53 protein-coding genes and 1 pseudogene (2 of these 54 cut by a window edge) are annotated in these 56,401 nt (G+C 67.9%); 27 read left to right on the top strand and 27 right to left on the bottom strand.

Annotated features, from left to right (window positions below):
• On the bottom strand, positions 1–465 hold the start of the coding sequence (leuS, locus tag QX204_RS31390) for a leucine--tRNA ligase (protein WP_301904074.1). The gene continues 2,376 nt to the left of window position 1, outside the view; only the first 465 of its 2,841 coding nucleotides appear in the window; its start codon is at positions 463–465; its stop codon lies beyond the left edge, outside the window.
• A gap of 202 nt (positions 466–667) precedes the next feature.
• On the opposite strand from leuS, the gene QX204_RS31385 reads away from it, so the two are divergent.
• Complete coding sequence (locus QX204_RS31385; RefSeq protein ID WP_301904073.1) at positions 668–1,075, top strand: SdpI family protein; 408 nt, start codon at positions 668–670, stop codon at positions 1,073–1,075.
• A 597-nt stretch (positions 1,076–1,672) separates the two neighbouring features.
• On the opposite strand, the gene QX204_RS31380 is transcribed toward QX204_RS31385, so the two are convergent.
• Positions 1,673–1,957, bottom strand: coding sequence for a hypothetical protein (locus QX204_RS31380; RefSeq protein WP_301904072.1), 285 nt, complete (start codon positions 1,955–1,957; stop codon positions 1,673–1,675).
• Positions 1,958–2,022: 65 nt separating this feature from the next.
• Between QX204_RS31380 and QX204_RS31375 the strand changes: the two genes are divergently transcribed.
• On the top strand, positions 2,023–2,301 hold the full coding sequence (locus QX204_RS31375; RefSeq protein WP_301904071.1) for a hypothetical protein: 279 nt from the start codon (positions 2,023–2,025) through the stop codon (positions 2,299–2,301).
• A 248-nt stretch (positions 2,302–2,549) separates the two neighbouring features.
• Here QX204_RS31375 and QX204_RS31370 read toward each other — a convergent pair whose 3' ends face one another.
• Entirely contained in the window at positions 2,550–2,816 is a 267-nt protein-coding gene (locus tag QX204_RS31370; protein ID WP_301904070.1) for a hypothetical protein, read from the bottom strand.
• Here QX204_RS31370 and QX204_RS31365 point away from each other — a divergent pair.
• Together QX204_RS31365 and QX204_RS31360 are read left to right on the top strand one after the other, a co-directional pair.
• Positions 2,799–3,029: a hypothetical protein gene (locus QX204_RS31365; protein WP_301904069.1), complete on the top strand. Its 231-nt coding sequence runs from the start codon at positions 2,799–2,801 to the stop codon at positions 3,027–3,029. The two genes, QX204_RS31370 and QX204_RS31365, sit on opposite strands and share 18 nt — an antisense overlap.
• A 203-nt stretch (positions 3,030–3,232) precedes the next feature.
• The gene (locus tag QX204_RS31360; RefSeq protein WP_301904068.1) at positions 3,233–3,523 is read left to right on the top strand and encodes a hypothetical protein; all 291 of its coding nucleotides are present in this window, start codon (positions 3,233–3,235) and stop codon (positions 3,521–3,523) included.
• An 89-nt stretch (positions 3,524–3,612) separates the two neighbouring features.
• Here the strand turns inward: QX204_RS31360 and QX204_RS31355 are convergent, their stop codons facing one another.
• The 4 genes from QX204_RS31355 to QX204_RS31340 are packed head-to-tail and all read right to left on the bottom strand — an operon-like array spanning position 3,613 to position 8,022.
• The gene (locus QX204_RS31355) at positions 3,613–4,626 is read right to left on the bottom strand and encodes an aminotransferase class I/II-fold pyridoxal phosphate-dependent enzyme (protein ID WP_301904067.1); all 1,014 of its coding nucleotides are present in this window, start codon (positions 4,624–4,626) and stop codon (positions 3,613–3,615) included.
• 11 nt (positions 4,627–4,637) lie between these two features.
• Positions 4,638–5,651 (bottom strand): 3-oxoacyl-ACP synthase III family protein, encoded by a 1,014-nt coding sequence (locus tag QX204_RS31350; protein ID WP_301908171.1) that lies wholly within the window; start codon positions 5,649–5,651, stop codon positions 4,638–4,640.
• Between the two features lie 2 nt (positions 5,652–5,653).
• On the bottom strand, positions 5,654–6,313 hold the full coding sequence (locus QX204_RS31345) for an SRPBCC family protein (RefSeq protein ID WP_301904065.1): 660 nt from the start codon (positions 6,311–6,313) through the stop codon (positions 5,654–5,656).
• Positions 6,310–8,022, bottom strand: a complete 1,713-nt coding sequence (locus QX204_RS31340) for a thiamine pyrophosphate-binding protein (protein ID WP_301904063.1) — start codon at positions 8,020–8,022, stop codon at positions 6,310–6,312. Before QX204_RS31340 ends, QX204_RS31345 begins: the two co-directional genes overlap by 4 nt.
• A gap of 140 nt (positions 8,023–8,162) precedes the next feature.
• Here QX204_RS31340 and QX204_RS31335 point away from each other — a divergent pair, with 140 nt between their 5' ends.
• The 3 genes from QX204_RS31335 (at position 8,163) to QX204_RS31325 (ending at position 10,540) form a co-directional block, all read left to right on the top strand.
• A complete protein-coding gene (locus tag QX204_RS31335) occupies positions 8,163–8,690 on the top strand; it encodes an EXLDI protein (protein WP_301904062.1) in 528 nt (175 codons plus the stop codon).
• Between the two features lie 81 nt (positions 8,691–8,771).
• Positions 8,772–9,761 carry an efflux ABC transporter ATPase subunit, DrrA-related gene (locus tag QX204_RS31330; RefSeq protein WP_301904061.1) on the top strand — a complete coding sequence of 330 codons (990 nt, stop codon included), beginning with the start codon at positions 8,772–8,774 and terminating at the stop codon, positions 9,759–9,761.
• Positions 9,758–10,540 carry an ABC transporter permease gene (locus QX204_RS31325; RefSeq protein WP_301904060.1) on the top strand — a complete coding sequence of 261 codons (783 nt, stop codon included), beginning with the start codon at positions 9,758–9,760 and terminating at the stop codon, positions 10,538–10,540. The genes QX204_RS31330 and QX204_RS31325 overlap by 4 nt, the downstream gene beginning before the upstream one ends.
• A gap of 52 nt (positions 10,541–10,592) precedes the next feature.
• Here the strand turns inward: QX204_RS31325 and QX204_RS31320 are convergent, their stop codons facing one another.
• The 3 genes from QX204_RS31320 to QX204_RS31310 form a co-directional block, all read right to left on the bottom strand.
• The gene (locus tag QX204_RS31320) at positions 10,593–11,291 is read right to left on the bottom strand and encodes a zf-HC2 domain-containing protein (RefSeq protein WP_301904059.1); all 699 of its coding nucleotides are present in this window, start codon (positions 11,289–11,291) and stop codon (positions 10,593–10,595) included.
• Positions 11,288–11,797, bottom strand: a complete 510-nt coding sequence (locus QX204_RS31315) for a sigma-70 family RNA polymerase sigma factor (RefSeq protein ID WP_056823775.1) — start codon at positions 11,795–11,797, stop codon at positions 11,288–11,290. Before QX204_RS31315 ends, QX204_RS31320 begins: the two co-directional genes overlap by 4 nt.
• Positions 11,798–11,863: 66 nt before the next feature.
• On the bottom strand, positions 11,864–12,424 hold the full coding sequence (locus QX204_RS31310; protein WP_301908170.1) for a YqgE/AlgH family protein: 561 nt from the start codon (positions 12,422–12,424) through the stop codon (positions 11,864–11,866).
• A 184-nt stretch (positions 12,425–12,608) separates the two neighbouring features.
• Between QX204_RS31310 and QX204_RS31305 the strand changes: the two genes are divergently transcribed.
• Positions 12,609–13,367, top strand: coding sequence for a lysophospholipid acyltransferase family protein (locus tag QX204_RS31305; protein WP_301904058.1), 759 nt, complete (start codon positions 12,609–12,611; stop codon positions 13,365–13,367).
• On the opposite strand, the gene QX204_RS31300 is transcribed toward QX204_RS31305, so the two are convergent.
• Entirely contained in the window at positions 13,361–13,672 is a 312-nt protein-coding gene (locus tag QX204_RS31300; RefSeq protein ID WP_056823762.1) for a GNAT family N-acetyltransferase, read from the bottom strand. The genes QX204_RS31305 and QX204_RS31300 overlap by 7 nt on opposite strands.
• Before the next feature lie 149 nt (positions 13,673–13,821).
• Here QX204_RS31300 and QX204_RS31295 point away from each other — a divergent pair, with 149 nt between their 5' ends.
• On the top strand, positions 13,822–14,949 hold the full coding sequence (locus tag QX204_RS31295) for a glycerate kinase (RefSeq protein ID WP_301904057.1): 1,128 nt from the start codon (positions 13,822–13,824) through the stop codon (positions 14,947–14,949).
• Positions 14,950–14,986: 37 nt separating this feature from the next.
• On the opposite strand, the gene QX204_RS31290 is transcribed toward QX204_RS31295, so the two are convergent.
• Positions 14,987–15,364, bottom strand: coding sequence for a winged helix-turn-helix transcriptional regulator (locus QX204_RS31290; RefSeq protein WP_301904056.1), 378 nt, complete (start codon positions 15,362–15,364; stop codon positions 14,987–14,989).
• 143 nt (positions 15,365–15,507) lie between these two features.
• Here QX204_RS31290 and QX204_RS31285 point away from each other — a divergent pair, with 143 nt between their 5' ends.
• Positions 15,508–16,389: an NAD(P)-dependent oxidoreductase gene (locus QX204_RS31285; protein WP_301904055.1), complete on the top strand. Its 882-nt coding sequence runs from the start codon at positions 15,508–15,510 to the stop codon at positions 16,387–16,389.
• Positions 16,389–17,303, top strand: coding sequence for an NAD(P)-dependent oxidoreductase (locus QX204_RS31280; RefSeq protein WP_301904054.1), 915 nt, complete (start codon positions 16,389–16,391; stop codon positions 17,301–17,303). Before QX204_RS31285 ends, QX204_RS31280 begins: the two co-directional genes overlap by 1 nt.
• Here the strand turns inward: QX204_RS31280 and QX204_RS31275 are convergent.
• Genes QX204_RS31275 through QX204_RS31265 form a run of 3 tightly spaced genes read right to left on the bottom strand, consistent with a single transcriptional unit; the run spans position 17,225 to position 19,231 of the window.
• A complete protein-coding gene (locus QX204_RS31275) occupies positions 17,225–17,467 on the bottom strand; it encodes a helix-turn-helix transcriptional regulator (RefSeq protein WP_056823747.1) in 243 nt (80 codons plus the stop codon). The genes QX204_RS31280 and QX204_RS31275 overlap by 79 nt on opposite strands.
• The gene (locus tag QX204_RS31270) at positions 17,457–18,305 is read right to left on the bottom strand and encodes an ABC transporter permease (protein ID WP_301904052.1); all 849 of its coding nucleotides are present in this window, start codon (positions 18,303–18,305) and stop codon (positions 17,457–17,459) included. The genes QX204_RS31275 and QX204_RS31270 overlap by 11 nt, the downstream gene beginning before the upstream one ends.
• Complete coding sequence (locus QX204_RS31265; RefSeq protein WP_301904051.1) at positions 18,302–19,231, bottom strand: ABC transporter ATP-binding protein; 930 nt, start codon at positions 19,229–19,231, stop codon at positions 18,302–18,304. Before QX204_RS31265 ends, QX204_RS31270 begins: the two co-directional genes overlap by 4 nt.
• A gap of 181 nt (positions 19,232–19,412) precedes the next feature.
• Here QX204_RS31265 and QX204_RS31260 point away from each other — a divergent pair, with 181 nt between their 5' ends.
• Positions 19,413–19,859, top strand: a complete 447-nt coding sequence (locus QX204_RS31260; protein WP_301904050.1) for a nitroreductase family deazaflavin-dependent oxidoreductase — start codon at positions 19,413–19,415, stop codon at positions 19,857–19,859.
• A 20-nt stretch (positions 19,860–19,879) separates the two neighbouring features.
• On the opposite strand, the gene aroQ is transcribed toward QX204_RS31260, so the two are convergent.
• Together aroQ and QX204_RS31250 are read right to left on the bottom strand one after the other, a co-directional pair.
• The gene (gene aroQ, locus QX204_RS31255) at positions 19,880–20,329 is read right to left on the bottom strand and encodes a type II 3-dehydroquinate dehydratase (protein WP_301904048.1); all 450 of its coding nucleotides are present in this window, start codon (positions 20,327–20,329) and stop codon (positions 19,880–19,882) included.
• 62 nt (positions 20,330–20,391) lie between these two features.
• Entirely contained in the window at positions 20,392–20,952 is a 561-nt protein-coding gene (locus QX204_RS31250; RefSeq protein ID WP_194829453.1) for an ATP-binding transcription factor AbmR, read from the bottom strand.
• A gap of 397 nt (positions 20,953–21,349) precedes the next feature.
• Between QX204_RS31250 and QX204_RS31245 the strand changes: the two genes are divergently transcribed.
• Both QX204_RS31245 and QX204_RS31240 read left to right on the top strand, forming a co-directional pair.
• On the top strand, positions 21,350–23,029 hold the full coding sequence (locus QX204_RS31245) for an NTF2-like N-terminal transpeptidase domain-containing protein (protein WP_301904047.1): 1,680 nt from the start codon (positions 21,350–21,352) through the stop codon (positions 23,027–23,029).
• Positions 23,030–23,102: 73 nt separating this feature from the next.
• On the top strand, positions 23,103–23,459 hold the full coding sequence (locus tag QX204_RS31240; RefSeq protein WP_301904045.1) for a DUF3054 domain-containing protein: 357 nt from the start codon (positions 23,103–23,105) through the stop codon (positions 23,457–23,459).
• Here QX204_RS31240 and QX204_RS31235 read toward each other — a convergent pair whose 3' ends face one another.
• The gene (locus QX204_RS31235; protein ID WP_301904044.1) at positions 23,460–24,530 is read right to left on the bottom strand and encodes a lysylphosphatidylglycerol synthase transmembrane domain-containing protein; all 1,071 of its coding nucleotides are present in this window, start codon (positions 24,528–24,530) and stop codon (positions 23,460–23,462) included.
• A 4-nt stretch (positions 24,531–24,534) separates the two neighbouring features.
• A complete protein-coding gene (locus QX204_RS31230; protein WP_301908169.1) occupies positions 24,535–26,055 on the bottom strand; it encodes an adenylate/guanylate cyclase domain-containing protein in 1,521 nt (506 codons plus the stop codon).
• A 449-nt stretch (positions 26,056–26,504) separates the two neighbouring features.
• Between QX204_RS31230 and QX204_RS31225 the strand changes: the two genes are divergently transcribed.
• From QX204_RS31225 to QX204_RS31205, 5 genes are all read left to right on the top strand, one after another.
• A complete protein-coding gene (locus QX204_RS31225; protein WP_301904043.1) occupies positions 26,505–27,746 on the top strand; it encodes an AI-2E family transporter in 1,242 nt (413 codons plus the stop codon).
• Entirely contained in the window at positions 27,727–28,905 is a 1,179-nt protein-coding gene (gene macS, locus QX204_RS31220) for a MacS family sensor histidine kinase (RefSeq protein ID WP_301904042.1), read from the top strand. Before QX204_RS31225 ends, macS begins: the two co-directional genes overlap by 20 nt.
• Positions 28,906–28,921: 16 nt before the next feature.
• The gene (locus tag QX204_RS31215; RefSeq protein WP_301904041.1) at positions 28,922–29,572 is read left to right on the top strand and encodes a response regulator; all 651 of its coding nucleotides are present in this window, start codon (positions 28,922–28,924) and stop codon (positions 29,570–29,572) included.
• A gap of 62 nt (positions 29,573–29,634) precedes the next feature.
• The gene (locus QX204_RS31210) at positions 29,635–30,306 is read left to right on the top strand and encodes a DUF1707 SHOCT-like domain-containing protein (RefSeq protein WP_301904040.1); all 672 of its coding nucleotides are present in this window, start codon (positions 29,635–29,637) and stop codon (positions 30,304–30,306) included.
• Between the two features lie 100 nt (positions 30,307–30,406).
• Positions 30,407–32,701 (top strand): DUF2339 domain-containing protein, encoded by a 2,295-nt coding sequence (locus QX204_RS31205; RefSeq protein ID WP_301904039.1) that lies wholly within the window; start codon positions 30,407–30,409, stop codon positions 32,699–32,701.
• Between the two features lie 1,901 nt (positions 32,702–34,602).
• Here the strand turns inward: QX204_RS31205 and QX204_RS31200 are convergent.
• The 3 genes and pseudogenes from QX204_RS31200 to trmB form a co-directional block, all read right to left on the bottom strand.
• Positions 34,603–36,936, bottom strand: a pseudogene (locus QX204_RS31200) (MMPL family transporter); the annotation flags it as partial.
• Positions 36,937–37,626, bottom strand: a complete 690-nt coding sequence (locus QX204_RS31195; protein WP_228537919.1) for an NYN domain-containing protein — start codon at positions 37,624–37,626, stop codon at positions 36,937–36,939.
• A gap of 23 nt (positions 37,627–37,649) precedes the next feature.
• Positions 37,650–38,393 (bottom strand): tRNA (guanosine(46)-N7)-methyltransferase TrmB, encoded by a 744-nt coding sequence (trmB, locus tag QX204_RS31190; RefSeq protein WP_301908168.1) that lies wholly within the window; start codon positions 38,391–38,393, stop codon positions 37,650–37,652.
• Between the two features lie 193 nt (positions 38,394–38,586).
• On the opposite strand from trmB, the gene QX204_RS31185 reads away from it, so the two are divergent.
• The 4 genes from QX204_RS31185 (at position 38,587) to QX204_RS31170 (ending at position 43,711) form a co-directional block, all read left to right on the top strand.
• Positions 38,587–39,696, top strand: a complete 1,110-nt coding sequence (locus QX204_RS31185; protein WP_301904038.1) for a hypothetical protein — start codon at positions 38,587–38,589, stop codon at positions 39,694–39,696.
• Positions 39,683–41,164 (top strand): hypothetical protein, encoded by a 1,482-nt coding sequence (locus QX204_RS31180; protein WP_301904037.1) that lies wholly within the window; start codon positions 39,683–39,685, stop codon positions 41,162–41,164. The genes QX204_RS31185 and QX204_RS31180 overlap by 14 nt, the downstream gene beginning before the upstream one ends.
• Before the next feature lie 249 nt (positions 41,165–41,413).
• Positions 41,414–43,243 carry a phosphoenolpyruvate carboxykinase (GTP) gene (locus QX204_RS31175; protein WP_301904036.1) on the top strand — a complete coding sequence of 610 codons (1,830 nt, stop codon included), beginning with the start codon at positions 41,414–41,416 and terminating at the stop codon, positions 43,241–43,243.
• Positions 43,244–43,531: 288 nt separating this feature from the next.
• On the top strand, positions 43,532–43,711 hold the full coding sequence (locus QX204_RS31170; protein WP_301904035.1) for a hypothetical protein: 180 nt from the start codon (positions 43,532–43,534) through the stop codon (positions 43,709–43,711).
• A 27-nt stretch (positions 43,712–43,738) separates the two neighbouring features.
• On the opposite strand, the gene QX204_RS31165 is transcribed toward QX204_RS31170, so the two are convergent.
• Positions 43,739–45,187 (bottom strand): aldehyde dehydrogenase, encoded by a 1,449-nt coding sequence (locus QX204_RS31165; protein WP_301904034.1) that lies wholly within the window; start codon positions 45,185–45,187, stop codon positions 43,739–43,741.
• A 211-nt stretch (positions 45,188–45,398) separates the two neighbouring features.
• Between QX204_RS31165 and QX204_RS31160 the strand changes: the two genes are divergently transcribed.
• Entirely contained in the window at positions 45,399–45,695 is a 297-nt protein-coding gene (locus tag QX204_RS31160) for a hypothetical protein (protein WP_056823697.1), read from the top strand.
• Here QX204_RS31160 and QX204_RS31155 read toward each other — a convergent pair whose 3' ends face one another.
• A complete protein-coding gene (locus tag QX204_RS31155) occupies positions 45,696–46,484 on the bottom strand; it encodes a class I SAM-dependent methyltransferase (RefSeq protein ID WP_301908167.1) in 789 nt (262 codons plus the stop codon).
• 394 nt (positions 46,485–46,878) lie between these two features.
• Between QX204_RS31155 and QX204_RS31150 the strand changes: the two genes are divergently transcribed.
• On the top strand, positions 46,879–48,042 hold the full coding sequence (locus tag QX204_RS31150) for a glycosyltransferase family 4 protein (RefSeq protein ID WP_301904033.1): 1,164 nt from the start codon (positions 46,879–46,881) through the stop codon (positions 48,040–48,042).
• Between the two features lie 20 nt (positions 48,043–48,062).
• Here QX204_RS31150 and QX204_RS31145 read toward each other — a convergent pair whose 3' ends face one another.
• Complete coding sequence (locus tag QX204_RS31145) at positions 48,063–49,841, bottom strand: MmpA family trehalose lipid delivery protein (RefSeq protein ID WP_301908166.1); 1,779 nt, start codon at positions 49,839–49,841, stop codon at positions 48,063–48,065.
• Between the two features lie 265 nt (positions 49,842–50,106).
• Here QX204_RS31145 and QX204_RS31140 point away from each other — a divergent pair, with 265 nt between their 5' ends.
• Positions 50,107–51,306: a polysaccharide biosynthesis protein gene (locus QX204_RS31140; RefSeq protein ID WP_301908165.1), complete on the top strand. Its 1,200-nt coding sequence runs from the start codon at positions 50,107–50,109 to the stop codon at positions 51,304–51,306.
• Positions 51,307–51,409: 103 nt separating this feature from the next.
• Here the strand turns inward: QX204_RS31140 and QX204_RS31135 are convergent, their stop codons facing one another.
• Entirely contained in the window at positions 51,410–52,600 is a 1,191-nt protein-coding gene (locus QX204_RS31135; protein ID WP_301904032.1) for a cell envelope lipid trafficking protein PgfA, read from the bottom strand.
• 146 nt (positions 52,601–52,746) lie between these two features.
• Here QX204_RS31135 and QX204_RS31130 point away from each other — a divergent pair, with 146 nt between their 5' ends.
• The gene (locus QX204_RS31130; RefSeq protein WP_301904031.1) at positions 52,747–53,937 is read left to right on the top strand and encodes an acyltransferase family protein; all 1,191 of its coding nucleotides are present in this window, start codon (positions 52,747–52,749) and stop codon (positions 53,935–53,937) included.
• A 7-nt stretch (positions 53,938–53,944) separates the two neighbouring features.
• Here the strand turns inward: QX204_RS31130 and QX204_RS31125 are convergent, their stop codons facing one another.
• A protein-coding gene (locus QX204_RS31125) for an alpha-(1->3)-arabinofuranosyltransferase (protein WP_301908164.1) crosses the window boundary here: on the bottom strand, positions 53,945–56,401 show its 3' portion. It continues 1,761 nt past the right edge of the window; the window shows 2,457 of its 4,218 coding nt (coding positions 1,762–4,218); the start codon falls outside the window, past its right edge; the stop codon is at positions 53,945–53,947.

Genomic DNA, 56,401 nt, shown 5'->3' with positions numbered 1-56,401 from the left:
GTAGTACTCGGGGTCGGTGGTGGCGAACGAACGCCGAGGGTCGTGGCCGAGGCCCAGTCGGTCCAGCTGACGCTGCATCGTGGCGATATTGGCCTCGGTGGTCACCCGCGGGTGCGCGCCGGTCTGCACGGCGTACTGCTCGGCGGGCAGGCCGAAGGCGTCGTAACCGAGCGCGTGCAGCACGTTGCGGCCGCGCATGCGGTGGTAGCGGCCGAACACATCGGTGGCGATATAGCCGAGCGGGTGACCCACGTGCAGGCCCGCGCCCGAGGGGAACGGGAACATGTCCTGGATGAACAGCTTGTCCGGCGGCGTCTCCCCAGCGAGCGGGCCGACCGGGTTGGGCGCGTGGAAGGTGCCGCGCTCGGTCCAGTTCTGCTGCCAGCGGCGTTCGATCCGCCCAGCCAGCTCGGCGTTGTACCGGTGCTGAGGTACGTCAGTCTCGGTTGCACGAGTGTCCTGCACGGTCCTGCCTTCTTGTTCTCGCCGATCCCCGGTAAACATCGTCTAACAGCGTAGAACGTGGCTGCCAGGCGATTTCCCAAGGGCCGAGAACGTGCCGCGCGGTCCCGTTCGGCCACGGAAGGGGCGCACCGGCGGTGTGTGGCCGGTCACCTCGACGGGGAGTCCTTATTTCAGGTCTCCACGGGTGCGCTAGCCTGCATGAATGGTCGTCGTCGCTCTCCTGTTGTTCGCGCTGGCCGCGGTCGCCATCGCGACCGGCGTGCTCGGACTGCTCGGCAAACTGCCCCGCAACCGCTTCCTCGGTGTCACGACGGAAGCCGCGCTGCACAGCGACGACAATTTCCGCCTCGCCAACCGCATCGCCGCCCCCACCTCCGTCGGCGCGGGCGCCCTGCTGTTCGCCGGCGGCCTCGTCGTCCTCGGAGCCGGTGGTTTCGCGGGCCTCGCCGTCGCCGCGCTGGTCGCAGTGATCGCGGTCTTCACCCTCGGCGCGGGCGCCAACGCCGCGGCCCGCACAGTCGAACCCCTGCTGCCTCCCGCTCCGGTAGGCGGCTGCGGCTCCTCCTGCGGCGGCTGCTCCATCCGCGACACCTGCGCCCCCGCGAACTAACCCCCTGGCGGCGGGTCTCGCACTCCGGTACAACAGGAGGCAGGACCTTGATCGGGGGAATCATGAAGGTTGTCGGGGTTGGGCTCGTTCTCGCGTTGATCGGGGCGATCACTACCAGCTATTCGGCGATCACGGGGATCGTCGTGCTCGTGATCGCGGCGGTCATCGTCGTGGTCGGCGGCCTTCTCGCCTTTCGTGATCCCGGCGGGTCGCGGAAATCGAAGCGGTGGTGGGCTGCGGGGACATCTACGACTGGGGTCAGCTGGTTCGGTGACGGTGGCGGACTGCATCACGGCGGCAGTGGAAACAGCGGTAGCGGTGGACATGGCGGGGGCGGCTGTGGGGGTGGCAGCAGTTGCGGAGGCGGCGGCTGTGGGGGTGGCGGCGGCGAGTGATCGCTGATCGTGGCCTCGACAGTGGTTGAGCCACAAGGAGATTGCAAGGACGCGCGGTTACGGTCGCCCCTACATGCCGGTCCAGGTAGGAGGGGTCCATGAGTATCACCGATGTCGTCGCCGCTGTTCTCGGGTTTCTTGTCGCGATGTTCGGCGTGGTGGGAATCGTGACCGTGCCGGTCATGGCCGTGCTGGCGATTGTTCAGCAGGTCTCCGATCCGGCGGGGCGACCGGAAAGGCGCGCGCGGATCGCGGCGAATCGGCAGGCACGGGAGCTGGCGCGGGCTCGGAATCGGCAACGGGGACACAGCTCGGGGGCGAGTAGCAGTTGGAGTTCGGCCGATACGAGCTGGTCCAGCGGCGGAAGTAGTAGTAGCGACAGCGGCAGTAGCAGCTGGTCGGGGAGTTGCGATTCCGGGTCGAGCAGTAGCTGTGGCGGCGGTAGCAGCAGTAGCTGTGGTGGCGGCAGCTGCTGAGTGAATTTCATCGGGGCGGATCAGTAGGCAATTCGGTGTCGTCGGTAGACGGCGACGCTCATCTCGGGGAGGAACCATGGTCTTTGTCTTGGCGTTCATCGTCGCTGTAGTCGGGCTGCTGCTCGGGGGTGGTACGGGAGCAGTCCTGCTGGCGACCACGGTCGTGCTGGTGTTGGTCGGGCTCGTCATGCTCGGTGCCACACCGGAAGCCAGAAACGAACGGGACGCGGCCGCGGCTCGCCGGGCGCATCGGCGTGCGGCGTCGGGGCAGGCGAAGAGTCGGCGAAAGTCGGCGTGGTCGAGTGGAGATGGTCGTGGCGATTCGTCGAGCGGTGACGATTCGTCGACCTGTTAGTCGGCCACAAGGGGATTGCAAGAACGCGCGGTTACGGTCGGTCTCGACATACCGATCCAATCAGGGGGTCCCGTGAACGTCATCGAGGTGATCGCCGCACTGTTCGCGATCGTCGTAGTCGCGGTATCTGTCGTAGTGCTCATCGGAGCGCCGGTGATGATCATCAGGGCGATCATTCGGGCGACCGATACCCCGGCCGACAGGACCAGGCGCGCGCAGCGGGCCGCGAATCTACAGCGGGCGCGTACTCACCCGCGGGCAAGGCGATCGGGCTCGAGTAGTTGGAGTTCTCCTGACAGCAGCTGGTCCAGCGGCAGCGCCTGGTCAGCGAGCACCGACTCCGGGTCGAGCAGCAGCGGCAGCTGCGACTCCGGATCCAGCAGCAGTTGCGGTGGGGGAAGTAGCAGCAGTTGTGGCGGCGGCAGCAGTAGCTGCTGACATCTGAACGGACAATCTTGATGATCTACGGTGCGGGAATTCTGGTAGCTCTGGTCGGGGTGATCGCCACCAGCCATTCGCTGCTGGTCGCCCTCGGCCTGCTCGGCTGCGCGGTGACCCTGCTGATGATCGGTGGCGTGCTGAGTGTTCGGAATTCGCGCCGCTTGCGGTCGAAATACCAACGTGTGCGGATCGATTCCGGCGGCAAGGCCGGTCGACGCGGGATCGACGACGCGGACTCGCTGAACGAGACCTACGGCGGCGGTTTCGGTGGTGGCGGCGGGGACTGAGGACCGGTTGCCGCGCCGGGGCGAGGGGTAGATGTGGCGCGCCATCGGCGCAGGCCGGCTGAAAGCGAATTGCAAGGACCAGCGTTTACGGTCGGCCCAGACATACGCGGTCGCACCATGATTTCGACATTCGCAGGAGGTTTCCGATGGCTGCTACACGTTCTGACCTGAGGGGGAGCAGGGGATACATTGCCGGGGCCCTGGTGCTGCTGGTTGTCGGGCTGATCTCCGCGGCAAACGGGTGGATGTTCACGGCGGCGATCCTGGTCGGCTCGCTGGTGTTCTTCATCGTGGGCGTCACCAGGATCGTGCTGCGGCCGAAGCGGGGTGCAGCCACGGCGCGCAGGTCGGGATGGCTTGCCGCGGGTAGTGCCGGTGCCTGGTTCGCCGGGACCGGTGACGGCGGCGGCGGTGACGGCGGCAGTGGGGGAAGCTGCGGTGGCGGGAGCGGGTGTGGTGGCGGGGGCGGTTGCGGTGGCGGCGGCGGGTGTTGAACCGCGGATGACCGGGACCTGGTGGAGGGTCCAGGTCCCGGTCGTGGTGACCCGGTGCGCACCGGGTCGGGGTTCCGTTGTCGAACTGACTACCGCAGGCCGACGAGGGCGGCGTGGACTGCCCGGCCCGCGACAGGGTCACCGACCGCGATGCGGGCGCTGCCGTCGGGGTAAGCCTTTGCCTTGATTCCGGCCCGGCGCAGGGCGGTGGCTACGCCTGGTCCGGGCAGGTAGAGGAAGTTCGCGTGACTGTGAGGGACATCGATTCCACAGGCCAGCAGAGTCATTCGTAGGAGATCGCGTTCGCCGTTGATGCGGTCGACGCGGTCGCGAAGTTCCTGGCCTGCCGCGTAGGCGGCGCGCACCGCGGCGACGGACGCGGTGGGCGTGCCGAAGGGCAACTGCTGGTGCCGGATTCGCTCGATCAGCTTTCCGCGGCCCACGCAGTAGCCGATCCGCAGCCCGGCCAATCCGTACGCCTTGGAGAAGGTGCGCAGGATCAGCAGATTCGGGTGGCGGTGCAGCAGGGTGCGGATGTCGAGCCGGTCTGTCGGGTCGAGAAATTCGACGTATGCCTCGTCGAGCAGGACCGGCACCCGGCGGGGAATCGCGGCGAGGAAGGATCGGACGGCCGCCGCGTCGAGCACGGTGCCGGTGGGGTTGTGGGGGCGGCACAGTACGACCAGGGCGGTGCGCCGGTTCACCGAGCGGCGCATGGCGGTGAGGTCCTGATTGCCGCGGACGTCGAGGGGGATCGGAACCAGCGTCATCCCGGCCATGTCGGCCATGATCGGGTAACCGTCGAAAGTCGGGGTACTGGTGAGCAGTTCACCGCTGCCGAGCGTCCGCATCACCTGCATCGCGACACCGGTGGCCCCCGCGCCGACCACCACGTCGTCGGGTGAGACGCCGAGGTGATCGGCGATGACCCGCGGCAGCTCTTCCGGAAGGAACTCCGGATATCGGTTGGCGTGGGTCAGTGCGGTATTCACCGCCGAGAGCACGGAAGGCAATGGCGGGAAGGGGTTCTCGCTGAGACCGAGGTCGAACAGTGTCGGTGTCGCAGTGTTGTGGAACCGACGGGAGGGGGTCGTCGGTTCCACCAGCCGCACAGTCATCGCGCGGCGCCCCAGCGAACAGCCGCCGCACCGGCGAAGTCACCCGCGTGCGCGAACGCCGACAGCAACACCACAGACCCGTTACGCAATCGGCCTGCCCGGTTCTCCGCGTCGAGAGTCACGGGAATGCCCGCGGCGAAAAGGTTTCCGCACTGATCGAACGTATCGGGATGACGTTCGGCGGGCAGTTCCAGTGCGTCGTGCCAGTTGCGCAGGAACAGCCGATTGGGCTGATTGGTGACGAAAGTGTCGATATCGCTGCTCTTCACCCCGATCCGCTTGCAGACCTCCAGCGCCACCTCGGGTACCAAGCGATTGCCGCGCGCGAACACCTTGGTGATCTTGGATTCGGAGAAACTCACGCAGCCCTGGCCCTCACCCGGTTCCCAGTACTTGCGCGTGCCGTTCGTGGAAAAGTCCATGTCACCGGCGAATTCGGGATAGGTGCGGGTTTCGATATCGAGAATCGGACCCGAATCGTCCTTGCGCAAAAGGCCGATTCCGCAACCGTCACCCGGCACCGGCGCCTGCGCCAGCTTCCGGATATCGGGCTGGGTGAACACCGGACCCGCGCAATTCTGCGCGGCGACGATCAGCGCGGTCTTGGCGTCGCTGGTCGCCATCATCATCCGGGCCATCGCCATCATCTGGACGAACGCCGCGCACCCGCTGTTGTGCACATCGAGCACCTGCGAGGGTTTCGCCCCGAGCCGGCGCGCCAGTTCGGGCCCGGCGCCGAGCACCGGATTATCGGGCAGTTGGGTGTGGGTGATGATGATGTCGATCTCGGCGGCGAGATCGGCGCCGTGGCGTTCGCGCAGCTGGGCGAAAGCCTGCTCGGCCATGTCGACGGCGGTTTCGTCGCGTCCGATGTGATGGCGACCGGTCGGCGAACGGAACATCACGTTCTTCGCCATCCGCTCCGAACGTGAGAACTGGGTGAAGTAGTCGGTCGGAACGGGGTCGCCGGGCAGATAGCTCGCGACATCGACCAGACTCACCTGCGGCATATTCACTGCATCCACTCCGGCTTGATGGGCAGCCCGTTGGCCGCGCGGTATTCACAAATGGCTTTGAGGTTGTCCAGCTCGAGCTGGTGTCCGGCGGAGAACATCTCCCAGAAATCGCCGACCCAGACCGGGCGTTTCGGCGGAGCTGTTTCGGGATAACCGTTTTCGTCGTAGAAGGGGTGCTTGCAGTTGACCCACGTCACCACCGAACCCGGCTTGTTGAACACCACCTGGGCGTCGACCACCCGCATCAGATAGATCATCCAGAGGTGCTCGGACTGGTCCCACGCGCAGTGATAGTCGACGGTCATCGCGTCGGGATGGGCGACGGTGCGGGTGAAACACTTGGTCGCGTCACCGAGGCGGTCGTAGGCCAGCCACAGGCCGGGTTCGGCGGTCTCGACGAATCCCCGCAGGCTGTAGGTCCATTCCTCGAGCGAGCGAGTGTCGGCGAGGTACTCGTAGACCTCGCGTGGCGGCGCCGCGATGTAGGTCTGCACGGGGCAGTAGTCACCGAAGATCTGGTCGTGTGGATACACCGACCGCAGCATGTCCATGATGATCGGCGTGGTGGTCTCCCGATCGGAGTTCTCGATGCGGATGACGCCGGGCACCACCTCATCGGGGATGTCGGACAGGGCAGGCAGGGCGCTGGTGGTCACGGGGTGCTCCTGGAGGATTCGAGGGCGGACAGGAAGGGCAGAAACGGCGGGACTTCGTCGGGGTCGCAGAGGATTTCGAGAAAGTCGGGTCCGGCGGCGGCGAAGCTGTGGTCGAGTGCGTCGGACAACCGGTGGGGGTCGGAGACGGTGCGGGCCTGCAGCCCGGGGAACATGGCCGCGATGCCCGCTCCCAGATATGACGGTTGAAAACGGTTGAAGCTGTAGCGATCCCGGTAGTAGAGCTGCTCCCGGGTGACGCACATGGCGTGCGCGTTGTTGTTGAACACCACGAAGGTGATGGGCAGGTCGTGTTCGATCGCGGTGTGTATCTCCATGCCGTGCATGAAGAACGAGCCGTCGCCTGCGATGACGACGGTGCGATGCGAGCCGTCGGGTGCGGCGCGGCGGGCGAACGCGGAACCGATACCCGCGCCGAAGGCGTAACCCATTCCGCCCATCCCGAGTGCGACCGTGAACCGTCCGCCCTCGGGTACCCGTAGGTAATGCACCACCGAGGCGCCGGTGTTACCCGCGTCGGCGAAGATATCCGCGCCATCGGGCAGCGCGCGCTGGATCGCCTCGACGACGGTGCGATAGCGCAGCCCGGGGCCCGCCGCTTCGGGGACTGCCATCGGCGTGAGCTCGGCCGCACGCGGGCTCGAAGTCGACCCCGCGCCGATGTCGGCCAGCAGTGTGGTGATGGTCGCCGCGAGATCCGCGCTGGTGGCGTGGGTCGCCGCGAGGTATGGCGCCCGCGCGCCGACGCTGAGTACCGGCAGGTCGGCGAGGGCGGCGTCGAGCCCGGCGCGGGCAGTGACCGGGAGGCGGGTGCCGACGAGCAGACAGGCGCTTGCCGCCGAGAGGGCCTCGACCAGCGCTGCGTGACCCATGCTGCCCGCGACACCGCAGTAACCGGGGCCCGTGTTGGAATACACGTCCTTGGCGTCGGGGGCCAGGCCGATGGCGGCGTCGAGCGTGGCGACCAGTTCGGCGAGTTCGTCGCGGGCATCGTCGCGGGCGACCTGATCACCGGCGATGATCACCACCTTCCCTGTGCGCCGGGCGTCGGCGAGTTCGGTGGCGACGGTGTGCGGGGAAGTCGCTGCCGGGAAGCTCGGCGAGGCTCGATCGAGCGGTGCTCCGGCCGCGGCGGTATCGAACTGCCGCGCGCGGATGTATTCCGGCATCGCCTGCTGCTGAACATCTTTCGGAATCAGCAGCACTGCTGGTCCACCACTTTCCGCGGCCGCGATCGCCGCGGCGAGCTGCTCGGGCAGCTCGCTCGGGTCGGTCACCCGAGCGCAGTACCTGCTGATCGTCGCGAACAGCGCTGCCGCGTCGATGGATTCGGACAGGCCGCTCGAGTCCTGGAACGCACCGAGACCTTCCAGACTGGTCGGTGGCTGTCCGATCAAGGCCAGCACCGGAACGTGGGATGTGAACGATTCGGCTAGTCCGGCAACAAGATTCACCGCGCCACCACCCGAAGTGGCAGCCACGACACCCATTCCGCCGGTGCTGCGCGCATAGCCGTCAGCCATCGTCGCCGCCGAGAACTCGTGTTTGGCGACGATGCCGGCGGGCGAACCGCCCGCGTCGAAGATCGCGTCGTAGAGGTCCTCGATATTGGCGCCGTCGACGCCGAAGATCTGGGTGATTCCCCGGTCGGCTACCGTTCGTACCAGGTAGTCCACCACTCTGTCCGGCATCGGCCCTCCTTCTCCGCGACGAAATGTGACGCCGCTGTGCACCGCGTCTGATGTGGTTACGAGGCGCGCCGAGGGGGAGTTCAGAGGGTGGGTGAAAACCACCCCTTGTGTGTACGTACACATATACGTATAGTGAGTTCATGCCCAACAAGACGATCTACGTAGCCGACGACGATCTCCCCGTGTTCCAGCGGGCTCAGGAGCTGGTCGGCGGAAACCTCTCCAGCACCGTGGTCAGCGCGCTGCGCAGGCTCATCGAGCTGGAAGAAGGACGTGAGGCCGGCTTCGAGGAGGTGGTGCTGCAGGTGGGTCGCGACGGCGTCCGGCAGGTGCGCTTCCAGGGCGTGCTGCTGGGCGAATGGCGCGAAGTCGGCGACAAGCGGGTGCTGCACCAGCAGGTCTTCCGCAGCCGCAAGGGCAAGCTCGTGCTCCACACGCACTCGGCGCTGTGGTCGGAATATCCGACCGGGGATGCCGCGGGCGACATGAAGGACTGGAAATACTGGCGCCGCATGTTCGGCATCGGTGACCGGGCGTGGGACTGGGGCGACTACGACTACGAGATCCTCGACGACCTGAAAGACCTGAAGGATCGCGTGCCCGACAAGCTCTACCGCAAGGTCGAAGACATCACCGCGCACCCGCAGATCGAGGAGCTCGACATCTAGCTTCTCGACCACAACCGCACATCACACCCGAACCGCAGCCCCTGGGGGCTGTGTCGATAACACATGCACATATTCGCAGCAATGAATGCAATCCTGTGGAAAGGGACGATCATGGTCAACTCGGCCATCACCGCACGCGGCCTGCGCAAGGCCTACGGCGACAAAACTGTTCTCGACGGCATCGACATCACCGTCGCCGAGGGCACTGTCTTCTCCCTGCTCGGCCCCAACGGCGCGGGCAAGACCACCACCGTGCAGATCCTCACCACGCTGATCGCGGGCGATGCGGGGGAGTGCACCGTCGGCGGCCACGATGTGGTGACCGACCGAGGCGGGGTGCGTGAGCTGATCGGCGTCACCGGGCAGTTCGCCGCCGTCGACGAGCTGCTGACCGGCCGCGAGAACCTGCACATGATGGGCGACCTGAACCACCTGCCGCGCCGCGAGACCCGCGCGCTGGCAGCGGAACTGCTGCAACGATTCGACCTGGTCGAGGCCGCCGACAAGCCCGCGAGCACCTACTCCGGCGGCATGACCCGCAGGCTCGATCTGGCCATGACGCTGGTCGGCGATCCGCGGGTGATCTTCCTCGACGAACCGACCACCGGCCTCGACCCGCGCAGTCGCCGCTCGATCTGGGAGATCATCCGCGGCCTGGTCGACGATCTCGGCGTCACCGTCTTTCTCACCACCCAGTACCTGGAGGAGGCCGACCAGCTGGCCGATCGCATCGCGGTACTCGACAACGGCCGAATCGTCGCGGAAGGCACCGCGGCAGAACTGAAGCGATTGATTCCGGGCGGCCACATCCGCATCGATTTCACCGATCAGCCCGACCTGATCGCCGCCCAGCGCGCGTTCGGGTCGACGGCGAAGGTGGTCGAGGGCACCGACGGCCTGACCCTCGCCGTACCGAGCGACGGCGGCGTGCGTTCCCTGCGCTCCGTGCTCGATCTGCTCGATGCCGAGAACATCGAAGCGGGCGGCATTTCGGTGCACACCCCCAACCTCGACGACGTCTTCCTCACCCTCACCGGCCGCGCCACCATCGAGCAGGAGTCACTGCGATGACCACACCGACCAAATCCAAGTCCTACGCCTTCGCCGACACGATGACGATGTTGCGACGCAACATGATTCACGTCAAGCGCTACCCCAGCATGACGTTCAGCATCATCATCATGCCGATCGTGCTGATGCTGGTGTTCAAGTACGTCTTCGGTGGGGCGCTCGAGAAGTCCTCGGGCGGTAGCTATATCGACTATCTGGCGCCGGGCATGATGTTGCTCTTGCCCGCCTATCTGACGGTGTCGGTGGCAGTGTCGATCGCCACCGACGCGAGCAAGGGGATCGTGAATCGCTTTCGGGTGATGGCGATTTCGCAGGCGTCGGTGCTCACCGGGCACGTGCTGGGCGCGCTCGTCCAGGCGATGGCGGGTGTTGTCGCGATGACCGCCGTGGCGATGCTGGTCGGCTTCCGGCCGAACGCGAACGTCGCCGAGTGGCTCGCCGCACTCGGGCTGCTCGCGCTGGTGACGTTCGCCTTCACCTGGCTCGCCATCGCGCTCGGCCTGCTCTCGCCCACTCCCGAAAGTGCCAGCAACGCACCGTTTCCCATCGTGCTGCTGCCCTTCCTCGGCAGCGGCCTCGTGGCCACCGACACGATGCCGGTCGGAATGCGCCAATTCGCCGAGTACCAGCCCTTCACTCCCATCACCGAGACGCTGCGCGGACTGCTGATGGGCACCGAGGTCGGCGCCAACGGCTGGATCTCGCTGGTCTGGTGCGCGGTGATCGCGGGCGGCGGCTTCCTCTGGTCGAAGTCGATCTTCGCCAAGCAGTCGAAGTAGCCTGTGGCACACACGGTCCGGCCTCCTGATGAAGGCCGGACCGTTCGCGCGTTCAGACCTGGGCGACCAAGATGGTCCGGCCGGAATCGACGGAGGTGATCTCCACCTTGCTGATCGAATCCGGCGGGGCGTCGATGGTGCGATCCACCGTCAGTTCGGTGCCGGGGCCCGCGGGCCACTGGTCGAGTTCGTACCGCTGCTCACCCGCGGTCACCACCAGCCCGTAGGTGCGGGTGTAGCCGGAGCCGTAAGCGCTCGGCGCGTAGCGGCAGGTCATCACCAGGCGCGTACGGTCGCCGTCGCGGACCAGCTTCACCTGCGCGCTCACCGGTGTCTGCTCCACCGCCTGCATCTGCTGTTCGGCGACGATCTGTTCGGACGGCGTCTCCGAGCGCGCCACGGTGACCGTCACCGGAATCGCGATCGCCACCGCCGCCGCGGCGGCCGCCACCGCACTCCCGACACTCACCCAGCGCCGCCGCCGCCTGTGCCGTTCGGCCGCCGCGGCCAGCGACGGAATCAGGTCGGGAACCTGCGGCGCGTCCGGCTCCGGCGACGCGATCATCGACAGCGCGGTATCGCGGTCCACCAGTCCGAGCATGCCCGGCATCCCGGACAGCTCGGCGACCGCCTGCTGGCAGTGCGCGCAGTCGAGTAGGTGTGTCTCGTATTCGCGCCGCTCGGCGGCGCCCAGCGAACCGAGGACATAGGCAGCGTCCCAGGTGCTGTACTCGTCGGCGAGGTCGGTCATCGGTTCGTCACCCCCATCTCCTGTAACGCCAGCCGCATGGCGCGCATGCCGTAGTGCAGGCGCGATTTCACCGTTCCCGGTGGGATACCCAATTCGTCGGCGATCTGGGCCATGCCGAGGCCGCGATAGTAGGCCCGCACGATCACCTCGCGATGATCCGGGCTCAATGTGCTCAGCGCGTCGGCGACCAGCCAGCCGTCGAGCGCGCGATCGGACTGGTCGGGGCTCACCTGCTCGGGCGGGGTGTCGGTGCCGAACTCGCGACGGTGCCTGGCGCTGCGGTGCTCGTCGACCGCGAGGTTACGAGCCACGGTGAACAACCATGCGCGCGGCGAGGTTTCGGTCTGTTCCAGCACGGTGGGGCGTTGCCAGGCGCGCAGCAGCGTCTCCTGCACGATGTCCTCGGCCCGGCCCGGATCGCGCACCAGCCCGAGGGTGAAACGCCACAGGGCGGGTGCGTGCTCGGCGTAGAGCGCCCGCATCAATTCGTCGCGACCATCGTTCATCGGCGGCCCTGGTCACTGCTCGTCGTAATTCATGTGTCACTCCTGCTCGTCGAAGGAGTAACGGTGTCAGTTGCGCTCGAGTTCAATCGGGTGCGTCGCCAGCAGCGCCAGCGGCAACGGCTGACGCCGCAATACCGCGGCCCACAGATCGTGGCGGTCGGTGGCGATCGGGTCCGACGGCAGCGCCGAGACCACGATCCAGTCGTTGTTGTCGAGTTCGCCGTCGAGCTGGCCCATCGACCAGCCCGCGTATCCGGCGAAGACCCGGATCTGCTCGATGAGCGGGCCGATCTCGGCGGGATCGGCGTCCAGATCGACCAGCACCACGCGGCCGTCGACCCGGCGCAGCCCGCGGATATCGGAGATGTCGACGCCCGTGCGCAGCACCGCCAGGCACAGCGCCGCATCGCGTTTGACCGGCCCACCGATGTAGAGGTCGGTCGGGCTGGCGGCCAGCTCGGCCCAGGCGGGCAGCACATCGACGACCGGGGTCTCGCTCGGCCGGTTCAGCACCACGCCGAGGCTGCCCGCGTCGTTGTGCTCGATCACATACACGACGGTACGCCGGAAAGTAGGTTCCACCAGGTCTGTCGCGGACACCAGCAGGTTGCCCGCGCGGACGTTCACCGCGGGCTGACCGCGCCGCCGATCGTCACCGTGTCCGTCGCGAGTCCGCCGCTCGTCCGGGTCGTCTCCGCCTGCCACCGAGTCATCATCGCATTTTCGGCGCCGGTGCGCGCTTCCCGCGGACCGGATCGAAATCGGAAATCCTCGCGCGTGGGCCGCTGCGATCGCCCGGTAGGGTCGCGCTATGCCTTTGCCCGAAGTCCTGCTCGACGACAACGACGCCGTGTACGACTACTACCTGCGCCATCAGCAGAACAGGTGGAAGGCGCTGGCCTCGTATGCGGTGCTGGCCCGGCGGTTCCGGCCGCGCGTGGTGTTCGCCGAGGGTGCGAAGCAGCAGTTGAAGGCCCTGGTTCGCAGTGGGCGGCCGGTGATCTACGCGATCAACCACCTGTCGACCAGCGACCCGTACACGGTCGCGGCCACGGCATGGCGGTCACCGTTGCGCTCGAAGATCGGGCGGGTGCGGGTGCTGGCCAAGGACGAGCTCTTTCTCGATCCCGAGCAGCGCCGCAAGGTGGACATGATGGGCGGGATCCCGGTGTTCCGCGGCAAGGATCACGGGATCCGGGCGGTCAATGCCGCCGGTCAGCGAATGATGGATGTGTGCGCGCAGCGGTTGGCCGCCGGTGATCACCTCGCGATCTTCCCCGAGGGCACCTGCAATGAGGTAGATCACACCAAGGTGCAGGCGGTCGGCAGTGGGATCGGGCACATCGCGTTCCGCGCGGCCAAACTGGGCGCCGCGCCCGCCCTGATCGCCATCGGGATGAACTACGGCGACCGCGACGCGACCGCCGAAACCACCGCTGCCGACGTGGTGTCCGGGGTCGCCTACTTCCGCGCGCCGATCCTCGAGGTGCCGCAGCGGCCCGCCGACATCGCCAGGCTCGTCAAAGAAGAGCTGCAACTGGCTGTCGACGGGGCCGTCGCGCACTACTGAGGTAGGCCGAACAGCTCTCTGGCCCGCTGCGGGACGTAGGCGATGTAGTCGGGATGGGTGTTGATGAAGTGCAGCACCACCGGGCACATCGGCAGCACGCTGAAGCCTTGGTCGCGGCTGGCGTCGAGTGCGGACTCGACCAGGATGTTCGCCAGGCCCCGGCCTTCGAATCGGGGGTAGATCTCGGTGTGGACGAGCGCGCGTTCGTCGCCGGTGTCCTGGTATTCGATGTAGCCGGCGGGTTGACCGTCGGCGGTGAGTTCGAACCGCTCTAGCGCGGTGTTGTTGCGGACCTCGGTCGCCATAGGTCGACGCTACCGTGTTGTTCGGCGTCGGCCCTTGTCGATCGGTGGTCCCAGGAGGTTCGGTAGTGCGGTTACGGCGGACTCAGGGCGTTGAGGATGGCTGGAACTGCGGGGATGCGGGTTTTGGTCTCAGGGCGGAAGATGTCGGGATGACTCGTGGACCGCTTGTTGTGCTTGCACCGGACAAGTTCAAGGGTTCGCTTTCGGCACCGGAGGTTGCCGAGGCGTTGGGACGGGGGATTGCTCGGCGGGCGCCGGGGGCGCGGGTGCGCTGTGTGCCGGTGGCCGACGGCGGCGACGGGATGGTCGACGCCTTCGTGGCGTCGGGGTGGAAGCGAGTGGAGCTGGCCGCGCCCGGGCCGACGGGGGAGCCTTCGACGGCGGTGTACGCGGTGCGCGGAGACGTCGCGGTGGTGGAGTTGGCGGCGGCCGTCGGGCTGGTGAAGTTGCCCGGTGGGCGGCTCGACCCGCTCCGGGCCGACACGTTCGGGTTGGGGGTGGCCATCGCGCACGCGCTCGACGCGGGGGCTCGGGAGATCGTGCTCGGGCTCGGCGGGAGCGCTTCGACCGACGGCGGGGCCGGGCTGTTGCGGGCGCTCGGGTTGCGGTTGCTCGATCGGGAGGGGCGGGAATTGACGGGGGTCGCGGATGTGGCCGCGATGCTCGCGCAGGTGGCCTCGGTGGATCGAGCCGGGTTGCATCCGGCGGTCTCGACGGCGCTGTTCACGCTCGCCTGCGATGTAGACAATCCGTTGCTCGGACCGGCCGGCGCCGTCGCGGTGTACTCGCCACAGAAGGGCGCCAACCCGCGGCAGATGGTGAAACTCGAAGCGGGGCTTACCAATTGGGCGGCGGTGCTGGGCACGGGGTACGCCGAGATCGGTGGGGCGGGGGCGGCGGGTGGTACCGGGTTCGGGGTGCTCGCGGTGCTGGGGGCGCAGGTGCGCAGTGGCATCGATGTGCTGCTCGAGCTGCTGGAATTCACGGACTTGGTCGACGGGGCCACGCTGGTCGTCACCGGTGAGGGCTCGCTGGATCACCAGAGCATGCACGGTAAGGCGCCGGTCGGGGTCGCGGCGGCGGCCAAGAAGGCGGGGGTGCCGGTGGTCGCCGCGGTGGGTCGAACCCTGTTGTCGCCCGGTGAGATTCGAGCCGCGGGGTTCGCCGCTTGCTATCCGCTCAGCGACCTGGAGCCCGATCCGGCGCGTTCGATCATGGCCGCGGCGCGCCTGCTCGAACGGATCGGCGAGCGAATCGCCACGGAGCACTTGAAATGACAGCGCAGGTGCGCGAAGCACGGTGAAGCGCGGGTAGTTACAGCGCGATCGGGGAGGGCGAAGACGCCGGGGCGGTGGGTCGGGTAGCGGCGGCCAGCACCGCACGGTGCTCGTCGCCCCAGGTTTCGAGCGGTGCCAGGGCGAGGCGCAGGGTCTCGCCGAGCGGGGTGAGCGAGTACTCCACGCGCGGGGGGATCTCGGGGAAGATCTCGCGGTGCACCACGCCGGAGCTCTCCAGATGACGCAGGTTCTCGGCGAGCACCTTCTCGCTCACGCCGTCGAGCAGCCGCCGGATCTCGCCGAATCGCTGCGGCCCGGCGCCGAGCGCCCACATCAGGTGCAGCTTCCATTTACCGCCGACGACGTCGATGGCCAGGCTCATGCCACATACATCGTGATCTGCGTCACTGCTCATTTCCGGCGCACCCTTCTGACCGTATTTCGAACCTTTAGGTAAGCAACCACACCCGAACGTTCGGTCTTCCCGAACGATACCCGCGCGAACACCATGGAAAGCGGCGCCGAACCAACCCGTAGCGAGAATCGAAGGGCCACACAATGTCCGAGCAGACCACCTCCCGTTCCGTTTCCGTTCTCGGCCTCGGCCCGATGGGCCAGGCCATGGTCAAGGCCTTCCTCGAAGCAGGTGTCGAGGTGACGGTATGGAATCGCAGCACCGCCAAGGTCGACGCGCTGGTGGCGCTCGGCGCCAAGCGCGCCGGCACCGTGGCCGAGGCGCTGGCGGCCAATAAGGTCTCCGTGCTCAGCCTCACCCACTACGACGCCATGTACGACGTGCTCGGTCAGGCCGTCGATCAGCTGCCCGGCAAGGTCATCGCCAACCTGTCCTCCGATTCACCGGCCAAAGCGAGGGCAGGCGCCACCTGGGTTCGTGAGCGCGGCGCCGAATTCCTCTCCGGCGGCGTGATGTCGGCGGGCGACAATATCGTCCATCCCGCGTCCTACATCTTCTACAGCGGCCCGAAGGCGGTCTTCGACGCGCACGCCGAACTGCTGCGCCCGCTCAGCCCGCAGGAATACCTCGGCGCCGACGACGGCTTGGCCCAGATCTTCTACCAGGCGCTGTTGACGATTTTCCATCCGTGGCTGCTCGCCTTCGACCAGGCGACGGCCATGATCGCGAAGTCCGGCCACGACATCGCCGCGTTCGTGCCGTTCGCGGTCCGCTCCAGCGAGGCCTTTCCGTTCTTCATGGAGGAGTTCTCGGTGGCGAACCAGAACGGCGGCTGGGCCGATCTGGCGAGCTTGAAGATGATGGACGCGGGCGCTCAGCACATCATCGACGCCAGCGAGGAAGTCGGCGTCGACTCGGGGTTCTCGCACCTCGCGCAGTCGTACTGGCGCAAGGCCGTCGCCGCGAGCGAGGCAACGGGTAAGCCGGTGTCGACCTACGAGTTGTTCCGTGGCGAGGCCTCCTGATGCCGGCTTCGGGTCGAGAAGCCGTCACCGTCGTCGGCCTCGGCCCGATGGGACAGCAGATCGTGCGCACCTACCTCGCCGCCGGATTCGCGGTGACGGTCTGGAATCGAACGGCCGGCAAGGCCGACGGGCTCGGTGCTCGGCGTGCCGACTCGGTCACCGAAGCGGTAGCGGCGGCAGAGCTCATCGTGCTCAGCCTGACCCACTACGACGCGATGGACGACATTCTCGAGTCCGTCGACCTGACCGGCAAGGTAGTGGTCAACCTGTCCTCGGATTCACCCCAGCGGACCAGGCGCGGAGCGGCTTTCGTCCGTGCTCGTGGCGGCGAGTTTCTCGCCGGCGGGGTGATGGCGCAGCCACCGGAACTGGCGGGACCTGATGCCTACATCTTCTACAGCGGGCCGGCGGAAGTGTTCGAGGCGCGACGAGAATTGTTGCGCCCGCTGGCCGCAGCGGAGTACTTGGGCGTGGACGACGGCTTGGCCCAGGTCTACTACCAGGCGATGCTCGCCCTGTTCCTGCCGCTGCTCCTCGGCTACGAGCAAGCGCTGGCGATCATCGATCGATCCGGTTCCGAGATCGACCGGTTCGTGCCCTACGCACAGCGTTCGCTGGGCAGCGTCGGCGAGCTGTATGCCGCGTGGGCGGGAACGGCGCGTGACGGCGGGCTGGACGAGCCGGCCTACCTGCGGATGATGGCAGCCGGTGCGCGACATGTGATGGCGACCGGTGTGGAGGCGGGCGTGGACGGCCTACTCGCCGAAGCGGTTTCGTCATATTGGGAGCGGTCGCTCGGCGCGTCCGAGTCGACGTTCCAGGTGATGCGCGGCGTTCACGCGGTCTCGGCGCCCGATCCCAGTCTCGGGAACGGCTCGGTGGAGAACACCACCTCCACCGCTACCTCGAAATAGGCCGCGAGCCGCAGGGCCAGGTGCAGGCTGGGGCTGTATTCGCCGCGTTCGAGGTAGCCGACGGTCTGGTAGTGCACGCCGAGCGCTTCGGCCAGGTCCCGCCGCGAGATGCCGCGCTCGGCACGCAGCATCGCGATGCGGTTGTAGATGACCTCAGAAGGCACGCTGCATCGCTTTCTCGCGGCGGACGGCCACGCTGGATCCGGATTCATGGCGGGCCGCTCGCCGCAGCACGATCGGTGCGAGCAACAACCCGACGATCGACCATACGCCGAGCACCGCGGCGGTCTCGAGGTGCCGCCACGACCCGTCGATCTCGATGGCCGCCGCCTCGGCGGGCAGGAGTGCCGAGCGCATGCCGAGGCCGAGCCAATACATCGGGAAGAGCTGGGCCAGGCTCTGTATCCAGCCGGGGAGGGCGGTGATCGGGTACCAGATGCCGGAGATGGCGATGAGTCCCATCAGCGGCAAAGTCAGCAGGAAGATGTCGCGGGCGCCGACGATCAACCCGCCCAGGATGGCGCCGATCGGCAGGGTGGCCAGCAGGCCGAGCACGAGCACCCACGTCAGCGTGATCGCGGCGCCGCCGGGCGTCGACAGTCCGCCGACGATCACGGCGCCGATGGTCAGCACCACCACCAGCTGTACGAGTACCGCGCCCGCGGTGGTACCGATCTTGCCGATGAAGTAGCCGAGGATGCCGTTCGGAATCGTCCTGGCGCGCAACAGCGTTCCGTCCTCCCGGTCGAGAGCGAGGACTTCGGCGATGCCGTACAGGCCGTTGAACGCGATGATGCTGCCGAGCAGGCCGGGCACCGCGAGTTCGCCGAGTGACAGCCCGGTGTCCTGGTAGGTCCGGTCGCGCAGGAAGAAGATCGCGATCAGAAACAGTGTGGGAGTGAGGAACTGGGCCATCAGGCTCGTCCCGTTGGTGTACAGCTGCCGCAGCTCGATCCACATCGCCGCCAGGCCGCCCCTGACCGCTACCAGCGTGGGATTCATCGTGTGACCTCCTGCAGTGAACGAACGGGTTCGGCGGCCGTGTCGGATTCGAAACGGCGGACCAGTGCCATGTAGGTGTCCTCCAGCGACGCGCGCTGTACCTCGAGGTCCTCGATCAGTTCGCCGTGCTGTTTGAACAGTTCGTGGACGTATTTCGTCGACTCGGTCGTCGTGTGGACGAAGCGTTGGCCCTCGCGGGTCCAGCGCACCTCGGCCTCGCCCGCGGTGGCGGCGCTGAGCTCCTCCGGGGAGCCGTCGGCGATGATCCGACCACCGGCCAGGATCAGGATCCGATCGGCCAGCCTCGCGGCTTCGTCCAGGTCGTGGGTGGTGAGCAGGACGGTGGTCTCGTCCAGATCGGCCAGACGATGGACCAGGTCGTGGAAGTCGCGCCGGGCGGCGGGGTCGAAGCCCGCGGTCGGTTCGTCCATGAACAGCAGTTCCGGTCGGCCGACGATGCCGATCGCCACGTCGAGTCTGCGTCGCTGTCCCCCGGACAGGGTGGCGATCTTCGCGTCGCGCTGTTCGGTGAGTCCGACCAGCGCGATGAGTTCATCGGTGTCCCACGGTCGGGTGATCCGTGCCGTGGAATACGGGCTGTAGTACCCACCGAGGTGGCCGAGCAGCTCGCGCACGCGCCATTTCGCGTGGTCACGCCAGGATTGGAGCACGACGCCGATACGGGCGCGCCATAGTTCGTCACCATGTTCGGGATCGGCCCCCAGCACTTCGACCCGGCCGGCCGACCTCCTGCGGAACCCCTCGAGGATCTCGATCGTGGTGGTTTTGCCCGCGCCGTTGGGCCCGAGCATGACGAGCACTTCCCCGCGCTTCGCTTGAAAAGTCACATCGTGCAGGACGTCTGTCTCGTCGTATCGCATCCGTAGTTGCGCGACATCGAGAACGTCGTTGTTGTTCGAAGTCATGAGTCCTCCCAGTCATCGACCTTCGATGAGTTGTAGCATACGTACTACATTCCATCGCGGCAATGCTTCGCCCGAAGAGGGAGATGGGAAAACTGTGAGCACTGCTCTTGACTTTAGGCCGCGCAGAGCGCATGCTCGTACTTAACAGAGAGCAGTGCTCACAGTTTCAGGAGTGATCAACATGGACAACGCGACGCGCCACCTTCCCCCGACCGGCATCGATCCGATCATCAACAAGATCGCCAACCTGCTGCCCAAGCTGGGGATCAGCATCATGGGTTCGCGGCTGCTGGCCGTGCGCGGACGCAAGAGCGGCGAATGGCGCACCACCATGGTCAACGTGATGACGGCCGCCGACGGCGAGCGTTACCTGGTCGCGCCGCGTGGGCACGTGCAGTGGGTGCGCAATCTGCGCGTGGCGGGCGACGGCGAACTGCGCCTCGGTCGCAAGACCGAACAGTTCACCGCCACCGAGGTCGCCGACGCCGACAAGGTGCCGCTGCTTCGGCTGTACCTGGAGAAGTGGGGCTGGGAGGTCGGCAAGTTCTTCGAGGGTCTCACCGAGGACGCGACAGACGAACAACTCGTCGCCATCGCCCCCGGATTCCCGGTATTCCGCCTCGCGTGATCGCGCCGAGGCGGACCGGCCTATGGCTTGCTCAAGAACTCGATGGCCGCGGCGTAGCCGTGGATGCCCAGCCCGGCGATCACCGCGGTGGCGATCGGGGAGACGAACGAGTGGTGCCGGAATTCCTCGCGGGCATGCACATTGCTGATGTGCACCTCGACGATCGGCACCTCGGGAATCACCAGGGCGTCGCGCAGCGCGACCGAGGTGTGGGTGAGGCCGCCGGGGTTGATGACGATGGCCGACACCTCGCCGCGGGCCTGCTGGATCCGATCGATCAGCGCGCCTTCGTGATTGGACTGGAAGGCGATGACCTTGCGGTCGAACCGGGCGGCGGTGTGTTCGCAGAGCGCGACGACGTCGTCGAGGGTGTCGGCGCCGTAGATCTCGGGCTGGCGGGTTCCGAGCATGTTCAGGTTCGGTCCGTTGACGACGAGGATCGGACCGGTGGCCTGCACGGAATCTCCCATGCAGGCCACTCTATTAGAGCGCTGGCGCGCTCGAGGCGGGTCCTTTCGGGCCCCGCCGAAGATCACAAGCCGGTCGGGCCCTCCGAGCGCAGGTCGTCGACCTTGCGCATGGCTTCGCGGAGTTCGGCGAGCCAGGTTTCGGCGTGTTTGCCCGCGAGTTTGACCGTCCAGGCCAAGGCGTCGGCGCGGGAGCGGGCTACGCCCGCGTCGATGAGGGTGTCGAGGACCTGGCGTTCGGGCTGGCGTAGGCGGGTCATCACGGGCACGGCCAGGTGGGTGAACAGGATTCGTTCACCGTCTACTCGCACGCCCCAGGCGACGCTGCGACCGTAACGGCGCTGGGCCTCGTCGGCGATCTGCATGCGGGCCGGGCGGGTCGACTCGCGGAAGCGGGCCAGTGCGCCTTCTTTGGTGGCTGTCGAGGTACTCGCGTCGCCGGGGACGGGCAGTTCGCCGACCACGACGATCTCGTCGCGGTCGATCTCGATGTCCACCGGACCGGTGAACCAGTCGGCGGGCAACCGTCCGGCGAACCAGTCGGGGGCGTCGGCGGGATCGGGAAGGTCGGCTTGCTGCCAACCGCCGGGGCGGCCGAATCCGCGCTCGCGTCGATCGTTTCGCATGGAAATCACCTGCTGTCTCTGTTGTGCGTGTTGCGTTGATTACAAGATTACGCCGATATCAGCGCGCTGAATTCCGCTCTGCGTGAACCGGTGCGTACCGACTCGGTAAAGCCGATGCCGCGCGGTTGGGCGAACACGGGCTTGGGTACCCTCGCGTTGAATCGCCGGACAAATGCGAGATCCGCACCACCTGGCGCGGCTGTCGGTACGGTTGACACAGCAGTTGTTGCCGCTTACTGGGCGAGGTTGGAAAACGGACCCTCATCGGGGCGAGATTTCCGGCACAATCGAGGTGTCGAGGTCGGGGAGTATCCCGACTGACCGGGGCATTGGAGACGGGTCAACTTCCGGTACGGTGGATTTGTTACCGGAGTGGCAAGAGTGAAGAGTGGGCGATATGGATGTGTGGGGATCCCGCCGCTTTCGCGTCCGGGGCGCAATGGCGATCGCGGGGGTTGCGACCCTCGCCATCGCGCTGTGCTCGTGCGGAGTGGGTGGGAAGACGAGCGAGTCGGAGACGGTGGTCCAACGGTTCACCGAGCTCCTCGATGAGCAGGACTACGGCAAGGCCGCCGACCTGACCTCGTACCCCGCCGCCGCTTCGGCAACCATGAAGCAAATGTTCGAGGGCCTGCAATCGGGCACCGTCGACTACGAGGCGTCCCAGGTGATCGACCTCGACAAGCAGTCGGCGATCTTCAGCATGGAGGTCGCCTGGAACTTCGGCGAGAAGAAGGACTGGACCTACACACTGCAGGGCACCGTCCGCAAGCTCGCCATCGGCTGGCGGATCTCCTGGGAGCCCGCGGTGGTGATGCCGCAGCTGACCGACAACCGCACCGTCAAGCTCGTGCGCACGACCGCGAAGCCGCCGCCGAAGGTCGTCGATCTGCCGGGTGAGGCGCTGATGACCGAGCAGACGCTCAATGTCATCAAGATCGACCCGAGCCGCACCGGCGATCTCGTCGGTACCACCAACGCCCTCGCCGACGCCATCGAGCCGGTGGCGCCGCTGATCACCGGGCCGTCGCTGATGCAGCAATTGGCAGGCTCGCAGGGCCAGCCGATCGTCGCGGTGAACCTGCGCGACGGGGATTTCGCGATCCTGGAACCGCGGATGGCCAAGGTGCCCGGCGTGGTGATGGAGAAGCAGCCCAAACTGATCTCGGCCGACCGGCGCACGCGCTCGCCGATGCTCGACGCGCTGCGCAAGGTGTGGCAGGACAGTCTCGAGGCCACCGCGGGTTGGGGTGTGCAGATCTTCGAGGCCGACGGCAGGTTCGTCAGCCAGGTGGCCGGATACCAGGGGCCTTCCGGGCCGGACATCGCCGCGACGATGGACCAGCGGCTCCAGCGCGCCGCCGAGGACGCGGTGGTGAGCGCCGGGACCGCGGCCACGGTCGTGGCCATCCAGCCCTCGACCGGCGCGGTGGTGGCGGTGGCACAGAACTCCTACGCCACCGAGAAGGGCCCGATCGCGTTCACCGGGCTGTTCCCGGCGGGCGGCACGATGGAACTGTTCCGTACCGTCGCCGCGGCGACCAAGAACAAGCCGCCGCAGGACGTCACCGTGCAGGAAGCGGCCGAGGCGGCCACCGCGCTCGGCGTCGGCGTCGACTTCAAGGTGGCCGGGCTCGACGAGGTGACCGGGCGGATCAGCGCACCGGGCCGCAGCACCGAACAGGTGCGCCAAGGCGCGGGCGCCGACGCGGTACAGGTCAGCCCCTTCGGGATGGCCATCGCGGCCGCCGCGATCTCGCGTGGCTCGGTGGTGCCGCCGATGATCGTGGCAGGCAGTCCGGGTACCACCGATACACCGGTTCCCGCGCTGCCACAGCAGGCGGTCGACCGGTTGCGCGCGATGATGAACGACGGCATCAACAAGCCGGAAACCACCGCACTGCGCGGATTCCGCGATGTCACCGCGTTCGCCGCGACGGGTGGCGCCGACGGTTGGCTGCTGGCGACGATGGGCGATCTGGTCTTCGCGGTGCACATCGCCGATGTCGACAGTGGTGACGCCACTTCACGTCTCGCGGCCGTGTTGCTGAAATCGCTGGCGACGCCGGAACCGTAAGCACAGGGTTATCACTGCTCAGTGGGCATGAACCCGGTCTCGAAGTCGATCTTGAGCGGTTACGCTACATTCCGTGAAGAGATACGCGCCGTTCGGTATCGATGCCCTATTGGTGATCATCTTCTGCGCGATAGGGAGGCGCAGTCACGACGAGGCTGTCATCGCCGGTCTGCTGAAAACGGTGTGGCCCTTCGGGTTAGGGCTGATTCTCGGCTGGGCGGCGGCGGTGTACCTCGCGCGCGACACTCGGTTCGACGCAACGGCGTTGTGGCCCAGCGGAATCCTGATCTGGGCAGGCACCCTCGTCGGCGGGATGGTCTTGCGCGCCGTCAGCGGTCAGGGTGTGGCACCGAGTTTCATGATCGTCGCGGCCTGTGTGCTCGCGCTGTTCCTGCTGGGTTGGCGAGCGGCCATTCGCGCGCTGCGGTGATCAGATTCGTCGTTGCTGCTTGAATTCCTGCTCGTACTCGTGGTCGTCGGCTTGCGGCGTGCGGAACAGGAACGCGAAGACGATCCAGCCGACCACGGCGACCAGGATGAAGCTGACCAGCCGGTAGACGAACGCGGCCGCCACGGCCTGTGCGGCAGGCAGTCCCGCGCCCGCGGTGAGACCGTAGATCAAGGTGGCATCCACATAGACGATGCCGCCCGGGGCGAACGGAATGGACCCCACCGCCTTGCCCGCCGCGAACGCGATGAGCAGCCCGGACAACTTGGGGTCGGCACCGACCGCGAAACAGGCGGTGCCGAGACAGGCCACGTCGGCGAACCGGTGCACCAGCGCCCACGCCCCGACGAGCGCCCCGTCCTTCTTGCCCAGCTCGACCGACTCGAGCTGGGCCCGGATCTCGGCCAGCTTGGCGATCCCGTGGTCGGCGGGCTTCTTTCGCAGCCGATTGATCAGCGCGAGCACCCGCCGCAGGATGGCCTCCAGCATGCCGGGATGGCGGGCCAGATAGTTGCCGATGAACAGGACCAGGCCGAGCACCACCAGCGAGCCGACGAACTTGACGCCGATGCCCTGCCCGACCAGCGCGGCGCCGGCGATTCCGATCAGCGCCAGCCCGGCCGCGGCGACCACGCCCGAGAAGACCAGCTGCCAGGAGGCGACGATCGGGCTGGCGCCCCAGCGCCGGGTCTGGCGGTAGGTGAACGCGGTGGAGAAGACCTGGCCCGCGGGCAGCGTCAGCGACATCGCGGTCGCGCCGTAGACCACCGATACCGATTTCCCCTGGCTGACGTCCACCCCGCCCGCGTGCAGCAGTTGTTTCTGCACCCGTCCGAATCCGCTCATCGACATCGCCTGCAACACGATGCACAGGAACAGCCAGCCCCAGTGGATCTCGGTGAGCGTGCGCCAGGATTCGTGCAGGCGAGGCCACAGATACAGGCCTTCGCCGATGAGCAGCGCGAGGATCACCGCGCCGAGCACCCACTTGACCCACCGGAAGCGGCGGCGGCGCTCGGCCGGTGCTCCTGCTAGGTCGCCGTCGGCCGTCACGGTCTCAGCCTAGCGAACGTGCCTGTTCTTCCTCGTCCATGCGCGGCGCGGCGATCGCGGACTTCGGCCAGGCCAGGCGGGTTTTTCTGCGTCTGCCGCGCAATTGGACCTCGTCTCCGGTTATCCAATGTTCCTGCTCGCTTTCGTCGGCGAAGTAGAGCGCGCTGCCCGAAGCGAGAACGCGGCCGGGATGATCTTTGGCCAATTCGGTGAGCCGCGACGCCTCGTTGACGGGGTCGCCGATCACGGTGTATTCGAATCGATTTGCGGCGCCGATGTTTCCGGCGACAGCCAAGCCCGCCGAGACGCCGATGCCGATGTCGAGGCTGGTCACCTCGCGCAGCGCCTCGCGCAGATCGCGGGCCGCGGCCAGCGCGGCACTCGGCGCGTCCGGGCGATCCAGCGGGGCGCCGAAGATGGCGAGCGCCGCGTCGCCGACGAACTTGTTGACGAAACCGTGGTGGCTGTCGATCACGTCGACCACCACCCGGAAGAACTCGTTGAGCAGGCTGACCACCTCGGTCGGCGGGCGTTCGGCCGCGGCGGCGGTGGAGCCGACCATGTCCACGAACAGCACCGCCACGAATCGGGTCTCACCGCCCAATTCGGTGCCGTAGTCCAGTGCCCGCTGCGCCACGTCCTCGCCGACGTGCTGGCCGAACAGTTCCTGCAGCTTGCGCCGCTTGGCCGCCTCGTCCATCATCCGGTTGAAGCCGACCTGCAGCAGCCCGATCTCGCTGCCGTCGTAGACCTCCACCTGCACATCGCGTGAGCCGGCCTGCACCCTGTTGATGGCTTGGGACAGCTGACGCACCGGGTCGGAGATCGAGGAGCCGGTCAGCATCGACAGCGCCAGCGCCTGCAGGATCACCACGCCGCACAGCAGCAGGATCGAGATCGCGAGGGACTTCGCCGAGAACTTCACATCCGAGGAGATCTGGGTGACGCACAGCAGCACGATCGCGATGGTCGGTGCGAAGGTACCCATGCCCCAGGTCATCGCCATGCGCGTGCCGACACCGGGGGTCAGCGTGTGGTCGAAGGTGCCCTCGGTCAGCGCCTCGGCCGCGACCGGGCGCAGGATGCGCTCGCCGAGCATGTAGGTGAAGCCGAACACGATGGTGGCGGCCATGCACTCGGTGACGATCACCGCACCCGCCAGCTCGGGCGATTCGGCGATGATCAGCGCGGCCAGGATCCCGCCGCCGATGACCCACAGCACCAGGTGCACGATCGACTGCCGCAGCGGCACGTGCAGCGCCGCCATCTGCTCACGTCGGCTCGGCGGCCCGCCGCGCATCTGCCAGCGCATCACCGGCCGCAACATGAGCGCGGCGGCGAAGATGCTCAACACCGCGGCGACACCGAAAACGAGCAGCGGCGCGAGCAGACCGGTCTGGCGCACCCCACCCGGATCGCCCTCGGGAACCGGCAGGCCGTATTGGATGAAGGCCCACACCAGCACCGCGCCGAAGGCATTCGCCAGCAGCACAGACGTCAGGTACAGCGGCCAGCGCGTTCGCATGGTCTGTTTGACCGCTTCAAGTGGCGCTGACACGCTTGCCAATCTATCTGACCACGTGCCCAGGTGATCAGGACAGGCGACCGGGTGTGCATTATCGCACCTAACCTCGCCCGTCACCGGGTAGAAACCGAGGAACCCCCTGCGCGATTTCACAGTAATTCGCTCCGGCTATATGTGAAAGATACTGGCTTACAGGGTAATTCGCGCTACTCGTGCCGTTGGGCGGCGGGCAGACCCTCGAGGCCGGCTGCCATCGGACCGAATCGCCGCCGATCTATCCCCTGCCGGGCCTATTCGGGCACTGACATGCGGGTTCGTCGTCGATGGGCAGGCCATCGCCGGATCCCGCCGGCCGGGCGATCACCGTCGGGGCGAACTGTGGTCAGCACCTCTTTCGGCGGCGCCGACACGAGCACCGATCCGGCGTTCGGACCGATAGGCTCTGTCGAGTGACCGACCAGCAGGTAGATTCCGGGACCGCGTCGACACCATGGCGCTCGGATGCCGAGGCAGTTCATCCCCTGGTCCGGAAAGCCGCGGCGTGGAGCTGGCGGCTGCTGATCATCTTCGGGGCGCTGCTCGCGGTGGGGATGCTCGTGCAGAAGTTCGCCACGGTGGTGATACCGCTGGCCATCGCGTTGCTCGCCGCCGCGCTGCTCGCGCCGCTGGTCGATTGGATGCAGCGGGTGGGGATCCCACGCTCGCTCGGCGTGTTCGTCGCGCTGCTGGGGTCGATCGGGCTGCTCGCCGGGGTGTTGACCTTCGTCGTCGAACAGTTCGTCGACGGTGTGCCGGGGCTGTCCAACGAGGTCACCAACAGCGTGCACAAGGTGCAGGACTGGTTGATCAACGGTCCGCCGCATCTGAGCGATCAGCAGATCCGCAGCGCGGGCGACACCATCGTGCGCACCATTCAGGACAACCGCGAGAGCCTGACCAGCGGCGCGCTCACCACCGCCACCGCCATCGGACACATCCTCACCGGCGCGTTCCTGATCCTGTTCATCCTCATCTTCTTCCTCTACGGCGGGGATCAGATCTGGAACTTCGTCACCCGGATCATCCCCACCGTGCACCGCGAGAAGGTCCGCACCGCCGGTGAATTGGGGTTCGGGACGCTGGTCGGGTTCGTGCGCGCCACCGTGGTGGTGGCCGCGGTCGACGCCATCGGTATAGGGGCCGGACTCGCGATTCTGCATGTGCCGCTGGCCTTGCCGTTGGCCTCGCTGGTGTTCATCAGCGCGTTCATCCCGATCATCGGCGCGTTCTTCGCCGGGTTCGTCGCGGTGTTCATCGCGCTGGTCACCAAGGGTCTGGTGACCGCGCTGATCGTGCTCGGCATCATCATCGCGGTGATGCAGCTGGAAGGCCATGTGCTGCAACCGCTGCTGCTCGGCCGGGCCGTGAGCATCCATCCGCTGGCCGTGGTGCTCGCCATCACCGCCGGTTTGGTCGTCGGTGGGATCGCGGGCGCGCTGCTCGCGGTGCCGTTGATCGCGGTGGGCAACACCGCGATTCGATACCTGCTCGCCGACAGTCCGGCGGAGGCGTTCGGCGAACTGGTGGGCACCGAAGAGCGAAAACGGTTCACCGCCGAGCCCGACAAACCCGAACCGCCGGGCCGCTTCGATGTGGCGAAGCGGCTGCGCATGGAAGAAGCCGAGTCAGGCGATGCGGACCCACACAGCTGAGTTGAGCTCGACCGACGCCGCGACCGCGCCACTGTGGCGGGCCGCGCAGGCGTTTCGGCTGGTCACGCTGCTCTATGCGATCGGCCAGCAGATCGCGTCGGTGCCGTATTACGACCATCCGCGACTGAGCTGGATGCTGATCGCGGTGATGGCGATCTGGTCGGGGAGTTCGGCGCTGTTGCTGTCGCAGTGGTACTTCCCCGAGGCGACCGGGAAGATCCGCGGCTGGGTGGTATTCGGCGATCAGGTGGTGACCATCGCGCTGATCGCCTCGACTCGGCTTGTCGCGGATTACGACTGGTACCACGGCCATCAGACGCTGCCGACGACGTTGTGGATCGCGAACTCGGTGATCTCCATGGCGATTCTGCGCGGTCCCGTCGCGGGTGTCGTCGCGGGGCTCGTGATGTCGGCAGTCGTGGTGACGGTGCGCGAGCAGTGGGGGCAGGACGTCTGGGGCGACGCGACCGCACCGGTGCTCGTCTCGGTGGGGTTGGCGCTCGGACTCGCGGCCAATACCGCTCGGCGGGCGCAGGGGCAGCTCGAACGGGCCCTGCGGATCACGGCGGCGGCGCAGGAGCGGGAGCGACTGGCTCGCGAGGTGCACGACGGGGTACTGCAGGTACTGGCCTTCATCAAGCGGCGTGGCGGCGAGATAGGCGGGCCCGCGACGGAACTCGCGCAGCGGGCCGGGGAGCAGGAGGTGGCCTTGCGGGTGCTGCTTTCCGAACAGGCGGAGCCGCCCGACCCCGATTCGGGTGAGGTGGATCTACGGCCGCTGCTCACCGCGCGCGCCACCCCGGAGGTGTCGGTGGCCACGCCCGGTGATCCGGTGCTCGTCGGGCGGGTCATCGCGCAGGAGATCGCGGCGGCGGTGACCACCGCGCTGTCGAATGTCTCGCTGCACGCCGGGGCCGACGCGAAAGCCTATGTGCTGCTCGAAGACACCGGTGACATGCTGGTGGTGAGCGTGCGTGACGACGGGGTCGGAATCGCGACGGGGCGCCTGCGCGCGGCCGAAGCCGAAGGGCGGATGGGGGTTTCGCGGTCGATCGTCGGGCGGGTGGAGGCGCTGGGCGGTAGCGCCGAGTTGCTGACCGAGGGCCAGGACCTCGGTACCGAGTGGGAATTCCGGATTCCGCGCCACCCGGCGCGCTGAGAAGAGGAGTTGGGCGATGCCGGTCATTACGGTGATGGTGGTCGACGACCATCCGATGTGGCGTGAGGGTGTTTCCCGCGATCTCGCCGAAGCCGGTTTCGAGGTGCTGGCCACCGCGGACGGTGTCGGAACCGCTGCTCGGCGGGCGGCGGCCGTGCGGCCGGACGTGGTGTTGATGGATATGCAGCTCACCGATGGCACCGGGGTCGCGGCTACCGCCGAGGTGTTGCGGGTCTCGCCGCACAGTCGGGTGCTGGTGCTGTCGGCCTCCGCCGAGCGCGACGACGTGCTCGACGCGATCAAGGCCGGGGCGAGCGGGTATCTGGTGAAGAGCGCGTCGGCTGCCGAGTTGATCGACGCTGTCGAGGCCACTGCCGCAGGTCAGCCGGTGTTCACGCCCGGGTTGGCCGGGTTGGTACTCGGGGAATATCGGCGAATGGCGACCGCGCCGGTGGCCGCCGACCAGCCGCACCGGCCGTCGTTGACCGACCGGGAGACCGAGGTGTTGCGGATGGTGGCCAAGGGATTGTCGGCCAAGCAGATCGCTACCCGATTGAACCTTTCGCACCGGACGGTGGAGAACCATGTGCAGGCGACGCTACGTAAGTTGCAGCTGGCGAATCGGGTCGAGCTCACGCGCTACGCGATCGAACAGGGGCTCGAGTAGCCGTAATGATTAGGGGTTTGCCCTGATGCGCGACGTGGGTGTGCCTGGCTACCCTCGATGGCATGGGCGGTCCTGAATCCCTTTTCGTACCCGGTGCCGCGACGGCTGGTCCCGTCGGTGACCGTGAGCTGCGTGTTTCCGATGCCGAACGGGAACATGTCGGACAGCTGCTGCAGCGAGCCGTCGGGCTCGGCATGCTCTCGCTCGGGGAGTTCACCGAGCGGATGGATACCGCGCTGGCCGCCAAGACCCGCGGTGAACTCAACGCCGTGCTGGTCGACCTGCCCGGTATGCGCGTGGCGGGTACGCCGCAACCCGCCGCCATGCCGCGTCCACGACACGTTCCGGTTCCGGCCGGTGGGTCGAATCCGAGCGCGATCCGTAGTCGGTTGTCGGGTGTTCATCGACGCGGGCCGTGGCAGGTTCCGCCGGTGCTGCATCTCAACAACCTCATGTCCAGCGTGACCTTGGACTTCACCGAGGCGGTCATGCAGACGCAGATCGTGGAGATTCAGGTCGACGACTACTGCACGAGTTTGACGCTGCTCGTGCCCGCGGCTGCGACGGTCGACCTCAACGGGTTGGATCTGGTGGGGTCCTCGGCCAATAACAAGGTCCGCACGGGGCCGCCGATCGGGCCGCTGCATCTCGTTGTGCACGGGCGTATTCGCTTCGGCTCTGTCACGGCGAAGTATCCGTTGATGGTTCAGTGGAGACGATTCCTGGGATCGTGAGCGGGTAACCCCGTTGCGGCTCGAATTCGGGTAGGAACAGTGAGTAGGGCGGGGGTTTCTACTCATGTTCGGTCCGCTTTTCGGGCCGACTATTGGGGTTATGAGTACCACTATCGATCCCGCGCTGGTCGCGCGGCTCTCGGGGGAGTTCACCGCGCTCGGCGTCCGTATGGGGCAGCTGGGGGGCGATCTGGACGTGCTGTCCGCGCAGTTGCGGGGGGAGGTGGCGCGCGCGGGGAATGCGGTGGCGGCGTCGTCGGATTCGGCTGCTGAGCAGGCGGAACCGGGGGCGGTTTCCGAGGTGCCGAGGATCGGTGTGGGCGAGGTCGGCGTGCCTCCGGAGCCGACTGGCAGTGGCCCGCAATATGTTGCAGGGCAACCGATTCCAAGTGCGGGGCCCAGTTCTGTAGGTCCGGCAGGTGGCATGGCGGGATGGCCGGTGGGCGCGCGGCACGGTGGGCCGGTGGGCGCTGGGGCGGCTCCGAATTGGGCGGGTCCGACCGGGATGCACGGTGGACCTGCCACGCCTTACCGCGCGGCAGGCATGCCTCTGAGCTGGGCAAGTCCGACTCCGGGCGTGCCGTACGGGCAACCTGCCGGTTGGGCGGGAGCGCCAGGCCGTACCGCTCCGGGATGGGTCGGGAGTTCCGGGCGTGGCGGGCAATTCGGACCGGCGCGCGCCGCTCGGGTGCCGTGGTGGCAGCGGGAAGGCGTTATTTCTCGGGTGCTCGCGGTGGCCGGGGTCGGGGTGACCTTGGTCGGCGTGCTGATGCTGTTGGTGCTGGCCGCGCAGGCGGGGTTCTTCGGGCCGGTGGCGAGAGTTGTTGCCGGGGCAGCGCTATCGGTGGTTCTGGTCGGGCTCGGGTGGCGGGTCTTCGGGCGGCCCGGTGGTCGTGTCGGCGGAATCGCGCTGGTGGCCACGGGTATTGCCGGGTTGTATCTGGATGTTGTGGCGGTGACCGGGTATTACCGGTGGATTCCTGGTGGCGTGGGCCTCGCGGTGGCGCTCGGGGTGGCGTTGGTCGGGTTGGGGATCGCGGTGCGGTGGCAGTCTCAGCCGTTGGCGGTGGGAGTCGTGTTGGGTGCGGCGGTGTTGTCACCGGCGTTGACGACCGAACTGATGCTGCTCGGGTTCCTTGTGGTCTTGCAGGCGGCGGGGGTTCCGGTGCAGATGCGCAGGAATTGGCCCGTGCTGCAGGTGGCGCGCACGTTGCCGGTGGTGCTCGCTGTGCTGGGGATGGTGGCATTGAGCGGGATCGAGGGGGCGATCTCCGGTGCCGAGGCCGAACAGAGGCAGGGACTGCTGATCGCGGCGATCGCCTGCGCGGTGGTCGGGCTGGTCGGCGCCCTGCTCGCGGTGCGACGCAGGCCCGGCGACATCACCGCGAGCATCACGATCGTGCTGACCGCACTTCCGGTGCTCGCCGCCGCCGTGCTGTTCGACCGGGTGATGAGCGTTTCGATCACCGCCGTGCTCGCCGCCGTCCTCCTCGGCCTGGCGGCCACGGTGCTGATCCCGCGGCGCACGGCGACAGCCGAGGTTCGTGAGCACGGGGATTCGGCAGTGGGCACCACGAAGGTCGACCCCGGCTCCGCGAGTGCCGCGGTCGTTCCGGACGGGCTGGTCGGACGGTTGCGCATCGCCCGGCACACGGCGCTGGTGGCGGGCTTGACCGGTGCTGTCGCCCTGTTGCAGAGCTGCACGATCGCGACGGGCGATCACCCTCGACTGCTGCCGACCATGTTGTTCGCGGTCGGCCTCGCGTTCCTCGGGGTCGCCGCAGCGAGTCGCACGCGGGTGGCCGCGGGGCTCGGTATCGCGTTCGCCCTGCTCGGCGGGCTGGTGATGCTGGCGATCGCCACGCCGGAAACGCTGGCACTGCAACGACTCGCGGACCGGAACCTCGACATCTCGACGGCGGTGGCCGCTGTGGTCGGGTTGGGTGCGGCGGCGATGGTGGCATGGACGGTGCCGCGGTTGCCACGCTGCGACGATCCCGCGCTCGTCACCGGAGTGTGGATATCGGTGAGCATCGCCGGGCTGTACTACGTACTGGTCGCGGCGGTATCCCTCGGCGTATCTCTGGGCGGCGCAGACGGTTTCATCGTCGGACACAGCCTCGCGACCATCGTGTGGATGGTCGCGGCGACCGGCTCGCTGTTCTACGGTTTGCGCCGGCTGTCCAGCTCGCCCGCCGTCGCGAAAGTCTGTCTGGTCTCCGGCCTGCTGGTGGCCGCGGCCGCACTGGCGAAACTGTTCCTGTTCGACCTCGCGACACTGTCGGGCCTGATCCGCGTCACCGCGTTCCTGGCGGTCGGAATCCTGTTGCTACTCACCGGAACCCGCTACGCCCGCGCCTTCGCCGACGCGGCACCGCCTCGCCAGGCCCCTTGAGAAGCCCCGACTCAGTCGTCCTCGCGCCGCCGCAGCAGCTCGTTCACGCTGACAGTCCGGCCTTCAGCACCATGATGGCGACCTTCGTCCGCGGCGGTACCACGGCGCGACGAGCGCAACTGAGCCATCCAGTTCTCGATCTCGTTGCGGGTGTCGGCCGGCGGCTCGCCGGATTCCGGTGCGGTGGAATCGGTTTCCGCCGCATCGGCGGCAGTGTCCGACGGCACCTCGGTGGAGGGCTCCGACGGCGATGCGACGGGGGACGGGACGGCGGTGAAACCCGAAGGGGCCTGCCACCGACCGGCGGTGTCGGTCGTCGGCGCCTCGTCGGCTGCTTCGCGACCCGTCGCCGGCGCTTCACCGTTGCCGCCCTGGATCGGCGAACTCGCTGGTGAATCCGGTTGCCGGGGCATAGGAGCGGTATCGGGCGTGACCTCGGTGAATCCCGGCGGCGCCACCTGCGGGCGCACGATGTCCGCCTGGCGAGCCGAGTTCGACTGAGCGCCGGACGGATTCGACGTAGCGGAGATGTCGGCCGGGTGATCGACGGCGGGGCGGGTGCGGTCGCTCGCGCTGTCCTGCGAGGAGGGCGTGACCGGCGAGAATCGCGGTCCGCTGTCCTGGTCGGGCGTGTTGAAACCGCGGGGCGTGCCCGGGCTGGTCATGCCGTTGTTCCACGGGGTGCTCGGCTGCGGTTCGACGGGCACCGACGTGCCGAAAACGCTCTGCGGCGGGACCGGCGAATCGGGTTCGGTCTCCGCGCGGGCCGCACTGCCCTGGTGGGACTCGGAACGATGCGGGCCGGGCGCCGCCGAGAGGTCGGGCGACGCGAATCCGTGCGGGCGCGAATCCGCGTCGCGCACTGCGGCATCAGCCTGGTCGGTAGGACGGCTCGGCTCGGCCGGGGTGCTCGAAGCAGGCGCGGGGGAGTCGGGCGTGACCGGCCGCAGGTTCGACGCCGTCACAGGGCTGAACCCGTTGAAGGTTCCGCTCGACGGAGCATCACCGACGCCAGGAGCCGTATCGCCTGCGCGGGGTGCCGGTGTCGGCTCGTCCGCGCGAGGCGTCGTGTCGCCCGTGCGAGGTGCCTGTGTCGGCGCGCTCGGCGGCGGGTTGACGATCCTCGGTGCGGGCGGCGGGACGATGCCGCGCGGCGGCGGGGTCGCCGTGCTCGGCCTGGCCGGGGGGACGATGCTCGGCCGTTGCGGCAAATCCGCCGGGGGCGTACCGAATCCGGCGCCGTCGCCGGGCTCGTTCGGCGGCGACACCCGAGGCGCCGGCGGAGTTTCGCCGATCACGCCCGGGGTGTACCCCGTGGGTGGCTGCACGCGTGAGGAGCCACGCGGTGCGCCACCGGTGACGACGCCGGGCAGGTCGGATCCGCTGTCGCCGCCAGGACGGGAAATCGAAGGGCCGCCGGTGGTTTCGGCGATACGGAAGGCGGTGTCCGGCGAAGCGGTGGGAGACGGCGAAGGGGTGGTGCCGTTCGATTGTCCGAACCCGTTGGTGGAGCGAGTGGCCCCACCCGGCCCGGTTTCGGGATCGCCGAGGTCGGTGAGGGGTACGGGGGGCGTGCCGAAGCTGGGGCCGGAATAGCCACGGTCTTCGTCCGCGGGAGCGCTCGGGGTCGAATCAGCGTGTCCCTGAGTGGGATTCGGAGTACCCGGCTTCACGATCGGAAGCACCTGGGTCGGCTCGCCGGACACGTACTTCGGCTGCTCGGACTCGGCGTCTTCCTGCTTCGCGGCGCCTTCGGCCTCAGGTTTCGCGGGCGTACCCGGCTTCACCACCGGCAATTCCCGCGTCGGCTCACCCGAGGACAACATCGAGGCACGGGGGCGCGTCGGATCGGGCGACATCGGCTGGCGCGCGCGTGCGGGCTCAGCGGAGTCGGCTTCGGTGATCTTGTCGATACGCTGGGTCGGCGCCTCGGCCTCGATCTCGGCGACCGTGCGCGGCCTGCGCGGCGTGCGCGCCAGCTTGGAGTCGGGGACCGCGGTCATCTGCATGGTCGGCGGGTCGGTGATCGGGGTGGTCTTCACCAGGTCGACCACGCCACCGTGCTCCGGGCGTTCGTCGTCGAGGATGGGTTCGCCGAGGCCGATCCTCTCCTGGATGCGTTTCATCCACTTCGGCGCCCACCAGCAGTCGTCGCCGAGCAGCTTCATGATCGCCGGGACCAGCAGCATGCGCAGCACGGTGGCGTCGATGAACAGCGCCGCGATCATGCCGTAGGCGATGTACTGCATCATCACCAGGTCGGAGAACGCGAACGCGCCGGTCACCACAAGCAGGATCAGGGCAGCGGCGGTGATGATCCGCCCGGTCTGCGCGGTGCCGATCCGCACGGCCTCGGTGGTCGACGCACCTTGGGCACGCGCTTCCACCATGCGCGACAGCAGGAAGACCTCGTAGTCGGTCGACAGGCCGTAGATGATCGCGATGATCAACATCAAGACCGGCGCACTGATCGGCTGTGGCGTGAAGTTCAGCAGCCCGGCACCGTTGCCGTCGATGAAGATCCAAGTCAGGATGCCCAGCGTCGCGCCGAGACCGAGCGCGCTCATCAACGCGGCCTTGATCGGCAACACCAGCGAACCGAACGTCAGGAACATCAGCACGGTGGTGGTGACCAGCACGAGCAAGATCATCCACGGCATCAGTTCCAGCAGCGTGTCGATGCTGTCGGCCATGAGCGCGGGCTGACCGGTGACGTACATCGTGACGCCGTCAGGTACTTCGATCGAACGGAGATAGTCGATCGTCGGTTCGGCGTTGCCGGTGGGATCGACCAGGGTCGCCGAGGTGCGGAACACCTCCGGGTTGGTCGGCGACTTGGTGGGTACGGCGAACGGGCCGACCATTCCGGGTGCCTGGTTGGCTTCCTTCCAGACCTGACCGATCGCGTTCGTGTCGTCGGAGACGAAGACCAGCTGGATCGGGTCGGTCTTGCTCTGTGGGAAGACCTCGTAGAAGTGCTCGAGCGCGGATCGGGCCTTGTTGTCCGGCGGCAGGTACTTCTCGTTGATACCGCCGAACGCCAGATCTTTGACCGGGATGATCAGCAACAGCAGACCGACGGTGATCGGAATGGCGATCTTGAGCGGGTGCTTCATGACCCAACGGGTCGTGTTGCCCCAGAAGCCGTTCTCGATCTGCTCGGCGGTCTTGGTCTTGCGGAACCGCTTGAGACCGAACATGTCGACGCGCGGGCCGAGGACGGCGAGCATCGCGGGCAGGATCGTCACCGCGGTCAGTGCCGCCAGGGAGACGGTGGCGATGGTGCCGTAGGCGACCGATCGCAGGAAGCCCTGTGGGAACAGCAGGATGCCGCCGAGACTGGCGATGATCATCGTCGCGGAGAACACGACTGTTCGTCCAGCGGTCATCACCGACCGCCGGACGGCGGCGTGCGTGGAGTAACCCTCCGCAAGTTCTTCGCGGAAACGACTGACTATGAACAGGCCGTAGTCGATCGCGAGGCCGAGGCCGATCATCGACACGACACCGCTGACGAAGGAGTTGACCTCGGTGAAGTTGGTCAGCGCCATGACGATGCCATTGGCGCCGAGGATCGTCAGACCGCCGATGACCAGCGGCAGCGCGGCCGCCACGATGCCACCGAAGATGAAGAACAGCAGCACTGCCACCGCAGGGATGGCCAGCACTTCCATCCGTTTGGTGTCGTGCGCGATCGTGTCGTTGAGGGTGACCGCGATGGCCTGGAGGCCCGAGACCTCCACATCGACGCCGGGAATGTAGAAGACGTCCTGCACGGCGCGGTAGTTGGCCATGATGACGGTGTCGTCGTTGCCGACGATGGCGATCGAGGCGAACGCGTGCTTCTTGTCCTTGGAACCGAACGCCGACGGCACGGCGGGCGCGTCGCCCACCTTCCAATAGGTGCCGTTGATCTTGTCGATCTGATCAGGGTGTTCGGCCAGGACCGTGGTCAGGCTGCCGACGACCTTCTGCTGGAACTCCGGGTCATCGATCGTTTTGCCCTCGGGGGCGTTGTACATGACGATGACGTCGGCCATGTGGTCGCGTCCGTAGGAGCCGTCGGCGATCTGCGCGCCCGCCACCGATTCCGAGCCAGGATCGAACCATCCGCTCGACGTCAGGCGAGGGCCGAGCCCCATGCCGTAAGCGCCCAACGCCAACAACGCCGCACCGACGACAGCGATGACGGCGAAGCGGAACCGAAAGACCAGATCGCCCCAGCGGGTGAACACTTAAGCGACTCCTTGACCAGGGCGAGAAGTGAGTAGTGCCGACAGCGGCCGGAAAGGCTGCAGCCAGGCACCCTCGTCGGGCAGCGACTCGAGACTCACCCGCGGTAGCGGTTCACGGAACACGCCGGGGATGTCCTCGAGGTCGACGAACCCGAGGGTATCCGAAGTGACGGCCCAACTCGCGTGCTCACGGAATCCGAGCACCTGAGCTGGGATTCCCTTGGCCGCGATGGCCTCCAGCGGTTCACGGAACGCCTGACCGTCGGCCGAGGCGACCATGATTCCGGCTAAACCGCCGTCGCGTTGACGGGTCGCGATGTGCGCGAGCATGTCGGCGTCGACGTCGGAGTCTTCGTCGATCTTGGGCTTGGCGAACACCGCGAAACCGACGTTGCGCAGCGCTTCCACCCAGGGGCGGACCACGTCGGCGGTGCCGGGCGCGATATTGGTGAAGACGGTGGCCTCGGCCTCGATGCGGCCCTTGGAGGCCACCGAGATCTCGGCGGTGCGGGCCAGCAACCAGCGGCCGAGCGCGTCGAAGCGGGGACGATAAGCGGCAGTGGGCCGTCCACCGAGGATGGCGCCGAGCCCCATGTCGAGGTTCGGCGCGTCCCAGACCAACAGCACACGTCGAACATCGGAACCGCTCAACGCCTCGGAGCCGGAGCCTGCGGGGGCGGGCACCGGCATCTCGGGGGCGATCTCACTCACGCTCATCTGTCGATCTTCCCCCATATGAACTCGTTGATGGCGCTACCGGCACGCAGGCCTTTGCCTTCGAACTTGGTGACGGGCCGTTCGAAACCGATCGGCGCGGTAGTGCGGTTGACGGCGCTGTCGCCACCGGTGGTGTCGTTCAGGCCGGTGAACAGCGGTTCCTTGGAGCCTACTTCGAGAATATGCTCGGCGTAATCCGCGTGGTCGGTGGCCACGTGCAGCACTCCGCCCGGCTTCAATCTGCTGGCGATCAGGGCGAATGTCGGCGCCTGTAGCAGTCTGCGCTTGTGGTGGCGGGCCTTGGGCCACGGGTCGGGGAAGAACACCCGAACGCCGATCAGCGATTCCGGGGCAACCATGTTCTCCAGTACGTCGACGGCGTCACCACGCAGCAATCGGATGTTGTCGATCTGTTCGCGCTCGATCTGCTGAACCAGCTGGGCGAGACCGGGCTGGTACACCTCGATGCCGATGAGATTCAGGTGCGGTTCGGCCTTGGCCATAGCGGCCGTCGCGGTGCCGGTGCCGGTGCCGATCTCGATCACCAGCGGCGCCTCGCGCCCGAACCAGGCGTCGGCATCGACCGGATCGTTGGACACATTGCGCCCGATCACCGGCCACGTGGTGTCCCACGAGGCCTGCTGATTCGGCGTCAGTGCGCCCCGCCGCGTGCGGAAGCTCGTCACGCGCGGGTACAGCCTGGAGCCGGTGAGCGAGCGTCGGCCCGCGTCGTTCGGCATCTCCGACAGCTTGTGGCTGGTCGGCTCGGCGTGGTCGGCGGCGTCGTTCACGTCGTCCATTGTCCAGCATGCGCACAGGTGCGTCGCAGCCGAGTTCGTGGGACCGCTGATCCGCCCAGGTCGGCCGAAGGTTCGTCCGGCCCCGGCTCGGCGTGGATCTGACACAATGCCCTCCGAAAAGGGGGTGTGCAGAATGTCGACAGCCACCGAATTCGCACAGACACGGCCCGCGGATCAGCTCGACGAGTTGATCTCGGCTCTAGGTGCAGGTCGCGGAGGTGATCCGGGGATCGCCGAACAGCTCGCGACAGCGGCCGCGAGCCGGCGTCGTCCGCTGCACATCCAGATCACCGGTCGTGCGCTCAGCGGGCGCACGACCGTGATGGCCGCGCTGGCGTTGTTGTCGGCGCAGGAGACCGCGCCGGTCGACCAACCCGAACTGCCCGATCCCGTCCTCGACGGCGATCTGGTCATCTATGTACTGGCCGGTGCTCCGCAGGCCGCCGACTATCGCCTGCTCGCCACCGTGCCGCCGGGTCGCGGTGTGGTGGTGCTCAACAAGGCCGACGCGGTGGGCGCGCGCTGGGGCGAGGCCGTGGCCGCGGCGCGACGGCACGCACAGGAACTCGGGATGCCGATCGTGCCGATCATCGCCTCGGTGGCCGCACGCACCAGGGCGGGAGCGGTGAGCGCCGCCGATCTGAGTGATCTGCGCAGGCTCGCGGTCGGCCCCGATGTGCCCTCGGTGCTCGCCGCCGATCTGTTCATCGGCGACGGCTCCGACCAGGAAGCCCGTCGGCGGCTGATCGCCAACTGGGACCTCTACGGCGTGGACTGCGCGCTGACGGCGCTGCGCGCCGACCCCGATCTGCCCGCCTCGGCGATCATCCAGATCCTGCACTCGGCCAGCGGGATCGATCCGCTGCACAAGCTGGTCCACCGCCGGTACGAGCAGGTGGAAGCGGTACGTGGCGGCGAACTGCTCGACGAGCTGACCCGGCTGGCCGCCCGCGCGGTCCCCGGCGACGGCGGACGCGCCCGCGAACTGATCGAGCGCTATCTCGCCGGTGACGAAGCGCTCTGGGCCGGCTTGTGCGCCGGATTGGCCTGCCCGCAGGTCTCGCATCTGGCCGCGGGCTATCCATCGCCCGCGCCCGGCGACGCCGACGAAGCGCTCTCGCGCGCCACCCGCTGGCGTGCCGTGGTGTCCAGCGACATGCCGCCCGCCGCCCGGCGCGCCGCGTTGCGCGTCCACAACGGCTATGTCAGAGCCTGGGAGCGGATGTCCAGTGCAGGCCTCTGAGGTCCCGTCCGACCGAGGAACGGCCGATGATCCCGGCGCCCTCACGCCTGCGGTAGACGCGGTGATCGACCGGTGGAACCCGCAGGGCGGCGCGCTACTGCGGGCGATGGCCGAAGCGGGCGAGGGCACCAGCATCACCTTCTACGCGGCCGACGACGCCAACACCACGCTCCTTCGCACCGAACTCGCCCGCTTCGAACCTCATATCGACCTGGCCGACCCGGCCGCGCTCACCCCCGAGAACGAACCCGCCGCGGCCCTGATCCTCTTCGACGCGGGCAGTGTCCTCGGCGCCGACATGTTCGCCCTGATCGACCGCCTCCGCGCCGCCGACCAACGAATTCTGCTCGCCATGAACGGCTTTCACGCCTATCAGGACTGGCGCGCGACCCGCGTCCGCAATCTCGAACTGCTCGCCGCGCGCGGCATCACCGACCTCGACATCGTCGCCGTCTCGGCCCGGCTGGCCGCCGCGGCCCGCGCCACCGACGACTCGACGTTGCTCGATCGCTCCGGCGTGGCCGGACTGCACGCCACCCTCGCCGCGGCCACCGCGCGGCGTCCGACCGACGGCGCCCAGCGCCGAACCGCCGTCCGCGCCCGCGTACTCGCCGACACCAGGGCGAGAATCGACGAGCAGATCACCGCGCTGCGCTCCGGCACCGACACCGAGCGGATCAGAGAGGAGCGCATCGGGCTGGTCGCCGAGCGCGACGGCGGCCGCCAGACCGGCCTGGCGGCCGTGCGCAGCCAGGTCCAGCTCTCCCGCGTGGATCTGACCACCGAGCTCGGCGCCATGGTGCGCGCACTGCACACCCGGTCTCGCGCCGAACTCGACCGCTGCGACCGCGCCGAACTGCGCGCCTATCCCCAGCGCCTGCAGCAGGCCGCCGGTGAGCTGTCGGCCTCGGTCGACGCCGTAATAGACGAACGGGTGATCGAAGCCGCCCGCCGGATCGGCACCGCCGCCCCCACCGCCCGCCGCCGTGATCCGGCGCCGCGGGTCGGTCCCGATCCCGACAAGAGACACCGGGGTGTCGAAGATCACCTCATGATCGCGCTCGGCGCGTCGGCGGGTGTCGGCCTCGGCAGATTGGTCGTGGCGCCGCTGTCGCTGGTGCCGACTCTGGACGTGGCGAGCGTCCCGGTGACCTTGCTACTCGGCGCGGGCGCGGCCGCCTGGGTCGTGCGCGCCCGCGGTCAACTCGCCGAGCGCAACCACATGGCCCAGTGGGTCTCCGAAGCATTGGTAAATATCAAAGCCCAGCTCGAACAGCGTGTCGCCGCGGTGCTGGTGGATATCGAGGCCGAATTGGCCGAGCACGTGGTCCGGGAATCGACCGCGCGGGCGATCGCGGTCGATCGGCGTGTCACCGAACTCGACGTGCTCGCGCGCAGGCTCGTCGCGGAGCGTCCGGCACAGCTGACCGCCTGTGAGCGCGACATCGCCACCCTCGATCAACTGTGAGCGCGGGATTGACCGATACACCTGTGGGTACCTGTAATGGAGCCCGATGCCATATCGGTCGTCATATCGCGTTAACCTGGAGGCAGGAACCTGGGCGTCCGCTCTTGCCAGTCGATGCGCGGCCACCGTCCGTGTACGGCCTTCCTAGCCGTCTATCGGGGTTGTGCGACGGTTGGTCACTGCGGACGCCTTACCCGCCCATGGTGGCGATCGATGGATCGAACAACCGCCCATCTCAGGAGAGTTTTCATGACCTCAGCGACCATTCCTGGTCTTCGTGGATCCGACGGCAAGGCGCCGACCGAGCACAGTGAACTGCTCGCCTGGGTACAGGAAGTCGCAGAGCTCACTCAGCCCGATCGCGTGGTCTGGGCCGACGGCTCCGACGCGGAATGGGATCGCCTGACCACTCAGCTGGTCGAGGCAGGCACCTTCAAGCAGCTCGACGAGAAGAAGAAGCCGAACTCCTTCCTCGCGCTGTCCGATCCCTCCGATGTGGCTCGCGTCGAATCGCGTACCTACATCTGTTCCGCCACCGAGGCCGATGCGGGCCCGACCAACAACTGGGTCGACCCCGCCGAGATGCGCGCCACCATGACCGAGCTGTACCGCGGCTCGATGAAGGGCCGCACCATGTACGTGGTGCCGTTCTGCATGGGCCCGCTCGGCGCCGAGGACCCCAAGCTGGGCGTGGAGATCACCGACTCCGAGTACGTGGTCGTCTCGATGCGCGTGATGACCCGCATGGGCGCCGCCGCGCTGGAGAAGCTGGGCACCGACCGCCCGTTCGTGAAGGCGCTGCACTCCGTGGGCGCGCCGCTCGCCGCGGGCCAGGCCGACGTGCCGTGGCCGTGCAGCGACACCAAGTACATCACCCACTTCCCCGAGGACCGGGAGATCTGGTCCTTCGGTTCCGGCTACGGCGGCAACGCGCTGCTCGGCAAGAAGTGCTACTCGCTGCGCATCGCCTCGGCGATGGCCCACGACGAGGGCTGGCTGGCCGAGCACATGCTGATCCTCAAGCTGATCTCGCCCGAGAACAAGAACTACTACGTCGCCGCCGCGTTCCCGAGCGCCTGTGGCAAGACCAACCTCGCGATGATCCAGCCCACCATCCCGGGCTGGCGCGCCGAGACCCTGGGCGACGACATCGCCTGGATGCGTTTCGGCAAGGACGGCCAGCTCTACGCCGTGAACCCGGAGTTCGGCTTCTTCGGTGTCGCGCCGGGCACCAACCACAGCTCCAATCCCAACGCGATGGCCACCATCGACGCGGGCAACACCGTCTACACCAACGTCGCCCAGACCGACGACAACGATGTGTGGTGGGAGGGTCTCGAAGGCGACCCGCAGCACCTGATCGACTGGAAGGGCAACGACTGGACCCCCGAGTCGGAGGGCCACGCCGCGCACCCGAACTCGCGCTACTGCACCCCGATGTCGCAGTGCCCGACCCTGGCGCCGGAGTGGGACGACCCGCAGGGCGTGCCGATCTCGGCCATCCTGTTCGGCGGTCGCCGCAAGACCACCGTTCCGCTGGTGACCGAGTCGTTCGGCTGGGAGCACGGCGTGTTCATGGGCGCCACGATGGGCTCCGAGCAGACCGCCGCCGCCGAGGGCAAGGTCGGCACCGTGCGCCGCGATCCGATGGCGATGCTGCCGTTCCTCGGCTACCACGTGGGCGACTACCTCAACCACTGGATCGACCTCGGCAAGAACGCCGACTCGAACAAGCTGCCGAAGATTTTCTACGTCAACTGGTTCCGTCGTGGCGACGACGGCCGCTTCCTGTGGCCCGGATTCGGTGAGAACTCCCGCGTGCTGGAGTGGATCGTCGGCCGCATCGAGGGTCGCTCGGGCGCCACGGCCACCGCGGTCGGCAACGTGCCGACGGCTGCCGATCTCGACCTGGACGGCCTCGACGTGGTCGCCGCCGACGTCGACGAGGCACTCTCGGTGAACGCCGACGAGTGGCGCAAGGAGATCCCGTCGATCGAGGAATGGTTCGAGTTCGTCGGCGACAAGCTGCCTTCGGGCGTGCGCGACGAGTTCGAGGCTCTCAAGGAGCGCCTGGGCTAGTCGCCCGAGCAGTCCGTAATGCGCACGCACCAAGGCGTGCGCATCACCCTGCTAGTCGCCCGCAAACACTGAACCGCCCGTACCGATTCGGTACGGGCGGTTCTGTTTCTCCGAGTTCGTCGGACGATTCCCACGGTCTCTTTCTGGGTACATCTTTCGGTGTCAGAGAGTCGCGTGATGCGGCAGCGTTACCTTCGCCTATATTTCCTCTCGAGCTGATACCCCTGCGAGACTCCTGCACCGCCATGCGGTCAACGACGAGATCGACGCTGAGAGGTGGTTAGACGCATGACCGATCTGGTAACCGGATCAGAGGCCGACACCTATTCGAGCACGCCCATGCAGCGCGTGGCAGGCCGACTGGAGCGAGTCCTGCCCCCGGGCTGGCGAGTCGAGGTCGTCGACCTACCTGCCCGGGGTGAGGTGGCCGCCCAGCCGGTTCTCCGGGTCCATATGCCGGATCTCTGAGCCGACTACTCGGCGGTCCGTCGAGGACTACTCGGCGGTCCAACCCATCGGCATCAGGACGGACTTCTGTTCGCAGAACGCGTCGAGCCCCTCCGGGCCGTTCTCGCGGCCGATACCCGAATTCTTGTAGCCGCCGAACGGTGCGGTCGGGTCGAAGGCGTACCAGTTGATCGCGAAGGTGCCGGTGCGAATCCGGGCCGCGACCTCGACGCCGTGCTCGATATCGGTGGTCCACACCGAACCGGCGAGACCATAATCGGAGTCGTTGGCGATGGCGATGGCCTCGTCCTCGGTCTCGTACGGGATCACCGAGAGCACCGGGCCGAAGATCTCCTCCTGGGCGATGGTGCTGGCATTGTCGACGTCGGCGAAGATCGTGGGCTCCACGAACCAGCCGCGCTCCACGCCTTCTGGCCTGCCGCCGCCGAGCACCAGGCGAGCGCCCTCGGCCTTGCCCTTGGCGATGTAGCCCTCCACGCGATCGCGCTGCTTTTCGCTGATCAGGGGTCCGAGCTGGGTGGCGGGATCGGTCGGATCGCCGGTCTGCATGGTCTTGACGTGCGCGACCAGCGCCTCGATTATCTCGTCATAGCGACTGCGCGGCGCGAGAATTCGCGTCTGCGCGACGCAGCCCTGCCCGCTGTTCATCAGCCCGGAGAACGCGAGCACGGGAATGCTCGCGGCCAGGTCGACGTCGGGCAGCACGATCGCGGCCGACTTGCCGCCGAGCTCCAGCGATACGGTCTTGAGCTGCTCACCGGCCAGCGCGGCCAGCTTCCTGCCGACGGGGGTGCTGCCGGTGAAGGTCACCTTGTCGACGCCGGGGTGGCCGGCGAGATACTCGCTGGCCTCGGCCTCGGCGGGCAGCACCGAGAGCACGCCGTCGGGCAGGCCCGCCTCGGTGAACAGGTCGGCGAGGATATTCGCGGTCAGCGGAGTCAGCGGTGACGGCTTGAGCACCACCGTGCAGCCGGCCAGCAGCGCGGGTCCGAGCTTGTTCGCGGCGAGGAACAACGGGACGTTCCATGCGGTGATCGCGGCGACGACACCGCGCGGTTCCCGTGAGACACGGGTGGTTCCGAACAGGCCGACTCGAGTCTCGTTCCAGGCGAACGTCTTCGCGAGCTCGGCGAGCGCGTCCAAGGCCGCGACGGCCGGAATCTGGTTGAGTGTCAAGGCCGCTAACGGCGGCGCACCCATCTCCGCGGTGAGCGCGGCGACCAATTCCGGCGAACGCTGCTCGATCAGCCGGGCAACCTTGGTGAGTACCTCGGCTCGTTCCAGTGGGGGCGTCGATGGCCACGGTCCGCTGTCGAACGCGTCGCGCGCCGCGGCGACCGCCGCGTCGACATCGGCGTTCGTTACCGCGGGCACGCTGCCGACGGTCTCCTCCGTTGCCGGGGAGACTACCGAAATGCGGTCACTACCGGCCGGGGTGGTCCACTTCCCGCCGATGAACAGACTGTCGTAGTGCATGAGAACACGTTACAGTTTTGCGGGCGAATTGTCTGCAACCTGTTCTAATTCGCTGTGGCGCAACGACTGTGAAGATTGCGAATTCCAACCTGTCGGTTCGCTTTTCGGGGAAACGCACTATTGCGTTCCGGTGGTGAAAAGGGGATGCTTTAGCTACTGATCAGCTCGCTCGATTCATCGGACATTAACAGCGAATTGGGGAGACCGACTCATGGCTGTGCAAGTGATCGGCCGATCGTTGATGACCAGCGACCAGACCGACCATCAGGCGAAAAGTGTGGGCAGTGGCGGATGGGTTGTCTCATTCCTGCCGGGCCGCACACTCACGATCGAGCAGGCGACTGCCGCTATCCAGGCCGCTGAGGCGGTCGCGATGGTCGGCGCGCTGGCCGATCAGGTCGGCCTGACCACGTTGGAGACCGTAGGCCTGGCGATTCAGGAATCGCCGTGGGTCAGGGTGTTGCCCGAGCCGATGCGCAGGTCGCGGCGCTTGAGCTGGCTGGCGTGATCACGCTTTGGTGGCCACCACGACCAAGTTGCTGACCAGTAGCTCCCGGATCACCGGAACTCGGACGAGCCACCAGGCCCAGCGCGGGTGATAACGCGGAAAAATAGTCCGCACATCGGCTGATGTCGTTGCCGCCCAGCGCAACCCGTCCGCTGCCGTCACGGTGAACAATGATCGGCCGAACCTGTTCTTGGGTTCGTGTCCGTGCTTGCGCCGGTATCGGCGGGCCGCGTACTCGCCACCGAGGTAATGCCAGAGGCCGGTTTCGTGACCACCGAAAGGCCCGTGCCACACCGTGTACGAGTACACGATGAGGCCGCCGGGCTTGGTCACCCGCACCATCTCGTCGGCCATCAGCCACGGCTGCGGCACGTGCTCGGCGACGTTGGAGGAGAAGCACACGTCGAAGGCGTTGTCGCGGAACGGCAATGCCATCCCCGATCCGCGCACCGAACCCGACACCCGCAGCCCGGCCGCGTGCATCTCCGACGGGTCCGGCTCCACCGAGACGTAGCGCGCGCCCACCGCGGTGAACTCGTCGGCGAAGTACCCGGGGCCGCCGCCGACGTCGAGGATCACGGTGCCGGTGAGGTCGCGGCCGGTGATGTCGGCGTAGAAGTCACCGATCAGCTCGGCGCTGTCGGTGGCGATGCCGCCGTAGAAGCGGGCCGGGTCGGACTGCTCGAAGCGGAAGCTGGTGAGCAGGCGCAGCGAGCGGCGCAGGCTTGCCCGGCGCGCGAACCTGGATCGGTCACGTCGCGCGACGACGGGCTGCTCGGTTCTCGGCATGGTGGCGGTCGACACGGGCTGGAGTTTATGGGCAGACCCTTCGGTCGCGGCTGGTGGTGGGTGGGTTGGGGCTGTGGGCTCGGCTCGGGGGTGTGAACAGAAGTGGGTGGGTTGGGGCTGTGGGGTCGGCTCGGGGGTGTGAACAGGAGCGGGTGGGTTGGGGCTGTGGGCTTGGTTCGGGTGGTGTGAACAAAGGTCGGTGGGTTTGGGTTTGTGGGGTCGGTTCGGGGGTGTGAGTGGGTTGGGGGTGGTTGGGTGGGGGCGGGGGGTGAGGGGTTGGGGTGGATCGCGCGATCTGGGCGGACACTGTCGATCCTTCCGTGTTGCGTGGAGCACACCCGCTAGTGTGGGGTCCGACGTTTGTCTCCCTCCGAACCGATTGCGAGCCCCGACCGTGCGTGAAGTCCTCCTACTCTGCTGGCGTGACACCGGGCACCCACAGGGTGGCGGCAGCGAGCGGTATCTGGAGCAGGTCGGCGCGCAACTGGCCGCGCGCGGCATCAAGGTCACCCTGCGTACGGCCGGTTATCCGGGCGCTCCCAAGCGCGAGCGGATCGACGGGATCGACATCAGCCGCGCCGGCGGGCGCTTCACCGTGTACCCCCGCGCGCTGGCCGCCATCGTGGCCGGTCGGCTCGGTTTCGGCCCGCTGCGCGGCCTGCGCCCCGACGTCGTGATCGACACCCAGAACGGCATCCCTTTCTTCGCCACGGCCACGGGCGTGCCCTCGGTGGTGCTGGTGCATCACGGGCACCGCGAGCAGTGGCCGGTCGCCGGTCGACTGGTCGGGCGGATCGGCTGGTGGATCGAATCCACGCTGTCCCCGCGCGTGCACCGCGACAACCAGTACCTCACCGTGTCGCTGCCCTCCGCCGAGGAACTGTCGGTGCTCGGCGTGGACCGCGAGCGCATCGCCGTGGTCCGCAACGGCGCCGAACCCGTCCCCGCCGAGGTCGTCCCCGGCGACGACGACACCCGCGCCACCCACCCGCGCATCGCGGTGCTGTCGCGCCTGGTCCCGCACAAGCAGATCGAAGACGCCCTCACTGCCGTCGCCCACCTGCGCGAACGCTTCCCCGATGTCCATCTCGACGTCATCGGGGACGGCTGGTGGGCCCCCAACCTGCGCGCCTGCGCCGACGAACTCGGCATCGCCGACGCCGTCACGTTCCACGGGCACGTCGACGAACGCCGCAAGCACGAGATCCTCTCGACCGCCTGGGTCCACGTGATGCCCTCGCGCAAGGAAGGCTGGGGCCTGGCCGTCATCGAAGCCGCTCAGCACGGCGTTCCCACCATCGGCTACCGCAGCTCCCGTGGCCTCACCGACTCGATCGTCGACGGCGTCACCGGCCTCTTGGTCGACGACGCCCCCGCGCTCGCCTCGGCCGCCGCCGACCTTCTCGCCGATCCCGAGATCAGACTGGTCATGGGCGAAAAAGCCCGAGCCCGCGCCAACGAGTTCTCCTGGGAGCAGACCGGCGCAGGGGTACACGCGGTTCTCGCCGCCGCGGCTTGCGGGGAACGGGTCTCCGGGTTGGTCGCGTCGCGCGACTGAGCTCGAGATTATCGGCAGCGCTACATGACGCTCCGGCTCGCCGGACGCCGCTCCAGTGGTGCGCGGTAGGGGCGTAGCGCGGCGACGATCAGTCCAGCGAGCAGGAGACCTGCCCAGAGAAGGTGGGCTGCGGCGGAGATTCCGCGCTGGGCCGGGGTGGCGGTGTCGAGGGTGGTGGGGGAGGGGACTCGGTAGAGGGCCAGGTCGGAGTCCTGGTATTCGAGTTCGGCGGTGGCGAGGGTGTTCTCCGAGGTGCCGAGGGGGCCGGGGGTGGTGCGTTCGACGAGGATCCAGCCGACGCCGAGGGCTGCCAGGTCGGTGGCCGGAGCGCCTCGGAGCAGTGCTTCCTCGACTGTGCGGGCGCGGTTGCCTTCGCCGGTGACCGCGTAGCCGCGGACGCGGAGTTCGCCGGTCTGCAGGACGTCGTGGGGGAGGATCCGCGGCGCTGGGTCGAGGACGGGAGCTGTTCCGCTGTAAGGGAATCGGCGGAACATCCCCCCGGGGAGTACGGCTATGTCGCCGGGGGCATCGATATGGTCGATGACCTGCTGCCAGCCCGCGGGGTAGTGGACGGGACGCATCGCGCCCGCGGCTCCCCAGGCCAGGTCGGCCATGGGGAGGGTGATGAGAAGAATGAAAAGCGTTGCTGTGGCGCGTATTCCGAAGTCGCGTCGATGCTCCGTCGGGTGGGCGCTGGAGACCGAGGTGTCTGGCGCGTCTGTGCTCCCCGGCTGCCCGTCGGTCAGCAGCCGGCGGGCAGCCGCGGCGACGGTCCGGCACGCGGCCGCGGCGCACAGCGCGTACGCGGGCATCGCCAAGGCGACGTATTTCTGGGTATCCCGCAGCAGCCCGGCGCCCGGAACATGCACCATCAGCCATTCCCCGGCCGCCAGCCCCCAACTGGTCGCGCCGAGGGCGGGCAGCAGGATGGCCACCGCCGCGATCACCAGCAGTGCGCGCCCGTCACGGCCGAGAGCCCACACCGCCCGCACGCCGAGGGCGACGATGCCGAGCAGCAAGAGCGTGCCGACCAAGGCGAGCGGAGTGGTGCGGCTCGCCGGTACCGCCTCGCCGTTCCAGATCCCACCGAGCCCGGCGAGGCTGCCGAGCGTGCCGAGCCACGGTTCGGCACGAGCCGCGAACGCCGAGACCCCGGCCGGGTCCGACGGCTCGGCCCCCGATCCGAGCGCGGTCGCGGTCAGCCAGGGCGCGCAGGTGGCGACCCAGAGAACAGCGGCGGGGAGAAAGGCCCGCCGCCCGATCAGCGCGAGTCCGATGACAGCGGCCAGCAACGAACCGGTCGGCGTCAACCCGGCCGCGGCGAAACTCGCGGTCAGCGCGGCCCACCCTCCGAGCGAACCGAAGCGTCGGGTCGCGCTGGATCCTGTTGCACCCGTGGCTGTTCTGATGCGCGCGGCGGCCAGCGCGGTCCACGGGAGGGCGGCGTATCCGGCGAGCAGGCTCCAGTGACCCTGGAGAAGTCGTTCGGCGACATAGGGATTCCACAACGCGAGCGTCGCGGCGACCAATTGCGCTCCGGTAGAGGCGGAGACGAATCGTCGGGCGAGTACGGCCGCGCCGTATCCGGCCGACCACAGCGCGACGATCAGGATCGCCTTCACGAGAAGCCCGCCGTCGACGACCGGCGAGAGCACCGCGAGCAAGGCATCTTGCGGAACGGCGCGGGGTGCGGCGGCGCCGAGGCCGAGTGCCGAATCGGTGAGGTACGAGCGCGGGGTACTCACCGCGTCCCGCAGCAGCAGATAGCCTGATCCGGCCAACGGTCCGACGATGATCATCGTGAGTAGAGCGCAGTATCCGGCCACCGAGGCCCTTGCACGCCCACTACTCGTCACGTCCACGCACCTTACGTCCCGTCGCGCGTCGCCGTGGCCGGGGTCGTATCGGCGCTGTTCGGGGCGTACGCGCTCGAGGTGAGTCCGCTCGGACTCACATTTTCGGGGTAGGCGTGATGGCGAACACAGGCAGGTGCGACGATGAGGCGTGTCCTCAGTCCGCCGCCCGCCCGTTGTCGCCGACCTGACCTGGGTGACGGCCGGCGCGATGACCGCCAACGTCGCCGGTTACCTGCTGCAGCTGTTGGCGGCGAGCTGGTTGGGGGTCGAGGGGTACAGCGAGTTCGCGAGCCTGCTCGCGGTGCAGTTGTTGTGCGCGGTCCCCGCCCTGGCCATGCAGAACGTGGTCGCCCGCGAGGTGGTGCGCGGGGCGTCGCTGCGCGCGGTGCGGGCCATGATGTGGCGGTGCGCGGCGATGGTCGCCGCGGTCGCGGTGGTGCTGATTCCGGTGGTGGCCGGCGTGCTGAACGTCGGAGTGTGGGCCGCGGCCGCTGCGCTCGGTGCGGCGCCCGCGTTGGTGATCCTCTCCGGTGAACAGGGAGTCCTGCAGGGCGGCAACCACTTCCGTGCGCTCGCGACAGTGCTCGCGATGGCGGGTACGGCCAGGGTGGTGCCGGCGCTGCTCGCGCTCGCGCTGGGCGGCGGCGCTGCCGGTGCGCTGTGGGCGGGTGCGGCGGGCATCGTCGGCGCGGCGTTCGTCGCCGGTCGAATCGCTCGTTCGACGACCTCGTTCGATGGCAGCGGCGACAGCCGAGAATCGGCCGCCGTCGGCGTCGTGCCGGTGCTGCGCGCCGTTCAGGTGCAAGCGGCGCTGATGGCACTGTCCTCGGTCGACCTGATCGTGGTCCGCATCGTCCTCGACGAGGTCGACGCGAGCCGCTATTCGCTGGGCACCATCGCTACCAAGATCGCGTTCTGGCTGCCGCAAGCGGTCGGCGTCGTGCTGTATCCCCGCATGGCCAAGCCCACCCAGTCGGCCCGTGCGATCCGTGACGCGCTCTCGGTGTTATCGGCGATCGGCGTAGTCGCGGTGATAGGCGCCGCTCTGGCCGCCCCCCTTGCCCCCCTGTTCGCCGGTGCCGACTACGCCCCTATTCAGGGCCTGCTGTGGCTGTTCGCGCTGCACGGCGCGATTCTGGCGGTACTACAGGGTGCTCTGCTCTCGGCGATCGCCGTCGAACGCACGGCCCTGGCCGCCGTCACCTGGATCGGCCTTGCCATCGAGACGACCCTGATGCTCGCCTTCGCCCGCACCATCGAAGCCCTGATCGGCACAGCCGTCTCGGTAGCCGCCGTCACCACCACGATCGTCGCCGTCGTGGTCCTGCGAGCCGCCCGCACCACACCGCGGGCCCCGCAACTCCCCGAAGTGCCCCTCTCCGGCGCGGCGCGCCCTGACCTGGACTGACAGCGCTTACGCAGCCACCTCGGACCCGGGTTCGACCCGAAGTGTCCCCCAGACAGAACAACGGCCCCGGTCGATGACCGGGGCCGTTGAACAGCATCAGAACTCAGGGACGCTTGTCGATATCGATCTGCTCGGTGGGAGTGTCGTAGTCCCCACGAGGGAACTGCGTGGTCGGCGCGTCGTCGCCGTCCCACCGCGTGGCCGCGGTGTCATCGGGCGCCGCTGTAGGCGCAGGCGTCGGGCGCGTCCGACGAGGGGTCGCATGCGCCGGAGTGCCACCACCGCGCAGTCCGAGGAACAGCCCCGCCAGCAACGCCAACACACCGAGTACGCCGAACACGATCGGCACCACGCGGCCGAACAGCGACAGCTTGTCGGTGTTCTCCTTGGCGATGGCGATCTGCGACTCGACGGTCGCCTCGTCGAACACCAGGTGCGACTTCAGTGCGGTGACCTCGGGCTTGTCCCCGGACCGCGCGTAGAACAGGTGGATCGACTCCCCGCCCTTGATCACGGTGCCGGTCTCCGGCTCGACCCACAGGTCACGCACGTTGGTGTAGTAGCGCGTCATGGTGACGGGGGTGTCGCCACCCTCGACGCCCCACTTGGAGGCGGGCAGGGTGAGCCGGTTGGTCGGCGACTGCACGACGTCCCAGGTGCTGGTGACCGGCGCGGTCATCTGGAACCGGTACACCTTCATGTTGTTGATCTCGGTCTCTTCGATGAAGTTCGCGTCGAAGGACTTGCGCACATTGATGTCGAAGTACGGGTAGGTCTTCTTCTCGGTGCCGATCGGGAAGCGGTAGCCGATGCCGGTGTGCTGCACCGGCTCCATGACGCTGCCTTCCTTGTCCACGGTCACCGCGATCGACCCGTTGGGGTCGGTCTCCACCGGCATGCCGGTGGTGCGCGAGATGGTGACGCGGTCGATGGCGGCGGTGAGCAGGCCGGTGTCGCCCTGCACGTCGGTGCGCCGCAGCGTCTGACCTGCCTGCAGCGTCATATCGTCGGCGTCGGAGGGCTCCTCGACGGTGACGAAACGCTGGGAGACCAGCGGCACATCCTTGTTCACCACGGCGGCGCCCTCACCGGAGGTCAACGACTTGGAGTCGAGGACGAGACTTTCCTCGCCCTTCTGGTTCTCCGCGATCGTGGTGATCTCGAGATCGAGTGGAGTCTTGGCGACTTTGCTCACCGTGTAGGTGGGGATCAGTAGCGCGGCGACGAGTAATGCCGCGCCCAGACCCACGAGCACACAGGCGACCGTTCTTCTGGTACCGGCACTCAGTGCCATGCAAACTCTCCTCGTCGTTCGAACACGGATGGCCCGGTGGTCTGGTATTGCGCCACAGGCACTCGTGAGCCCCGACACTAACAGCCCGGACTCCGAAGGTGCGGCGCTGTGCCGTGGAAATCGCCGACACGGCAGACTGGACCGCGATGACGACCGCCACCGCCCCTGTTTCGCCACCGCGCGCCTTCATTCCCGCCCTCGAAGGGATGCGCGGGATGGCGGCGCTCGGTGTGTTGGTCACGCACGTCGCTTTTCAGACCGGAACGAGCGGGATAGCGGTCCTCGGCCCACTGCTGGAACGCTTCGATATGGCGGTCGCGGTGTTCTTCGCGCTGTCGGGTTTCCTGCTGTGGCGCCCGCACGCGGCGGTCGCCCACGGTCACGGCCGCGCGCCGAAGACCTCCCGGTACCTGTTGCACCGGGTGGCCAGGGTCATGCCCGCCTACTGGGTCGTTGTGGTGTTCGTGTTGCTGTTGCTGCCCGGCGCGGCGCATTCGGCGAACCTGCGGGTGTGGGTGTCGAACCTGTTTCTGTTGCAGGTTTTCGTGCCGTTGACGTTGACCGATGGGCTCACGCAGATGTGGAGCCTGTCGGTGGAGATGGCGTTCTACCTGGTGTTGCCGCTGTTGGCCTGGCTGGTGGTGCGCCTACGCGGGCCCTCGGCCCGGTGGCGGGTGCCGGTGCTGTGCGGGCTGATCGCGGTGTGTCTGACCTGGAATCTGTGGCCGGTCCCGACGCCGGACGCGATCCACTCCGACAATTGGCTGCCCGCCTATCTGCCGTGGTTCGCGGCGGGCATGCTCCTGGCGGAACTGATTCACCTGGCGCGACCTGATGTCCGATGGGTCCGAATCCTGTCGAGTCAGCCCTTGATGTGGGCGGTCGCGCTCGCGGCGTTCCTGCTCTCGGCGACCCAGTACGGCGGCCCGGCCGGTCTGGAACGCGCGCAGCCGTGGCAGTACGCGATGAAGATGGTGCTCGGCATGATCCTCGGCTTCTGCCTGCTCGCGCCCCTGGTGCTACGCCGGTCCGGCGCCCCGCACCGCTGGCTGGAATCGCGAACGGCTTCGATGCTCGGCCGCTGGTCCTACGGCATCTTCCTGTGGCACCTGGTGGTGCTCACCGTGGTCTTCCCGGTCTTCGGCATCATGCCCTTCCACGGCCACTTCCTCTACGTGCTCATCCTGACCACCGCCCTCACCCTCCCGCTGGCCGCCGCGAGTTTCGCCCTGATCGAAGAACCCGCGCGCCGCTGGGCGGCCCGCTGGGACAAGCGGACCGCGTCGGCGCGCGTCGAACCCGGGGCCGAATCGGTCGAGACCTCGGCGGTGCGCTGACTCGCGGTCAGCGACGGCGGGGGAGCGCCGCCACCCCGACGGCGACGACGGCGACAACCGCCGGTGCCTGGGCCCACAGCGAGCCGCCCATGTATTCGGTGCCGGAGCGCCACGTCCCGGTCGACAGGGCCGCCGCGGAGACCAGCGTCCCGAGGCCCGCGAGCCAGGGCAACGTCCGGGCCGTCACCGCGGGCCGGAAGTAGTTGCAGCCCAGAGCGATCAGCGTGAATCCCACACCGGACGGTCCGGAGATGACCGCGATCGCGCCGGTCAGCCCGATCGCCGCGACCCAGCCGGCACCCCAGGTGCTCGGTGCCGGATCGACGTCGAGAACCGCACGTCGACGCGGAATCGCAAGCAGAACAAGGGGAATCAGCAACAGCAGTCCGCCGAAGATCGCCAGCCGATACCAGCGGTCCGCCGGGAACGACACCGTGATCTCCCCGCTGGTTCCGGGCGGAACGAGCCAAGCCTGCTGCCAACCGTCGACCACGATGGGCGAGAGCGCCTGCCCGTCCGCGGTGTGTGCCTGCCAGCCGACATTGGTGCTCAGCGGCAACACCAGCAGCTGAGTACCCGAGGCAGGATCCGGGACATCGGCAGGAGGCGCCGGCGTGGGTTCGGCGGGGTCTTCCGGTGCGGAGTCGGTGGGTGCGGCGTCGGTAGGCGTGACGGCTTTGCCGGGGTAGGAGTCGGTGCGCGGCAGGCGTAGTCGGTCGACGGTGAACAGTTCGGTCGGTGCGACGGTGAGGTCGGGGTGGCCGGGCAGGAGTTCGATGTCGGCCGCGTCCTCCGGGCACGGCTGCGCGGAAACCGGTGCGCCGGAGCGCAGTTCGTCGGCGGTGGCGGTGATCGTCGTGTGGACGGCGCGCCCACCGATGGCGATCACCGGCCCCACGTCGCAGCCGATGGTGACGAGGCGGTCGCCGGGCGCGTGCGCGGGGTACTCGGGGCCGAGCACTTCGACTTCGGCCAGGCCCGCGGGCTGGGTGAGGACGAAGCCGAGCGCGGTGCGGTCGAGGACTTCGTTCCAGCTCTGGATGGTGATCTCGACGCGATCGGTTTCGGTGGGGTACAGCGAGATCCGCGCCGGTTCGCCGTGTTCGCGTTCCGGCAGTTCGCGGATCTGCGGGCCGTTGCCCAGGTTCACCGCCACGGAGGTGGCCGTGGCGGGCAGCCCGCCCAGCGCGGTGGTGATGTCGAGTCCGGTCACGGTGGTCGGTTCCGGAAGTTCTAGTACCAGTGTGGGTCTGCCGCCCGCGAGCTCGCGCACCGTGGACTCCGGTGCGGTCCAGGTGGTCTTCGGGTCGCCATCGGTCGCGGCGAAGGCGGCGCCGCGCAGGTCGGCGACGTCGGCCTTGCCGCGAGCCACCGGCCTGGTCGGGTCGGTGAGCAACCCCTCCAGCGCGGGACCGGGTCGGGTGCGCACGGTGAGGTCGGTGCCGACGGTGAGCGGTTCCGGCACCGAGAGGGTGCGGCCGAAGATGCCGGGTTCCTCGGCGGGCAAGCCGAGTCCTTTACTGCAGTGCACGCGGTCGGGACCGTCGAAACAGTTACCGCGACCGGGGAATTCCTGTCCGAGATCCCACCCGCTGACAATCGTTCCCGCCGCGACATCGGGCAGCACCACCCGGTGCCGGATGTCGACGCGCACGGGCTCGTCCCGATTCGAGTAGTCGTCGAGCGTGAGTTCGCTGATCCCGAATTGCCCACCACGGGTGCCGGTTTCGGTGCGAGCGGCGGAGATCATCACCCAGTCGGACTTGCCCGCGGGCAGCGCGACGGACACCGGCTCACCGGGTTCGGTGATCCGCGCCGAGACCGTGCCGCGCGAGGTGCGCACCTCGACCCACTTCACCGGATCGCCCAGCGCCGCCGCCGTGGTGGTGAACCGCAGCGAGCCGTTGGCGATCGGCTTGTCCAGATCGAGTCGAATCCATTGCCCGAGAGCGAATTCGGACCCATTGCTGATCCACGCGGTGCTCGGATCACCGTCCACGGCGGCCGCGGTGGAGCTACCGGGCGCCGCCCCGCCGATCTGGGTGGCATCGGCGGCGGAGCTGGAGGCGGTGACCTTCGCGCCCGACCACTCGCCCTGCACGAGCTCGGTGCCTTCGACGGGGTAGTCGGAGACGAGATTGTGGGTGCGCCGAGCGTCGTCGGCGGCGCGCACCGCGGAGTTGTGATTGTCGACCCGGCCGAAGTCGGACTCTCGATCCATCGGAGTATCGGTCAGCAAGACGGGTCGCGGAGGCAACCCGGCACGCTGCGCGTCCGCTTCGAGAAGCACTGGTGCCGTGGGGTTCTCGCCGTCACGACGTACACGCTCGAGAACCTCGGGACCGCCTCGGACCACGGGGATCGAGTCCAGGGGGGTGGTGTACGCGCCGGGGAATCCGGGTGGTGCCCCGGTGCCACCGCGCACGTCGACGGGTGTGCCGGGCGGCGGCACGTCGACCCGGTA

Origin of the sequence: Nocardia sp. PE-7 (assembly GCF_030486425.1) — a bacterium.
Lineage (GTDB): Bacteria > Actinomycetota > Actinomycetes > Mycobacteriales > Mycobacteriaceae > Nocardia > Nocardia salmonicida_A.
The sequence above is the reverse complement of the archived record's forward strand: the minus strand, read 5'-3'. Positions and strand labels throughout refer to the sequence as shown.

Coding starts and splice junctions, on each gene's coding strand:
- QX204_RS31205 (WP_301904039.1), top strand. CDS start 30,407: ATGAGTACCACTATCGATCCCGCGCTGGTCGCGCGGCTCTCGGGGGAG.
- QX204_RS31380 (WP_301904072.1), bottom strand. CDS start 1,957: ATGAAATTCACTCAGCAGCTGCCGCCACCACAGCTACTGCTGCTACCG.
- QX204_RS31155 (WP_301908167.1), bottom strand. CDS start 46,484: ATGCCGAGAACCGAGCAGCCCGTCGTCGCGCGACGTGACCGATCCAGG.
- QX204_RS31170 (WP_301904035.1), top strand. CDS start 43,532: ATGACCGATCTGGTAACCGGATCAGAGGCCGACACCTATTCGAGCACG.
- QX204_RS31195 (WP_228537919.1), bottom strand. CDS start 37,626: ATGCCGGTGCCCGCCCCCGCAGGCTCCGGCTCCGAGGCGTTGAGCGGT.
- QX204_RS31215 (WP_301904041.1), top strand. CDS start 28,922: ATGCCGGTCATTACGGTGATGGTGGTCGACGACCATCCGATGTGGCGT.
- QX204_RS31210 (WP_301904040.1), top strand. CDS start 29,635: ATGGGCGGTCCTGAATCCCTTTTCGTACCCGGTGCCGCGACGGCTGGT.
- QX204_RS31315 (WP_056823775.1), bottom strand. CDS start 11,797: ATGAACGATGGTCGCGACGAATTGATGCGGGCGCTCTACGCCGAGCAC.
- QX204_RS31375 (WP_301904071.1), top strand. CDS start 2,023: ATGGTCTTTGTCTTGGCGTTCATCGTCGCTGTAGTCGGGCTGCTGCTC.
- QX204_RS31305 (WP_301904058.1), top strand. CDS start 12,609: ATGCCTTTGCCCGAAGTCCTGCTCGACGACAACGACGCCGTGTACGAC.
- QX204_RS31370 (WP_301904070.1), bottom strand. CDS start 2,816: ATGGCTGGTGGCGATCACCCCGACCAGAGCTACCAGAATTCCCGCACC.
- QX204_RS31330 (WP_301904061.1), top strand. CDS start 8,772: ATGAATGCAATCCTGTGGAAAGGGACGATCATGGTCAACTCGGCCATC.
- QX204_RS31260 (WP_301904050.1), top strand. CDS start 19,413: ATGGACAACGCGACGCGCCACCTTCCCCCGACCGGCATCGATCCGATC.
- QX204_RS31340 (WP_301904063.1), bottom strand. CDS start 8,022: ATGCCGGACAGAGTGGTGGACTACCTGGTACGAACGGTAGCCGACCGG.
- trmB (WP_301908168.1), bottom strand. CDS start 38,393: ATGCCGAACGACGCGGGCCGACGCTCGCTCACCGGCTCCAGGCTGTAC.
- QX204_RS31265 (WP_301904051.1), bottom strand. CDS start 19,231: ATGACTTCGAACAACAACGACGTTCTCGATGTCGCGCAACTACGGATG.
- macS (WP_301904042.1), top strand. CDS start 27,727: ATGCGGACCCACACAGCTGAGTTGAGCTCGACCGACGCCGCGACCGCG.
- QX204_RS31160 (WP_056823697.1), top strand. CDS start 45,399: ATGGCTGTGCAAGTGATCGGCCGATCGTTGATGACCAGCGACCAGACC.
- QX204_RS31135 (WP_301904032.1), bottom strand. CDS start 52,600: ATGGCACTGAGTGCCGGTACCAGAAGAACGGTCGCCTGTGTGCTCGTG.
- QX204_RS31145 (WP_301908166.1), bottom strand. CDS start 49,841: ATGATCATCGTCGGACCGTTGGCCGGATCAGGCTATCTGCTGCTGCGG.
- QX204_RS31165 (WP_301904034.1), bottom strand. CDS start 45,187: ATGCACTACGACAGTCTGTTCATCGGCGGGAAGTGGACCACCCCGGCC.
- QX204_RS31270 (WP_301904052.1), bottom strand. CDS start 18,305: ATGAATCCCACGCTGGTAGCGGTCAGGGGCGGCCTGGCGGCGATGTGG.
- QX204_RS31325 (WP_301904060.1), top strand. CDS start 9,758: ATGACCACACCGACCAAATCCAAGTCCTACGCCTTCGCCGACACGATG.
- QX204_RS31250 (WP_194829453.1), bottom strand. CDS start 20,952: ATGCGAAACGATCGACGCGAGCGCGGATTCGGCCGCCCCGGCGGTTGG.
- QX204_RS31385 (WP_301904073.1), top strand. CDS start 668: ATGGTCGTCGTCGCTCTCCTGTTGTTCGCGCTGGCCGCGGTCGCCATC.
- QX204_RS31290 (WP_301904056.1), bottom strand. CDS start 15,364: ATGAGCAGTGACGCAGATCACGATGTATGTGGCATGAGCCTGGCCATC.
- QX204_RS31335 (WP_301904062.1), top strand. CDS start 8,163: ATGCCCAACAAGACGATCTACGTAGCCGACGACGATCTCCCCGTGTTC.
- QX204_RS31140 (WP_301908165.1), top strand. CDS start 50,107: ATGACCGCCAACGTCGCCGGTTACCTGCTGCAGCTGTTGGCGGCGAGC.
- QX204_RS31285 (WP_301904055.1), top strand. CDS start 15,508: ATGTCCGAGCAGACCACCTCCCGTTCCGTTTCCGTTCTCGGCCTCGGC.
- QX204_RS31300 (WP_056823762.1), bottom strand. CDS start 13,672: ATGGCGACCGAGGTCCGCAACAACACCGCGCTAGAGCGGTTCGAACTC.
- QX204_RS31245 (WP_301904047.1), top strand. CDS start 21,350: ATGGATGTGTGGGGATCCCGCCGCTTTCGCGTCCGGGGCGCAATGGCG.
- aroQ (WP_301904048.1), bottom strand. CDS start 20,329: ATGGGAGATTCCGTGCAGGCCACCGGTCCGATCCTCGTCGTCAACGGA.
- QX204_RS31295 (WP_301904057.1), top strand. CDS start 13,822: ATGACTCGTGGACCGCTTGTTGTGCTTGCACCGGACAAGTTCAAGGGT.
- QX204_RS31185 (WP_301904038.1), top strand. CDS start 38,587: ATGTCGACAGCCACCGAATTCGCACAGACACGGCCCGCGGATCAGCTC.
- QX204_RS31175 (WP_301904036.1), top strand. CDS start 41,414: ATGACCTCAGCGACCATTCCTGGTCTTCGTGGATCCGACGGCAAGGCG.
- QX204_RS31130 (WP_301904031.1), top strand. CDS start 52,747: ATGACGACCGCCACCGCCCCTGTTTCGCCACCGCGCGCCTTCATTCCC.
- QX204_RS31350 (WP_301908171.1), bottom strand. CDS start 5,651: ATGCCGCAGGTGAGTCTGGTCGATGTCGCGAGCTATCTGCCCGGCGAC.
- QX204_RS31320 (WP_301904059.1), bottom strand. CDS start 11,291: ATGACCGACCTCGCCGACGAGTACAGCACCTGGGACGCTGCCTATGTC.
- QX204_RS31230 (WP_301908169.1), bottom strand. CDS start 26,055: ATGCGAACGCGCTGGCCGCTGTACCTGACGTCTGTGCTGCTGGCGAAT.
- QX204_RS31280 (WP_301904054.1), top strand. CDS start 16,389: ATGCCGGCTTCGGGTCGAGAAGCCGTCACCGTCGTCGGCCTCGGCCCG.